This is a genomic window from Latilactobacillus fuchuensis (assembly GCF_900258455.1).
GTDB classification, from domain to species: domain Bacteria; phylum Bacillota; class Bacilli; order Lactobacillales; family Lactobacillaceae; genus Latilactobacillus; species Latilactobacillus fuchuensis.
The window spans coordinates 424,074-481,744 of the sequence record NZ_LT984417.1 but is presented as its reverse complement, the minus strand read 5'-3'; the positions used below and the strand labels follow the sequence as shown (position 1 = coordinate 481,744).

Annotated in this window: 53 protein-coding genes (1 of these 53 only partly in view); 15 read left to right on the top strand and 38 right to left on the bottom strand. The window is 41.6% G+C overall.

All coding sequences use genetic code 11. The features are described 5' to 3' along the window. The 7 genes from LFUMFP_RS02180 to LFUMFP_RS02150 all read right to left on the bottom strand — a co-directional run. Positions 1-1,167 carry the 5' portion of a UDP-N-acetylglucosamine 1-carboxyvinyltransferase gene (locus LFUMFP_RS02180; RefSeq protein ID WP_025083857.1) on the bottom strand. The gene continues 93 nt to the left of window position 1, outside the view, so 1,167 of the gene's 1,260 nt are visible here — the first part of the coding sequence; the start codon lies at positions 1,165-1,167; its stop codon lies beyond the left edge, outside the window. A 919-nt stretch (positions 1,168-2,086) separates the two neighbouring features. Continuing rightward, complete coding sequence (locus LFUMFP_RS02175; protein ID WP_025083856.1) at positions 2,087-3,679, bottom strand: CTP synthase; 1,593 nt, start codon at positions 3,677-3,679, stop codon at positions 2,087-2,089. Positions 3,680-3,880: 201 nt separating this feature from the next. Then, positions 3,881-4,489 (bottom strand): DNA-directed RNA polymerase subunit delta, encoded by a 609-nt coding sequence (gene rpoE / locus LFUMFP_RS02170; protein ID WP_025083855.1) that lies wholly within the window; start codon positions 4,487-4,489, stop codon positions 3,881-3,883. 43 nt (positions 4,490-4,532) lie between these two features. Further along, positions 4,533-4,973, bottom strand: coding sequence for a YwiB family protein (locus LFUMFP_RS02165; RefSeq protein WP_025083854.1), 441 nt, complete (start codon positions 4,971-4,973; stop codon positions 4,533-4,535). A gap of 156 nt (positions 4,974-5,129) precedes the next feature. Continuing rightward, on the bottom strand, positions 5,130-10,634 hold the full coding sequence (locus LFUMFP_RS02160) for an isopeptide-forming domain-containing fimbrial protein (RefSeq protein ID WP_106482988.1): 5,505 nt from the start codon (positions 10,632-10,634) through the stop codon (positions 5,130-5,132). A gap of 90 nt (positions 10,635-10,724) precedes the next feature. Beyond that, positions 10,725-11,579, bottom strand: a complete 855-nt coding sequence (locus LFUMFP_RS10030; RefSeq protein WP_025083849.1) for an L-type lectin-domain containing protein — start codon at positions 11,577-11,579, stop codon at positions 10,725-10,727. An 18-nt stretch (positions 11,580-11,597) separates the two neighbouring features. Next, positions 11,598-11,786: a hypothetical protein gene (locus LFUMFP_RS02150; protein WP_025083848.1), complete on the bottom strand. Its 189-nt coding sequence runs from the start codon at positions 11,784-11,786 to the stop codon at positions 11,598-11,600. Between the two features lie 276 nt (positions 11,787-12,062). On the opposite strand from LFUMFP_RS02150, the gene LFUMFP_RS02145 reads away from it, so the two are divergent. From LFUMFP_RS02145 to LFUMFP_RS02130, 4 genes are read left to right on the top strand one after another with little or no spacing between them, the layout of a single operon-like run. After that, on the top strand, positions 12,063-12,887 hold the full coding sequence (locus tag LFUMFP_RS02145) for a lipoyl protein ligase domain-containing protein (protein ID WP_035439217.1): 825 nt from the start codon (positions 12,063-12,065) through the stop codon (positions 12,885-12,887). Beyond that, positions 12,884-14,257, top strand: coding sequence for an HD domain-containing protein (locus LFUMFP_RS02140; RefSeq protein ID WP_035439215.1), 1,374 nt, complete (start codon positions 12,884-12,886; stop codon positions 14,255-14,257). The genes LFUMFP_RS02145 and LFUMFP_RS02140 overlap by 4 nt, the downstream gene beginning before the upstream one ends. Before the next feature lie 15 nt (positions 14,258-14,272). Next, positions 14,273-15,097 carry a sugar-phosphatase gene (gene yidA, locus LFUMFP_RS02135; RefSeq protein ID WP_106482987.1) on the top strand — a complete coding sequence of 275 codons (825 nt, stop codon included), beginning with the start codon at positions 14,273-14,275 and terminating at the stop codon, positions 15,095-15,097. A gap of 20 nt (positions 15,098-15,117) precedes the next feature. Continuing rightward, positions 15,118-16,173, top strand: coding sequence for a YdcF family protein (locus tag LFUMFP_RS02130; protein WP_106482986.1), 1,056 nt, complete (start codon positions 15,118-15,120; stop codon positions 16,171-16,173). Between the two features lie 50 nt (positions 16,174-16,223). On the opposite strand, the gene LFUMFP_RS02125 is transcribed toward LFUMFP_RS02130, so the two are convergent. Next, entirely contained in the window at positions 16,224-16,967 is a 744-nt protein-coding gene (locus LFUMFP_RS02125) for a TerC family protein (RefSeq protein WP_106482985.1), read from the bottom strand. A 182-nt stretch (positions 16,968-17,149) separates the two neighbouring features. On the opposite strand from LFUMFP_RS02125, the gene mscL reads away from it, so the two are divergent. Next, positions 17,150-17,542 (top strand): large conductance mechanosensitive channel protein MscL, encoded by a 393-nt coding sequence (gene mscL, locus LFUMFP_RS02120; protein WP_106482984.1) that lies wholly within the window; start codon positions 17,150-17,152, stop codon positions 17,540-17,542. A gap of 51 nt (positions 17,543-17,593) precedes the next feature. Here the strand turns inward: mscL and LFUMFP_RS02115 are convergent, their stop codons facing one another. From LFUMFP_RS02115 to LFUMFP_RS02100, 4 genes are all read right to left on the bottom strand, one after another. Continuing rightward, positions 17,594-18,436, bottom strand: a complete 843-nt coding sequence (locus LFUMFP_RS02115; protein WP_025082974.1) for a MurR/RpiR family transcriptional regulator — start codon at positions 18,434-18,436, stop codon at positions 17,594-17,596. Positions 18,437-18,570: 134 nt separating this feature from the next. Then, positions 18,571-19,491, bottom strand: a complete 921-nt coding sequence (locus LFUMFP_RS02110) for a dihydrodipicolinate synthase family protein (protein ID WP_025082973.1) — start codon at positions 19,489-19,491, stop codon at positions 18,571-18,573. 17 nt (positions 19,492-19,508) lie between these two features. Beyond that, positions 19,509-20,210, bottom strand: a complete 702-nt coding sequence (locus LFUMFP_RS02105) for an N-acetylmannosamine-6-phosphate 2-epimerase (RefSeq protein WP_025082972.1) — start codon at positions 20,208-20,210, stop codon at positions 19,509-19,511. A 212-nt stretch (positions 20,211-20,422) separates the two neighbouring features. Next, positions 20,423-21,925: a sodium:solute symporter family protein gene (locus LFUMFP_RS02100; RefSeq protein ID WP_025082971.1), complete on the bottom strand. Its 1,503-nt coding sequence runs from the start codon at positions 21,923-21,925 to the stop codon at positions 20,423-20,425. A gap of 185 nt (positions 21,926-22,110) precedes the next feature. Here LFUMFP_RS02100 and LFUMFP_RS02095 point away from each other — a divergent pair, with 185 nt between their 5' ends. The 3 genes from LFUMFP_RS02095 to LFUMFP_RS02085 all read left to right on the top strand — a co-directional run bounded on the left by LFUMFP_RS02095 (position 22,111) and on the right by LFUMFP_RS02085 (position 25,041). Beyond that, positions 22,111-22,983 (top strand): ROK family protein, encoded by an 873-nt coding sequence (locus LFUMFP_RS02095; RefSeq protein WP_025082970.1) that lies wholly within the window; start codon positions 22,111-22,113, stop codon positions 22,981-22,983. 131 nt (positions 22,984-23,114) lie between these two features. Continuing rightward, complete coding sequence (locus LFUMFP_RS02090; RefSeq protein WP_025082969.1) at positions 23,115-23,858, top strand: sugar phosphate isomerase/epimerase family protein; 744 nt, start codon at positions 23,115-23,117, stop codon at positions 23,856-23,858. 1 nt (position 23,859) lies between these two features. Further along, positions 23,860-25,041 (top strand): cation:proton antiporter, encoded by a 1,182-nt coding sequence (locus LFUMFP_RS02085; protein ID WP_106482983.1) that lies wholly within the window; start codon positions 23,860-23,862, stop codon positions 25,039-25,041. Positions 25,042-25,099: 58 nt separating this feature from the next. Here the strand turns inward: LFUMFP_RS02085 and LFUMFP_RS02080 are convergent, their stop codons facing one another. Beyond that, positions 25,100-26,071, bottom strand: coding sequence for a ribose-phosphate diphosphokinase (locus tag LFUMFP_RS02080; RefSeq protein WP_025082967.1), 972 nt, complete (start codon positions 26,069-26,071; stop codon positions 25,100-25,102). Positions 26,072-26,293: 222 nt separating this feature from the next. Continuing rightward, entirely contained in the window at positions 26,294-27,682 is a 1,389-nt protein-coding gene (gene glmU / locus LFUMFP_RS02075) for a bifunctional UDP-N-acetylglucosamine diphosphorylase/glucosamine-1-phosphate N-acetyltransferase GlmU (RefSeq protein ID WP_025082966.1), read from the bottom strand. Positions 27,683-27,814: 132 nt separating this feature from the next. On the opposite strand from glmU, the gene LFUMFP_RS02070 reads away from it, so the two are divergent. Further along, the gene (locus LFUMFP_RS02070; protein WP_025082965.1) at positions 27,815-28,450 is read left to right on the top strand and encodes a L,D-transpeptidase; all 636 of its coding nucleotides are present in this window, start codon (positions 27,815-27,817) and stop codon (positions 28,448-28,450) included. 282 nt (positions 28,451-28,732) lie between these two features. Next, on the top strand, positions 28,733-29,299 hold the full coding sequence (gene dhaS / locus LFUMFP_RS02065) for a dihydroxyacetone kinase transcriptional activator DhaS (RefSeq protein ID WP_106482982.1): 567 nt from the start codon (positions 28,733-28,735) through the stop codon (positions 29,297-29,299). Position 29,300: 1 nt separating this feature from the next. Here the strand turns inward: dhaS and LFUMFP_RS02060 are convergent, their stop codons facing one another. From LFUMFP_RS02060 to LFUMFP_RS01975, 18 genes are all read right to left on the bottom strand, one after another. Beyond that, positions 29,301-30,284 carry a dihydroxyacetone kinase subunit DhaK gene (locus LFUMFP_RS02060; protein ID WP_025082963.1) on the bottom strand — a complete coding sequence of 328 codons (984 nt, stop codon included), beginning with the start codon at positions 30,282-30,284 and terminating at the stop codon, positions 29,301-29,303. Positions 30,285-30,346: 62 nt separating this feature from the next. Further along, on the bottom strand, positions 30,347-30,724 hold the full coding sequence (gene dhaM / locus LFUMFP_RS02055) for a dihydroxyacetone kinase phosphoryl donor subunit DhaM (protein WP_025082962.1): 378 nt from the start codon (positions 30,722-30,724) through the stop codon (positions 30,347-30,349). Further along, positions 30,717-31,304: a dihydroxyacetone kinase subunit DhaL gene (dhaL, locus tag LFUMFP_RS02050; RefSeq protein ID WP_106482981.1), complete on the bottom strand. Its 588-nt coding sequence runs from the start codon at positions 31,302-31,304 to the stop codon at positions 30,717-30,719. The genes dhaM and dhaL overlap by 8 nt, the downstream gene beginning before the upstream one ends. 13 nt (positions 31,305-31,317) lie before the next feature. Continuing rightward, positions 31,318-32,313, bottom strand: a complete 996-nt coding sequence (dhaK, locus tag LFUMFP_RS02045) for a dihydroxyacetone kinase subunit DhaK (RefSeq protein ID WP_025082960.1) — start codon at positions 32,311-32,313, stop codon at positions 31,318-31,320. A 130-nt stretch (positions 32,314-32,443) separates the two neighbouring features. Continuing rightward, entirely contained in the window at positions 32,444-33,280 is an 837-nt protein-coding gene (gene purR / locus LFUMFP_RS02040; RefSeq protein ID WP_025082959.1) for a pur operon repressor, read from the bottom strand. A gap of 292 nt (positions 33,281-33,572) precedes the next feature. Beyond that, positions 33,573-34,427, bottom strand: coding sequence for a 4-(cytidine 5'-diphospho)-2-C-methyl-D-erythritol kinase (gene ispE, locus LFUMFP_RS02035; RefSeq protein ID WP_056950335.1), 855 nt, complete (start codon positions 34,425-34,427; stop codon positions 33,573-33,575). A 142-nt stretch (positions 34,428-34,569) separates the two neighbouring features. Beyond that, positions 34,570-35,046 (bottom strand): MarR family winged helix-turn-helix transcriptional regulator, encoded by a 477-nt coding sequence (locus LFUMFP_RS02030; protein ID WP_081779526.1) that lies wholly within the window; start codon positions 35,044-35,046, stop codon positions 34,570-34,572. A gap of 28 nt (positions 35,047-35,074) precedes the next feature. After that, positions 35,075-37,837 carry a YhgE/Pip domain-containing protein gene (locus tag LFUMFP_RS02025; protein WP_106482980.1) on the bottom strand — a complete coding sequence of 921 codons (2,763 nt, stop codon included), beginning with the start codon at positions 37,835-37,837 and terminating at the stop codon, positions 35,075-35,077. Between the two features lie 162 nt (positions 37,838-37,999). Then, positions 38,000-38,251 (bottom strand): Veg family protein, encoded by a 252-nt coding sequence (locus LFUMFP_RS02020; protein WP_025082956.1) that lies wholly within the window; start codon positions 38,249-38,251, stop codon positions 38,000-38,002. 88 nt (positions 38,252-38,339) lie between these two features. Further along, positions 38,340-39,227, bottom strand: coding sequence for a 16S rRNA (adenine(1518)-N(6)/adenine(1519)-N(6))-dimethyltransferase RsmA (gene rsmA, locus LFUMFP_RS02015; protein ID WP_025082955.1), 888 nt, complete (start codon positions 39,225-39,227; stop codon positions 38,340-38,342). A 1-nt stretch (position 39,228) separates the two neighbouring features. Then, positions 39,229-39,798, bottom strand: a complete 570-nt coding sequence (gene rnmV, locus LFUMFP_RS02010) for a ribonuclease M5 (RefSeq protein WP_025082954.1) — start codon at positions 39,796-39,798, stop codon at positions 39,229-39,231. Then, on the bottom strand, positions 39,795-40,571 hold the full coding sequence (locus tag LFUMFP_RS02005) for a TatD family hydrolase (RefSeq protein WP_025082953.1): 777 nt from the start codon (positions 40,569-40,571) through the stop codon (positions 39,795-39,797). Before LFUMFP_RS02005 ends, rnmV begins: the two co-directional genes overlap by 4 nt. 122 nt (positions 40,572-40,693) lie before the next feature. Continuing rightward, entirely contained in the window at positions 40,694-42,739 is a 2,046-nt protein-coding gene (metG, locus tag LFUMFP_RS02000; protein ID WP_025082952.1) for a methionine--tRNA ligase, read from the bottom strand. Between the two features lie 486 nt (positions 42,740-43,225). Further along, positions 43,226-44,071, bottom strand: coding sequence for a DUF72 domain-containing protein (locus LFUMFP_RS01995; protein ID WP_106482979.1), 846 nt, complete (start codon positions 44,069-44,071; stop codon positions 43,226-43,228). 9 nt (positions 44,072-44,080) lie between these two features. Beyond that, on the bottom strand, positions 44,081-44,401 hold the full coding sequence (locus LFUMFP_RS01990; protein WP_233210614.1) for a hypothetical protein: 321 nt from the start codon (positions 44,399-44,401) through the stop codon (positions 44,081-44,083). A gap of 22 nt (positions 44,402-44,423) precedes the next feature. After that, positions 44,424-44,927: an NUDIX domain-containing protein gene (locus LFUMFP_RS01985; protein ID WP_025082950.1), complete on the bottom strand. Its 504-nt coding sequence runs from the start codon at positions 44,925-44,927 to the stop codon at positions 44,424-44,426. Between the two features lie 149 nt (positions 44,928-45,076). Next, the gene (locus LFUMFP_RS01980) at positions 45,077-45,364 is read right to left on the bottom strand and encodes a chorismate mutase (RefSeq protein WP_025082949.1); all 288 of its coding nucleotides are present in this window, start codon (positions 45,362-45,364) and stop codon (positions 45,077-45,079) included. A gap of 17 nt (positions 45,365-45,381) precedes the next feature. Next, positions 45,382-46,344, bottom strand: a complete 963-nt coding sequence (locus tag LFUMFP_RS01975; protein WP_025082948.1) for a hypothetical protein — start codon at positions 46,342-46,344, stop codon at positions 45,382-45,384. Positions 46,345-46,486: 142 nt separating this feature from the next. Between LFUMFP_RS01975 and LFUMFP_RS01970 the strand changes: the two genes are divergently transcribed. Then, positions 46,487-47,026: a dihydrofolate reductase family protein gene (locus tag LFUMFP_RS01970; protein WP_025082947.1), complete on the top strand. Its 540-nt coding sequence runs from the start codon at positions 46,487-46,489 to the stop codon at positions 47,024-47,026. Between the two features lie 46 nt (positions 47,027-47,072). Here LFUMFP_RS01970 and LFUMFP_RS01965 read toward each other — a convergent pair whose 3' ends face one another. Next, positions 47,073-47,708, bottom strand: a complete 636-nt coding sequence (locus LFUMFP_RS01965; RefSeq protein WP_025082946.1) for a pentapeptide repeat-containing protein — start codon at positions 47,706-47,708, stop codon at positions 47,073-47,075. Between the two features lie 144 nt (positions 47,709-47,852). Here LFUMFP_RS01965 and LFUMFP_RS01960 point away from each other — a divergent pair, with 144 nt between their 5' ends. Further along, positions 47,853-48,770, top strand: a complete 918-nt coding sequence (locus tag LFUMFP_RS01960; RefSeq protein ID WP_025082945.1) for an aldo/keto reductase — start codon at positions 47,853-47,855, stop codon at positions 48,768-48,770. Between the two features lie 320 nt (positions 48,771-49,090). Here LFUMFP_RS01960 and LFUMFP_RS01955 read toward each other — a convergent pair whose 3' ends face one another. The 3 genes from LFUMFP_RS01955 to LFUMFP_RS01945 form a co-directional block, all read right to left on the bottom strand. Continuing rightward, positions 49,091-49,423 (bottom strand): DUF2568 domain-containing protein, encoded by a 333-nt coding sequence (locus LFUMFP_RS01955; RefSeq protein WP_025082944.1) that lies wholly within the window; start codon positions 49,421-49,423, stop codon positions 49,091-49,093. An 81-nt stretch (positions 49,424-49,504) separates the two neighbouring features. After that, positions 49,505-50,302 carry a DNA/RNA non-specific endonuclease gene (locus tag LFUMFP_RS01950; RefSeq protein ID WP_106482978.1) on the bottom strand — a complete coding sequence of 266 codons (798 nt, stop codon included), beginning with the start codon at positions 50,300-50,302 and terminating at the stop codon, positions 49,505-49,507. 3 nt (positions 50,303-50,305) lie between these two features. After that, positions 50,306-51,673: an MATE family efflux transporter gene (locus tag LFUMFP_RS01945; RefSeq protein ID WP_025082942.1), complete on the bottom strand. Its 1,368-nt coding sequence runs from the start codon at positions 51,671-51,673 to the stop codon at positions 50,306-50,308. Positions 51,674-51,843: 170 nt separating this feature from the next. Between LFUMFP_RS01945 and LFUMFP_RS01940 the strand changes: the two genes are divergently transcribed. After that, entirely contained in the window at positions 51,844-52,170 is a 327-nt protein-coding gene (locus LFUMFP_RS01940) for a type II toxin-antitoxin system antitoxin (RefSeq protein WP_106482977.1), read from the top strand. 27 nt (positions 52,171-52,197) lie between these two features. Next, positions 52,198-53,022 carry an SPFH domain-containing protein gene (locus LFUMFP_RS01935; protein ID WP_106482976.1) on the top strand — a complete coding sequence of 275 codons (825 nt, stop codon included), beginning with the start codon at positions 52,198-52,200 and terminating at the stop codon, positions 53,020-53,022. A gap of 217 nt (positions 53,023-53,239) precedes the next feature. On the opposite strand, the gene trpS is transcribed toward LFUMFP_RS01935, so the two are convergent. Continuing rightward, positions 53,240-54,256 (bottom strand): tryptophan--tRNA ligase, encoded by a 1,017-nt coding sequence (trpS, locus tag LFUMFP_RS01930; RefSeq protein WP_106482975.1) that lies wholly within the window; start codon positions 54,254-54,256, stop codon positions 53,240-53,242. A gap of 361 nt (positions 54,257-54,617) precedes the next feature. Between trpS and helD the strand changes: the two genes are divergently transcribed. After that, positions 54,618-56,906, top strand: coding sequence for an RNA polymerase recycling motor HelD (helD, locus tag LFUMFP_RS01925; RefSeq protein WP_199190590.1), 2,289 nt, complete (start codon positions 54,618-54,620; stop codon positions 56,904-56,906). Between the two features lie 14 nt (positions 56,907-56,920). Here helD and LFUMFP_RS01920 read toward each other — a convergent pair whose 3' ends face one another. After that, entirely contained in the window at positions 56,921-57,445 is a 525-nt protein-coding gene (locus tag LFUMFP_RS01920) for a helix-turn-helix domain-containing protein (RefSeq protein WP_106482973.1), read from the bottom strand. Positions 57,446-57,671: the final 226 nt, after the last annotated feature.

The following is a 57,671-nucleotide window of genomic DNA, read 5'->3' as shown; positions in this document are numbered from 1 at the left end:
CGTCGTAACACCGCTGGCCATTAAGCCGGCAATCATCAGACAAGCGCCCCCGCGAATTTCATCCGCAGAAACTTCAGCGCCTTGTAGTTGATCCGCATGATGCAACATAATCACATCATTTTCGATTGAAATGTCAGCCCCCATCCGAATCAGTTCGGGCACGTGACGCGTCCGTTTCGGATACAACGTATCGACGACAATGCCTTCACCTTGTGCTTTTAATAAAAGTGGCGTTAAAGGTTGTTGTAAATCAGTCGCAAAACCGGGATATGGCATTGTTTTCACTTGTACCATTTTTAAATTCGGCGATGGATAAACGAAGATGCTATCTTCTTTAACATCCATCTTAACGCCGATTTCTTCCAACTTTGCTAAATAGGCATCCATGTGTTCGCTGATGATGTTCTTAACGTTGACGCCATCACCAATCGCTGCGGCCATGCTTAAGTAAGTCCCCGCCTCAATCCGATCCGGAATAATCGTGTGCGTCGTATGACCATAGAGGTGCGCGACCCCTTCGATTCGAATCGTATCGGTTCCTGCGCCACGGACTTTAGCGCCCATATTATTCAGGAAGGTTGCAATGTCCACAATTTCAGGTTCACGCGCCGCATTTTCAATGATCGTTTGACCTTCAGCTCGGACTGCAGCTAACAACAAATTGATTGTCGCACCAACCGATGCCATATCAAGATAGATTTTAGCCCCATGCAAGCCCTCTGGTGCGTTAATTTCAATCGCACCATGATTATTCGACACAACTGCTCCCAACGCTTCAAAGCCTTTAATATGTTGATCAATTGGTCGTGGACCAATATCATCCCCACCGGGTAAACCAACCACTGCTTTACCAAAACGCCCTAATAAAGCGCCCATAAAGTAGTATGATGCCCGTAAACTTTGAATTTTGCCACTTGGTAATGGCGTTGAAATAATCGCCGTTGGATCGATTTCGACCGTATCACCGACAAACGTCGATGTCACGTGCATATCATCTAAAATTGATAGTAAACTGTTCACATCTTTAATGTGGGGAACACTGTCTAACACAACTTTTGATTCTGCCAGAATAGCAGCAGGAATAATGGCAACGGTACTATTTTTAGCACCACCGATTGTCACTTCTCCGGATAAAAGATTACCGCCTTGAATTAACATTTTTTTCATTTTTTAATTTCCCCGTTCAATTCATAACAAAAGAGCTAGCTTTAATGACTGTCTAATAATTGGGCAATCGACAAGCGGGCTTTTGACTTTTTCCAAATTTATTTTAATAGTTAGTTAACAGTGTGCACTTTCAAAAATTGTTTTTTATTCTGAAATAGTCACACATATATAATAATAATTAATTAATCAGTAAATTACAAGATAATCCCGCACTTTTACTGAAAACATTCGGTATAAATCATTAAACAAAAGGCCAACTAATAATTTGGTTAGAAAATAAGCCTAAAAGAACAATTTTCCGCTAATCCAAAAGGACTCTAATCTAAAAAACAACGCCTAATGACTAGAAATCATCAGCAGGCGTTGTTTTTAGGTTATACTCAGAAGCTAACCAACTGAGCTAGTACTCTAATTCAAAACATGCTTGCACTCACAATTTCTTGTGCTTAGCTACGTTTCGCAAACAAAGCCCCAAATACGGGCTTTATTCACAAAACTAGGCTAATGCTCAGAAATTACACGTGAGTTCCAGCACTCTGATCTAAAACGTGCTTCTCAAGTAGCCTTTTCCGGTTAACTACAAAACAGGAATCATGAGCAGGAAACCACTCATAATTCCTGTTTTTAGGTTAATCCTCAAAGCCTAACCAACTTGAGTCAGCACTCTCTTCTAAAACGTGCTCCTCAAGCAATCTTCTCCGCCTAACTACAAAATGCCAATCATGGTTAAGTTCAACCATAATTGACATTTTTAGGTTATGCTCGAAGATTAACTACTTAAGTCAGCACTCTCTTCTAAAACGTGCTATCTCAGCTAACTTCTTCCGTCTAGCTACAAATAAAAGCGGGTGACCAAAATTCAGGCCACCCGCTTTTATTTTAGGCTATACTCAGAAGCTAAACAGCTGAGCTAGCACTCTTAAATTGTTGCTCCTATGAATGCCTTGAATAGGCCTTCTGGTTTGTTTGGTCTTGATAAGAATTCTGGATGGTATTGCGCTGCCACGAAGAATTTATTTTCTGGAATTTCAATGACTTCGACTAAACGATTGTCAGGTGATGTCCCAGCAAAAACTAAACCTTTATCCGTTAACAAATCGCGATATTCGTTGTTAAATTCATAACGATGACGATGACGTTGTTGGATGACACTTTGGTTATCATAGGCATCAGCCGTCTTCGTACCTGGTTTTAATTTACATGGATACAAACCAAGACGTTGCGTACCGCCCATATTTTCAACATCAATTTGATCAGACATGATATCGATTAATTTATGTTTTGCATCTGGATGCACTTCGCCAGTCGTTGCATCGGTAATTCCAGCAACGTTCCGGGCGAATTCAATGCTAGCCATTTGCATCCCTAAACAGATACCAAGGAATGGCACGTTATTTTCACGGGCATATTGAATGGATACAATCATGCCTTCAAGGCCGCGATCACCGAAACCACCAGGGACAATCACACCATCAAAACCAGCTAATTTTTCAGCAACGTTTTCTTTAGTGATGTCTTCTGATTGAACAGGTGTGACTTTAACGTCCGTATTATAGACGTAACCAGCAGAACGCAAGGCTTCATTCACTGAGATATAAGCATCTTGCAATTCGATATACTTACCAACCAACGCAATCTTCTTCGTGCCTTCAAGATTCTTAATGGTATGGAGCATATCAGCCCATTCAGTCATGTCAGCAGCCGGTGCCGTCATCTTGAAATGGTTCAAGACAAAATCATCTAAGCCCTGTTTTTGTAATAATAATGGAATATCGTAAATTGATTCCGCATCGCGTGATTCAACGACTGCTTCTGGTTCAACATCACAGAATTGGGCAATTTTATTACGCATACTATCTGGAATTTCTTTTTCAGTCCGGCAAACTAAAACGTTCGGTTGAATGCCGATACTCCGTAATTCTTTAACACTATGTTGCGTTGGTTTAGTCTTCATTTCACCAGCGGCCTTTAAGTAAGGGACTAGTGTCGTATGAATATAGATACAATTTTCAGCGCCAACATCCGCCTTCATTTGACGAAGTGCTTCTAAGAATGGGAGTGATTCGATATCACCAACCGTCCCACCAATTTCAGTAATCACGATATCTGAATCAGTGGTCGTTGCTGCGCGCATGATTTTTTCTTTAATCATGTTTGTGATGTGTGGAATGACTTGAACAGTTGCACCCAAGTATTCGCCTTTACGTTCTTTGTGTAAAACTTCTGAATAAATTTTACCCGTCGTCACGTTTGAATATTTATTTAAGTTGTTGTCGATAAAACGTTCGTAATGGCCAAGGTCTAAATCTGTTTCAGTACCATCATCTGTTACAAAAACTTCCCCATGTTGATAAGGACTCATTGTACCGGGATCCACGTTGATGTATGGATCAAATTTTTGAATCGTGACCTTCAAGCCCCGATTCTTTAACAAACGACCAAGTGAAGCCGCAACAATCCCTTTACCGAGCGAAGAAACAACGCCACCTGTGACAAAAACATATTTGGTCATATAAATATTCTCCTTTTCTTATTAGCCTACGCTAATTCTAAATACTTGGGAAACAACAAAAAATAAAAACAAGCTCCCCATTCAAAAATGAATAGGGGAGCTTGTTAACCGATTCTGGCTTCACACAAAGTGCGAAGCGCCCAAAGAATATGATACAAGAAAGGTCTTTTATCGTCAAGTGAAAATTACACCAATTTCAGATTAAAGATCGTCTTCGTCGTCATCTTCTTCGTCATCATCGTCATCGCTAAATTCAGATAATTGTCCTTCGATGCCGTCTTCTAATGCGTCAACTTCTTCATCATCGTCGTCATCCCCGATATTTTGTAAATCAGCTTGATATTCTTTCAAGTTTTCACCTGATTCATCATCCGCTAATTCAGTATCATCAGATGCCTCTAAATCGTCGTCTTCTGGATCGTCATCACTGTAATCAATGACATCGTCATCATCAGTGACGTCTGCCAAGAAGGCATTAACCTTTTTACGACGTTTTTTCTTATTAGTTGGTTGATCATCTTCATCTTCTGGATGGTTAACTTCTTCATCAACAGATTCATATGGGTACCATGAACGAAGGCCCCAAACGTTTTCACCTAAAGAAATGAAACTACCATCTTCGTTTAAATCTGTATAAAATTGTGATAAGCGTGCACGCACTTCTTCATCACTTTTACCTAAATATTTTTGAACTTCATTCGCTAAATCAGCAAATCCGATTGTGTCGCCTTTTTCTTCTAGGATTGCATGTGCGACTTCGATCATTGATAGTTCTTCTTTATTTTGGCCTTTAAAAACGTTTAATTTCAACCGGTACACGTCCTTTCAACAGTCTATCCTTAATCATACTAGCTTATGCGGTAAAAATCAATCGTAATTTATAATCGCCAACCACCTGTTGGCTGATTTCTAATTGATATTGCACCACCAGTTCACCGCTCAATGGTTGATCCTTAATCGTCCAAACTAACTGATTGGTTGTCGTGACGACTGGCAATTTGCCATATTGGGTTTGATAGACCGACGCCATCTGTTCTGCTTCTTTAAAATAAAGCAGTAGTTGCGTCTCGTCTTTACTCGCCCCGCGCGTTAGTTGGACGCGACCCGTTGCATCAATTTTAAAGCGCACGGCTATCGCTTGTTGATCAACGTGTTCAATATAACGAATGTATAAGCTATCGCCCATTTTAACGAGTTGACCGTCTTCATCAAAACTGTGCGATTCAACTTGTCCCTCTTGGGTAATCTGGGTTTCTAAATGAACCTTAATCGGTAGACTACTTTTTTCTGTCATCTTCAATAAACTCCTCTAAAAGATTGCTTGTTTCCTATTATAAGCGATTCAAGTCAAAGTCACCACCGACAAATCCAAAAATGGGCTATCCTTAAATTTCGGATAGCCCATTTTCTAAATTGATAACCGCGTTATATTACAGTTTCAATTTAATCACTATTGACGTTTCCGCCGTTGAAGCACTTGATACCCTAATACACCCGCGATTAAAATTAACCCAATCGCGACAGCTAAACCAGCTTTAGCAACCCCAGTTTGTGGTAAAAGACCACCGACTTTAGAATTGTTTGTATTCTGATTGCCAGGTTGTGTGGTATCCGGTGTACTTGGTGTCACCGGAACACTTGGTATTGCTTCAACAAAAACATCTGCTCGATCTTGATAACTCGTTTGATACCCAGTATCATCTTGCCCATTTAATTTAGCAATATTAATAATATTACCGCTAGTTGCAACCTTAGTTGTCTTAACCATGAACGTAATGGTATGGGTTTGACCACCCTTCAAATTACCGAGATTAACCGCTAATTGATTGCCTTGCCAAATTTGACGATCCGTTTGACTTTGACCATCAATTTCAGTTGAGTTTGGCACATAAGCCACTTCACTTGGTAACGTGTCTTTGACTTGTGCTTCAAACCATTGACCCGCACCCGTAGCATTATTAACCGTCAATGTGTATTTGAATTGGTCACCAACCTGCGTTTTAACCACGTTAGCTTCTTTCGTAATACTTGGTTGTGGTTGCGCGTGATTATCGGTTGTCACTTCAGTCGATGGCCCGTCTGGATCGCCAGGCGTGTTCCCACCAACCGTTGCAACATTTTTCAATGCGGTGCTTGCTTGATCGTTAACCGTCACATCAAAACTAATCGTGACACTTTGTTGTCCGTTCAATTGACCCGCATTAACCTTAATCTGTTGGCCATTAACGTGGCTATCAGCTAAGGCCGTTGGTTGTTGTTGATCAATTTGTTGCGTTAAGCTGCCTGGCACATAGGTCAACCCAGCCACTAATTTATCTTGAATCAACACGTTAGTCACAATACTATCAGCAACCGGATTAGTCGTTTGGATGGTGTAATGTAACTTATCCCCAACCTTAACAACTTTACCTTCTAAATCATTGCCTTGTGCATCACTGACTTGCTTAGTCGCTTCTAGACGACCTGACTTGTAGTCAACTGGGACAGTCACACTCGCCATTGGCGGATTGACCGTTTGATTATTACTATCTTCACCAGTCGCAGTCGATTGATTAACCACTAATTTGTTGTTTGGAATTTGTTTAACCGTTACTTGGAAAGTGATCGTATGGCTGACACCCGGGTTCATATCGCCCAGTTGAACATCCAACATTTCATTTTGCCAAACGGTTGCATCAGCTTGAACTTGACCATCCAGCTTCGTACTATTTGGAACTAATGCTAGATTTTGCGTATCCAATGTATCCTGAACACTCGCATTATGCCAAATACTGCCGGTTGCTTGATTTTTAACATCTAACGTATACGTGAATGTCTGACCCAATTCAGCATGATTGACACTCGCCGTTTTAACTAATGTTGGCGCTGGTTGGGTTGTATTCATCGTTTGATTAGACGTGACCGTCTTGTCCTGCCCTGAAGGTTGTTGGCCTTCGACCGTCGCTTGATTAGGGAGACGACCATCGGCTAATTCATTCACGACAACATCGAATTCAACTTTAACCGTTTCGTTCGTGGTTAATTGACCTAAATTAATCGCCAAATCTTGTCCGGTAAAACTGTTATCGCTTTGCGCTTTTTGATTCACCTTTAAAGAACCTTTTTGATAGGTTAATCCCGCCGTTAATTGATCACGTAAAATGACGTTACTGATTAAACTATCCGCTTGTGGATTTTTAACCGTTAAAACGTAATGTAATTTTTGACCGACTTGGACTTGTTGCCCATCAATGTCAGTTTGGTGTTCATCTTGAACCGCCTTTTTCAACGTTAATTGGCCGTCATGATGTTGAACGGGTACTAAAACTTCAGCATCTTTCGGCGCCACCACTTTACCTTGATCATCCGTCCCCATTGCTTGGGCGACATTCAATAGGTAAGCATTGTCCGGTACCGAAACGACTTTAACTTTGAACGTAATCGTATGACTCTCACCTGATTTCAAAGCAGCCCATTCAACGTGTAACTGATCAGCCGACCAAATACCTTGATCTTTAACTGCCTGACCATCAATTTGCGTTGAATTAGCCACGTAATCCAGTGATTGTGCTAATTGATCATTAACTTGCGCCTTCATCCATTTAGCCGCATCCGCCGCATTCTTAACCTTGATTGTATATTCAAAAGTATCGCCGAGATACGTCTTTTTAACGCTCGCCGTTTTTTCTAACGTTGGGTTGGGTTGAGCGCCATTAATGGTTGGTGGCGTTGTTGTTGGGTCTGTCGGTTTACCCGGCGTTGTCCCGTCAACAAGGGCCACATTTTTCATCCCGGCGCTTGCATTTTCATTCACCGTCACGTCAAATCCAATGGTTGTCGATTCATCACCCTTTAGTGTCCCAGCGTTGACAGTCAATTGTTGACCAGCGACGTTGCTATCAGATAATGGTTTGACTTGATTATTCGTGGTTTGGGTTAACGACCCATTCACATAGGTAAAGCCTTCTTCAAGTAAATCTTTGACTAAAACATTCGTCACAATACTATCTTTAATCGGGTTAGTCACCTTAATATCGAAATGTAACTTATCACCGACTTTAACTTCTTGACCATTGATATTGTTACCTTGCATATCCGTGACCGTCTTAAGTGACTTCAACGCACCGGTTTTATAATCAACCGGTACAATCGCAGTCGCATCATCCGGATTAAGTTCATCGCCCTTACTATCTTGACCATTGGCGGTCGCCGTATTCGTAATGATATGCGAGCCCGGAATCGCGATAACCTTAACCTTGAAAGTCACAGTCACTTTCTGGTTACTCTTTAAATCCCCCAAAGCTAAATGGAACTTACGATTACTGTTGCTCCAAACGGTGGCATCACCAATCGTGACCCCGTCTTTTTTGGTCGAACCTGCTACCAGCTCAACTTGCCCTGGTAATAAATCATTCATTTCAGCGTTTAACCAAGTTGCGGCACCTTTAGCGTTCGCAACCGTTAAGGTGTACGTATATTCATCGCCTAAAGTTGCCATTTTAGTATCAACGGTTTTAGTTAACGTTGGTTTCGCAACGGTTTGATTCGAAGTTGGTGGCGTGGTCGTTGAAGTGCCTGGCCCCTCACCCGTAGCGGTCGCAATATTTTCAATTTTACCGTTAGCTTCATCAGTCACTTTGACATCAAATGCCACTTTAACCGTAATCCAATCGGTCGTTTTATTCGCAATATCACCGACGTTAACGTCTAACTTGTTGTTGGTAAACCCACCCGTTGTCTGGTTGGTAATATCGCCATCATTTGTGCGAGTCACTTTCAACGTACCCGCTTGATAGTCTAGTCCAGCCGGTAATGCATCCGTGACGTGCACAGCCCGGACGATACTCGTTGGAAAATAGTTAGTAACGTTAATTTCATAATGTAAGATATCACCAATTTTGACAACTTTGCCGTTAATATTATTGCCGGCTTGATCAGCAACGGTCTTGTAAGAGAATAAATGACCATTGTTGTATTTAGCGAGGACAATAATTTGGGCATCTTGCGGTTTCACAATTTCGCCAGTCGCATCCTTACCACTCGCGGTCGCCACATTGATAATTTCAGTAGCTTGTTCTTTTGTTTCATCAAGATTAGTGACTTTAACCTTGAATGTAACGGTATGGGTTGCCCCCGCTTGCATGTTCCCGAATTTCGCATTTAAACTGGTCCCAGTCCAAACTTGATTATCCGCAACCGGTTGTCCGTCAATTTGTGTGGACCCAGCCACTAACGAAACTTCAGCTGGTAATGTATCTTTCAAACTAGCATCATGCCAGATACCAGCGTGATCATCATTTTTAAGCGTCAAAGTATACGTATAAGTGCCGCCTAATTCCACATCTTTAACCGATGCTTCTTTGGTTAAAGTTGGTTCAGGATTCGCTTCATTATCCGTATTCGGAGTCGTCGAAGTCGTTGGTACGTCGGTTCCGGGTGTCTTCCCAGTCGAAGTCGCCACGTTCTTCATGCTGCCATCCGCTTCAGCCGTAATCTTGACGTCAAACCCAACCGTTTTTTCTTGTTTGCCTTTTAAATCGCCAATATTGATGGCTAAATTTTGACCGTTAAAATTACTATCACTAGCCGCTTGACCATCCACCGTCAATGAACCAGCTTGGTAACTAAAGCCTTTGACTAAAGTATCCTTGACTAAAATATCGGTCACAATACTATCGGTTACTTTATTGGCAACCTTGATGTCAAAATGAATCACATCGCCAACCTTAACCGTGTGACCATTGATGTTGTTCCCGGCTTGATCAGAAACCGACTTCGTTGACACTAATTCACCAGTTTTATAATCAACGGGGACTTTAACGCTCGCGTCCGGTGGTGTTACCTCATTGCCTGCACCATCTTGACCCGCAGCGCTCGCTGTATTGTTGATAATTTTATCTTTCGGTACATCAATCACGTGCACTTTAAACTGAATCGTTTTCGTTTCACCGGGTTTTAAATCACCCACGTTTAAAGCCAATTGTTCACCTTGCCAAGCCTGACTATCAGCCACCGCTTGACCGGCTAACGTTGTCGTATTCGCAACATGTTGAATATTAACACTATCTAAAGCATCTTTAACAACGACATCGTGCCAAATCCCAGTATTTTGATCATTGCTAACCTTTAAGGTATAGGTATACTCGCTACCCAAAGTTGTTTCTTTAACGTTAACCGACTTCGTTAATTTAGGCTTAACCGGTTGGTAATTTTTTAACGCCAATTTAACGGGTGCTTTTTGATCTTTATCAATCACAATTTTATGTTTCGTTGGATCTTTCGTATAGCCTGGTAAGGCTTGATCTTCTTGCAAATAATAAGTGCCGGCTGGTAAATAGTGTAAGTCGAATTGACCTTGACTATCCGTCGTTAAATTATTCTGATAGACTTTGCCGGTATCATCATAGAGGGAATAGACTACACCTTTAAGCGGTTGTTTAGTGTCCCCATCAATTTTAGTAACTTCTAAATCACCATTCCGCACTTCAGTTGTATTAGAAGGCATTGGGTTGGCGTATTTACTGACTGCCGTCGCGACGTTATCAATCACACCGCTGCCAGCCACTTTAACTTGGAACGTAATCTTTTTCGATGTGCCCGGCTTAACTTTACCTAATTTGATGTAATCATTATCCCACAGACTGTCACTCATCGTTTGACCATCAAATTTCAAAGTCCCTGGAACATACGTCGTTCTCGCATCTAAGACGTCTTCAACTTTGGCATCAATTAAATCTTGTGTATTATTGCTACTATAAAAATAAGACACATTATATTCTAAGATATCACCCGTTTTATAAGTTGTTTCTGAATTATAATCGAGGTCTTTATTCGTAATATTTTTAACTAATTTCCCAGTTTCAACACTGGTTTGATCAGGTAACTTCGTAATTGCGACAGCTTGATTATTACTCTTACCACCAGTTGATCCTGTGAACCCCCAATAAACGTTCGTCCCGTTAAAGAGTGTGTTCAAATCAGCAATATGGTAGCTTTTACTGCCATAACCCGCGATGGAATAATCCAGCGTTTGGGTTTTAGAATTCCATTCTAGATTAACTTTACGCTACTGATTATTCATCAATGGATCGCTAGTCGTTGCTTCAATTAAGTTTTCATGTTTTTCAGCATAGCCTTGCGTCTTTTGAATCGCAATATGTCCGGCGTGTTCCGTATCTTTATTAACATCTAAATCATTAGTCGAACCCGCCGTCCCATTGTAATAAGTATCAAATTCTAGTGCTAACCCATTTTTGATATACTTATCTTCTTCTGTTTTCCGACCATACGCCCCAAGACCAGCACCCATTGCGCCGATTGCATTTAATTGCCGCGGATCATTTTGCATGACAAAAGCAATCCCATCAGCACCGTATAAATCGTTGCCTAAAAACATATACATTTCCATTGAAAAATCTTTTTTCAGGTTGATTGGGTTTTGATACCATAAACCACCCTTTTGATCTTCTTCATCTTCGGTAATCACCGCTTCATTCAAATTGGTGGGATGAATGTAAGAATTATAACCTTGTAAGATATTAAACGTATCACTTAAAACAATATCCGACTTAGGTGGATCTGGCACATCTTCCGGTTTTTGATTCCGGGTCTGTTCATGATCATCTTGACTGCTGTCACTATTAGCCGTTACTGATGATTGTTCACTACTAGAACTGTTTGCGCTCGTCTGACTTTCCGATGACGAACTCATTTTCGTTTTAGCGCTACTTTCAGAAGCACTGGCCTTCTTAGCTTCCGATTGACTAATTGCTTCATTGGCCATCTGCTTCTGTTGCGCTTCAGTTTGTGTTGTTGAAACGGATTGCGCTTGTGCTTGATTACTCCAAACAGATAATGGCACGTTCAAAACCTGAACGGCAATAAAAATCGCCGTTATTAATCGATACGTTAACTTTTTCACTTATAAATCCTCCCAGAATTATCGTTTGACTTTGACAACAACTTCATTTGATTTGTCTTTTATTTGTTTAGAACTTTGATTGACTTTCTTTTCAGTTTTAACCGAGCTGGATTTCTTTTGGGATTTCCCTGGACTACCGCCACACCCTGCTAAATTAAGCATTAACCCTAATAATAATCCTGAAATTAGTACTTTTTTAATCTTCATGTCGCTATTCCTCCAGTCAAAACAAGTTGTTAATTAAAACTTGTCCTGTCTTTTATTATAAACACCAATAACGATATCGCAACCGATATCATTCGTTTTGTTAAAAATATATATCACAAAAAAGTTCATGGTATAAACAATTTAACTGAATAACAAGTGTTACGTCAATGATTCATCGTGTACAATTAAATCAATCGTTGCTATTTGTTCGACCTAGCAAAGACAGACTTCTTGATTTACGTTATAATTAGGAAGAATCATAATGGAGGCGATTTAATGGTCGCATTAAACCAACTATTTCCCAATAATCAAGTCTTTCAAGTTGTCCATCAATCTTTCAACCAAGAACAGGGTCAGTTGGCCTTAGCGCATACAAATGCGTTATTAGCATTCAGCACCCAACTTAGCCAACCCATCATTCATTTTTGGACGCTCCCTCAAAACGTAATTCTGGGCATGATGGATACTAAATTACCTGATTATCAATCAGCCTGTGCTTCCTTGACCGCGGCGGGTTATCCCTATACCGTTCGAAATGCCGGTGGACTTGGTGTCGTTGCCGATGCTGGCGTCCTCAATATCGGGCTTTATTTACCTCATCTAGCGGATCAGCTATCAATCGATGACGCTTACGAATTAATAGCTGCTTGGTTGGTTCAAACCTATCCACACACGCCTGAGATTGCACATTTCGAAGTAGACCATTCCTATTGCCCTGGTAATTACGATTTGAGCATCAACGGCCAGAAATTCGCCGGGATTGCCCAGCGGCGGTCCAAAAACGGGATTGCTATTTTACTTTACGCCAGTATTAACGGCCAACAAAAACAGCGCGGACAATTGATGCAAACTTTTTATCAACAAGGAAACGCTGATCAACAACAGCGCTGGCAATTTCCGACGGTCGAGCCAGACAGTATGGCCAACTTAGCTGATTTACTTGATCAACCTTTGACCGTGGCACTTGTCCAACAACAACTGCTGGCCAGTTTTAACGCACACTATTTTAAAACAGCAACCGATTTAGTCAACTCGTTAGCCCAATCGGATTATCAACAACTATTACAGAAGCAATTTCAACAATTATCCCGATATCAATGAAAGGATCTGACCATTTGACTTATGCTACGCAAAAAATCGGTCGCGAAAAAGTATTTCGTGATCCGGTCCACAACTATATCCGTGTCGATTATCAGGTCATTTTAGATTTAATTGACACCCCTGAATTCCAACGTCTGCGTCGGATTAAACAACTGGGCACGACTAATTCGACTTTCCAAGGGGCTGAACATTCTCGTTTCACCCATTCATTAGGGGTTTATGAAATCACGCGGCAAATCTGTGATCAATTCCAATTGAACTACCCTTCTCAAGTTGCGGGTGATGGCCTGTGGGACGATCAAGAACGACTGGTTGCGCTCTGTGCAGCCTTGTTACACGATATCGGTCACGGTGCTTATTCGCACACCTTTGAACACATCTTCGAGACCGATCACGAAGCGATTACTCGTGAGATTATTACATCTGATTCGACCCACGTTAATCAAATCCTCCAAAGAGTGGCCCCGGACTTTCCACAAAAAGTCGCAAGTGTGATTGACCACACCTATCCGAATCCCCAAGTCGTTCAGATGATTTCTAGCCAGATTGATGCGGATCGCATGGATTACTTATTACGCGATGCTTACAATACGGGAACTAAATATGGTGAATTCGATTTAACCCGGGTTTTACGTGTGATGCGTCCTTATCAAGGCGGGATTGCTTTTCTCGCCAACGGCATGCACGCTGTTGAGGATTATATCGTCAGTCGTTTCCAAATGTACCAACAAGTTTACTTTCACCCGGTTTCCCGCGGAATGGAGGTCGTCTTACAACGACTACTCCAACGGGCAAAAATGCTCTACGAACAACCCGAACACGCGCAAAACTTAGCACCTCAACTACTAATTCCATTTTTTAAGAAACAGTTTACGCTAGACGACTATCTCAAATTGGATGATGGCGTCTTGAACACCTATTTCATTTATTGGTTGGACTATCCCGATCAGATTCTCAATGACTTGGCTAACCGGTTTCTTAGTCGCCGACCATTCAAATCAGTTCGTTTTACAACTGAAACTGAACGCTATTTGCCAAAACTCCAGACTTTAACCGAACAGGCCGGCTATGACGCAACTTACTATACCGCCGTCAATAATAGTTTCGACCTGCCCTACGATGCTTACGACCCCTCATCTAAAACGCCAAAGACCCAGATTGAAATCATGCAATCCGATGGTACTTTAGAAGAACTCTCTTCCTTAAGTCCATTAGTCGCTGCGATTTCAGGTAAGTTTTCGGGCGATGAACGGTTCTATTTTCCCAAAGAGATGTTAGCCAACAGCGACATTGAATTGTTCCAACCGATTTATCAAGAATTTAAACGCTACATTAACAACGGTTCATTGCAAAAACCAACAACTGATTAAAAGGAGCACTAAACTATGTCAATCAAACTTGTTGCCGTCGATATGGACGGTACCTTACTCAATGAAAATAATGTTCTCAGCCCTAAAACCATCAAGGTCGTTAAGACGGCTAAGACTCAGGGGATTAAAGTAGTGTTATGTACCGGTCGGCCCCTCACCGGTGTCACACCTTTCTTGCAAGAATTAGGGCTTACCGAAGCTTCTGATTACGTGATTACCTTTAACGGCGCGCTCGTCCAAAATACGGCCAGTGGTGAAATTCTGGTCCGGCATACCTTGACGCATAACCAATATTTAGAAATCGAATCATTATCGCGCCAAATTGGCGTCCATCTCCATGCTGAAGACGATCAATTCATCTACACCGCAAATCGCGATATCAGTCGTTATACCACTGGCGAAAGCGCACTCGTCAACATGCCAATTAAATTCCGCCACGTCGATGAAATCGCACCCGACAAAGCTTTTTCAAAAGCGATGTTAATCGACGAACCCGCAATTCTAGCGGAAGCTAAAGCTAAGATTCCTGAACACATTTTTAACGAATACCAATTTGTTCAAAGCGAACCTTATTTCCTAGAAGTCCTCAATAAAAATGCCGGCAAAGGGAACGGTCTCCGCGATTTAGCCAATGCATTAGGCATTCAACAAGATGAAGTCATGGCCGTCGGTGATCAAGGTAATGATTTATCAATGCTGGAATACGCTGGCCTACCCGTCGCAATGGACAATGCGATTCCCGAATTAAAAGCCATTGCTAAAGTCATTACCAAGAGCAATCATCTCGGACAAGATGGCGTGGCTTACGCCATTGAACAACACGCTTTATCAACTAAATAAAATGAGTTGGAGATTTTACTATGTCACAAACGGTTGATTATTTTGGCTTCGTGCCACTTTTTTTCTTACTGCTTTTCGTTTTTTTACAATGGCAAGATAAACGGCGATTCATCAATGGGATTGTTTTTAATGGCTTATTAGTCACTGGCTTAATGGCACTGGCGGTCCTCGTCATTCGGATCAATAATCAAATCGTTAACGCCATCGCCATTGCCGCCATGATTGTTTTTGTTATTATCGCTTTATTTCTATATACGTTTGGATTCGTCCTGTTCTTGTGGAACGCCTATGTCGTCTGGCAAAAAGAAAGTCACACCTTTTCCAACATGTTGACCTTATTCATCGGCCTTGGTTTGATTTTCTTATTCTTCGCCCCGTCGATTGCGAATGCGCTCCACATTCCCAAGCTAATCCAACTTTTCATTGGGACAATTGTTACCGTCCATCTGCTTTATTTACCACTTTTCTTCTATTTGTATTTATCATCACTGATTATCTACCAGTTCAATCGGCCTCGTTACCAACAAGATTACATCATCGTCTTAGGCAGCGGCCTAATCAACGGCGAGATCGTACCGCCACTTTTGGCGAGTCGTATCGATCGGGCCATCAAGTTCTATCAACGCCAACTCAAAAAAGGCCATGCCGCGCCTAAACTCGTCTTTTCCGGTGGCCAGGGTTCCGATGAAAAATTACCCGAAGCAGTGGCCATGCAACGTTACGCAATCGCCCAAGGTATTCCGGTTGAACAAACTTTGGTGGAACCTAAATCAGTTAACACGCTCCAAAACATGCAGTTTTCAAAACAAGTCATCGCTGCTGATACTGACAAACCAAACCCTAAGGTTATCTTTAGTACCAATAATTACCACACTTTTCGCGCCAGTTTATTCGCTAAACAAGCGGCTTTACAAGCCGATGGAATTGGTGCTAAAACGTCTAAGTATTTCCTACCGAATGCCACAATTCGTGAATTTATCGCGATTTTAGCAATGAAAAAGCGTCTATTCATCTTCATCTCGGTGGGAAGTGTCCTATTGGCCATTGCCAATGTTTTTTTCAGTCAACTTCATTAATAGTGTGCAAAAAAGGCGTTTCCTCATGAGGAAACGCCTTTTTACGCTATCTAAGCTTGTTTATTATGATGTACTCGATAGTAATGAATGCCAAGTGTGATTAAAATGGCCCCGAAAACAATCCCAGCGAACACTAAATTGGGAATTTCAAAATCAATTGCTGGAATTGATAAGAAGAGTTTAACCGCAATCAACAGAATCAACACGTACGCCATCGGATTTAACTCTGGAATTTTCTTCATTAGTTGCGCAATCATTTGGGCAATCCCTCGCATACATAGGATGCCAATCATCCCACCAATTAACACAATCACTGGATTACTAGAGATTGCAAGTGACGCTAAGACAGAATCGATTGAAAAAACAATATCCATCAATTCAATTGACGCCACCACTCGCCAAAAACGGTGCGGACTACTGATTTTTGCTTTTTCTGGTTCCTTCGCTAACTTAGGGTGTCGGCTTTTTCTGAAATACGCAAAGACCAAATACATTAAATAAATTGAACCCAGTACTTTAATTTCCCATAGATGAATCAAATACGTCCCGACCCCGATAATGATAAATCGGAAAACATAAGCGCCCCATAACCCATAAACCAATGATTTTTCCTGTTCAATCTTTGTGGGTAAGCTCTGGGTTTGAGCCGCTAAAACAACGGCGTTATCAACTGATAATAAACATTCCATAATGACTAACGTTAAAATTAATAACCAATCTTCTGATGATTGAATGACCGTTTGCCAGTTATTCAATTCAAAAAACGGTTGATACAATTGTACTAACCAATTCATATTTTTCTGCCTCAATTACACTTTATTTTCAGAATATCACTGTTCTATCTTACTATTTTACATGAAAATAGCAATCAAAATGATTTTTTCTGCAAATAATAGCATATCTATTTATCCTGAAACTTGAATACGGTATACTTTTAGTCAAGGGTACTGACTAATTTATAAGGAGGATTTACGTTATGATTAAAGAGTTTAAAGAATTTATTATGCGCGGTAATGTTTTAGATATGGCCGTCGGGGTCATTCTAGGGGCTGCGCTAAAAGCCATCGTCGATTCATTAACCAAAAACTTGATCAATCCGATTATTGCACTTTTCATCGGCCAAGTTGATTTATCAGGAATTACCTTAACCATTCCCGGCACAAAAGCCGTCTTCGGCATTGGGAACTTCCTGAACGACATTATTAACTTCCTGATCATCGCTTTCGTCGTTTTCCTAATCGTCAAAGGGTTTAATAAACTCCGCGATATGGGCAGCTCAACCGAAGAAGAACCAGAAGCCTTGGTTCAATCTCAAGAAGAACTCTATTTAAAGGAAATTCGCGATCTATTAGCTGAAAAAAATAAATAATCATTCTAAAAAAGCACGTTACCGCTAAACGGTAACGTGCTTTTTTGACGTTTAATTCTGAGGATGGTTTAATTTATCATGCATAATAGTTTCAACCGTTTTTTGCATGCTCCAGTTATACTGATCATCTTCTAATAACAACATTGATAGAATATCAATCACATACGTAATGGCAAATTGTGAATTAACAAACCGTTCATTAGAGAATTGAATACTGTCTTCAACAAACAATGTTAACTGACTCGCCGCCGTCATTAAGCTATCTGGCGCACTTGTGATTGCGGCGGTTCTAGCACCGTTTAACCGGGCATTATTCAACGCTCGATTAACCTCATTCGTATTACCTGAGTTAGAAAGACCAATCACTAAGTCATCCCGATTAATAATATTCGACGTGATTAACATCATATGGCTTTCGGTCGCCGTAATCGTTTGAATTCCCATTCGAACTAAACGCTGCCCAAATTCTTCGGTTGTATAGCCCGAACTCCCTAATCCGTAAATAAAAATCCGCCGACTCTCTTTTATCCATTTAACTAATTTTTCTAAATCCGTTTGATCAATCTTTTCTTGCGTTTTGGTAATGACCGTCTGGTACAGTTGATAGATTTCAACAGAGGTTCGTTCATCTTGATCAATCATTCCTTGTACCCCTTCAACTGGTACTTGATTCTGATGATCATTGAACCTAAGCTTAAAATCGACAAAATTTTTACAACCTATTTTTTTAACAAAGCGTGAGATGGTTGAATTACTAACCGCTAATTCTTCGGCCAATTCTTCAATTCCCATATGCTGGATGGTACTACCTTTTTGAATAACTGCCAATGCGACTTTTTGTTCTTGCGTTGATAGAAATGAATATTGATTTTTAATATGTTCAATAATTTCCATAAATGCCTATCCCCCATCTAATAAAGCGCTTTCTTAAATATAATATGCTTTACTTATAAAGTAAAGCAGGTAAACCAATATACTGGTCTACCTGCTTATTACCCTACCAAGGTTTTTGAATTCTAATTTTTTATCTATTTAAGATACATCATTTTAGCATCATTAATCATCTTAGCGGCTTCTTGTGCAATCGCTAAATCATCATGATTTAATGGTTCTAATGGCAACCGAACTGACCCTAAGTCTAAGTCTTCATTAATCCGTAAAACTTCTTTAATCATGCCATACATATTACCGTGTCCTGAGCAAAGTTTATAAATAATTTCGTTAATTGCATATTGTAAATGTTGTGCTGTTTCTAATTCTTTAGCTGCAATCAAGGCATTTAATTTTAGGAATAGTTCTGGCATTGCGCCGTAAGTCCCACCGATACCGCCAATTGCCCCCATTAAACGGCCACCTAAGAATTGTTCATCAGGACCGTTGAAGACTAAGTGATCTTCGCCACCAGCGGCATTAAACATTTGGATGTCTTGAACGGGCATTGATGAATTCTTAACGCCAATCACGTTCGGATTCTTACGCATTTCGGCATATAATGATTGTGTTAATTCAGTACCAGCAAGTTGTGGAATATTATAAATAACAAAATCAGTATTAGGTGCACCTGCACTAATAGCGTTCCAATAAGCTGCGACTGAATATTCTGGCAATTTAAAATAAATTGGTGGAATAGCAGCAATCGCATCGACCCCTAAACTTTCAGCATGTTTCGCTAATTCAACACTATCTTTCGTATTGTTAGCCGCAACGTGGGCAATCACTGTTAATTTACCTTTGGCAACTTTCATAACGTTTTCTAAAACGACTTTTCGATCTTCAACACTTTGGTAAATGCATTCGCCAGAAGAACCATTAACATAGACGCCTTTGACCCCTTTTTTAATGTGATATTCGGTTAGAGCTTGTACCCGTTCTGGACTGATTTCTCCAGCTTCGTCATAACAAGCGTAAAATGCAGGAATCACGCCACGATATTTTTCTAAGTTTTTCATTATAATAACCTTCTTCTCTATTTTTTTAAACCTTTAGTTGCTTCAACAAATGGAACAGCAATTAATTGTGGTCTAGTGATAATTGAGCCGACAACCACGCTATAACAGCCTAATTCTAACACTCTAGTAACCTTAGCCGGTGTATCAATTTTACCTTCCGCAATCACTGGTGCCTTTGCCAGCTTGATAACCTCTTTAAGATAAGCAAAATCATCATCAGCAATATTATGACCTTCAGTCGCCGGTGTGTATCCGTACATCGTCGTCCCGATGATGTCAAAGCCAAGTTCATTAGCTTCTCGAACATCATCTAAACTAGCTGTATCAGCCATCAGCAATGTATCTGGATATTCAGACCGCATCGTCGCCACAATTTGGGCTAAAGTTTCACCATTTGGTCGAGGAAGTCCTGTCACATCACAAGCAACAACCTCAGCGCCCGTTGACGCAATCCCACGCATTTCTTTAATCGTTGGTGTAATGTAAATCGGTGCATCCGGATAATCTACTTTATCTAATCCGATAATCGGCAAATCGACAATCCCTTGAATCGCTTGAACATCCACTACCGAATTACATCGAATAGCGCTAGCACCAGCTTCAGCTGCGGCCTTTGCCATTCGTGACATGATAAATGAACTATGTAACGGTTCATTTGGTAATGCCTGACATGAGATAATTAATTTGCCTTTAACTGCTTCTAAAAAATTATTCTTCAACCTCTTCAACCTTCTATCTTCGTCTAAAATAACCATTTGATACCTGATGAATCAAATCTCATCTAAATTGTATTAACCGCTTACATTTAGAATAACCGGTCACTTTATTTTCATCAATGATCTAAAATGGAAAAGATTTCCGAATAGTTGAGACTCGCTGTCCTTTCAATAAAAAAACGATAATTCAATTAAATGAATTATCGTCTAATTTCTTATTTTTGATATTCTTCATTGATTGTTTGGACCGTTAAACCAACAATGTTTTTATTACTCTTTTTAAAGATCAAGCTGACAACGTAACTAATGATAAACGCACTGGCAAAGGAAACACAGCTAACAACAAACGGTGAAATTTCGCTGCGTTGTGCAAAATAAGTCAAGAATGCACTGGCAATTAATCCAACTAATACGCCTGTAGAATTCGCACGTTTCGTAAAAATGCCAACTGCAAAAATGCCAGCAAGCGGTACACCAAAGATTCCTGTAATGGCTAAGAATAAGTTCCATGTTTGTGATTGATCAGAAACCATCAAATAGATTGCAACCCCTAAACTCAATAATCCAGAAATGATGATAATAATTCTAGCCCAAGTCACATCTGAGAATTGTTTAAATCGATTGTTGAAGAATCGAACTCTAAAATCAGCAATGGCACATGATGAAATTGCATTTAAGCTTGAAGCAACAGTCGATTGTGCTGCGGCAAAAATGGCCGCAATTACTAGGCCTGCAAGTCCAGCCGGTAACGTTTTAATAATAAAATAGGGCACTAATGCTGTTGTGTTAAACCCTTTTGGCAATACTGCTGCATGTGTATAGAAGCTATATAACACGGTTCCCATCCCATAGAAAATTGGAATTGTAATAAAAGCTAAGAAACCATTCGTCCATAATGATTTAACCGTTTCTTTCATCGAACTAGTTGTCTGGTAACGTTGAACAACATCTTGACTACCCGTATATTGATATAGACCGTTAAAGAATTGACCCGCAAAAATTAGCGGTATAAATCGCGATAACATATTCGTTTTAAAATCAAGACTCGATAATAGTTTATGATCACTAATGGCGTCATTCCAGACAGTTCCTAAACCGCCCTTGATGTAATGAGTCCCAACTGCAATCACTAATAGCGCACCACCTAGCAGTAATATCCCTTGAATGACATCACTCCAAATGACACCTTCAATACCGCCAAGAAAAGTATAAATAATACATAATCCTCCGACGAATAATGCGATAACAATTGGGTTAATATCAGTCACTGATGTAATTGCTAAGATTGGTAAATAAATGACGATGGCAACTCGACCGATATGATACAGCATAAATAAAATACTGCCTAGAACCCGCATAACTGGGTTAAATCGATGTTCTAAGTATTCATACGCCGTCGTAACTGACAGTTTTCTAAAGAATGGGACATAGAATTTAATTAAAATTGGAATCAAAACAATAATACTTAAATTACCTAGCGAATAGGACCAATCTTGCAAAAATGCTTGTTCTGGTGTCGACATAAATGTAATTGCACTAAGCGTTGTTGCGTAAATACTAAACCCTGCTGCCCATGCTGGTATTTTACCTTCTGCTTTAAAAAAGGCATCCGTACTTTTACTAGCTTTTCTTGTAAAATAAACACCAACTAGTAACATTGCTAACAGATACGTCCCTAAGACAACCCAATTTAACGTTCCAAAACCGATTTTATTCATTAGTTTCACCTCTAAAATTATTGTGCGGTCAATACATTTTAGAATGTGCGTGTTTGCACTAATTTTAAATTAATGCTAAACTCCAACTGAAAAATAAATCAATTAACGTTTTAAATATAATCATTGCTAACTTTAAAAGTCAAGACTTTTTTGTTAACGCTTACAAATGGAACGGAGAGATTATTATGCAAACTGGCCCTTACTACATCGCCTATGATGTTGGTGGTACCTCAATTAAATACGGTCTAATTGATTTAAATAAACAACTAACTTTTCTAGGGAAATTAGATACTTTTCATAATGCTCATCAAGCAATTCTAAATCAGATTATTCAAAAAACTTCAGCGCTATGTGAAACTCATCAAATAATCGGAATTGGTATTAGCACAGCTGGAATTGTAGACCGTCAAGCCGGAAAAATTAGTTATGCTGGCCCAACAATTCCCAATTATCAAGGTACAGAATTGAAACAAATCCTTACCAATCAGTTTAATCTACCCGTATATGTCGAAAATGATGTTAACGCAGCATTACTTGGTGAGAAACTAATTGGCGCGGCTCAAGATTTAGATAATGTGTATTGTGTTGCTTTAGGAACAGGTATTGGCGGTGCTTACTTGTTGAATGGTCAACTTCAAGACGGTGGCTTCTCCCATGCGAATTCAATTGGTTATTTACTCTATGATCCACAAACAAAAACAAATTATGAACAAAGAGCCTCAACTTTAACACTTGAAAAACAACTACACGAACAACTTGGTTTTAGCGTTCCGGATGCTTTTAAAGAAAGCCAAAATGGTAATTCAGCCGTGCTTACAATTATTCAACAATGGGCTGATTCAGTGGCTCAGGGTCTTGCTCAAATTATTCTAACCGTTGATCCAGCTGTACTAATTATAGGCGGTGGTGTGTCACAACAGGGAAACTATTTGATTCAACTACTCAATAATGCCACTCAAAGCTACCTACCACCCAACTTCTACCAAACAAAACTAATTGTGGCTCAAAATTTTAATGATGCTGCACTATTTGGGGCAGTTTATCGTTTTTTTAATTAAAGCGCTTGCATGAATCTGAAATAATGCTATACTGAATTTAAATTTCATCTTAATATTTAACCGCTAAATTTAAGACGATTCCGCACAAAGGGATGAGTCTGCAATTTAGCTTTTTTTATGAGGTGGAGACTATGACAAAAATATTAATTAATACCATTATTTTCCAAGAACAACTTGACCAAGGATATTCTCAATATGAGCTACTGTCCCATTTAACTGAAAAGATTGATGGTTTTGAAGTTCGGGGTGAACGATTTACTGATAGTACACGGGAAACTGAACTCGCCAGTCTTCAACAACTCGCCATTGAGCGTCAAATTGAATTTCGCTTTTCAATTCCAGAATGTTTATTCATTAATCAAGAAATTAATCCTGAGCTTGAAAATTATTTTAAACTCGCCCAAAAATTCGGAATCTGTGCTTTAAAAATCAGTCTAGGTGAGATTGACCAACCAACCATTGAACAGGTCACTGTTCTAAATCATTATATCGAAACTTACAATGTTGCGCTCAATCTTGAAAATGAACCAAATGAACATGGTCAATTAAGCCATATCATGGCTGTCTGTCAAACATTGCACCAACTTCATACAAAAACCGGTTTTACTTTTGATGCTGGTAATTGGTATTGGATTAATGAGTCCCCTGAAGAAGCCATGACTCAATTACATCAAGTGACGACGGTGCTGCATCTTAAAAATATTACGAATCAAGACACAGTCCTACTTGCAGATGGTCAAACTGATTGGCGGTTGTTGTGTCGCCAAATTGATTCAACCGTTCCGATTATCCTCGAGTATCCAATGACGCCTACAGAATGTCATTCGGAATTAAAAATGCTTCACCGTTATTTAGTCACCTTATCGGAGGTCTAATATGGACTTCCTAATCACACTGACACTTATTATCTTACTAACTAAGCTATTCTCCCACATTTTTGCAAAGTTTAATTTACCAACAGTCATTGGCGAGTTATTGGTCGGGATTATTTTTGGACCGGCGCTGTTAAATTTAATTCACACCGATAATTTTGTCACACTATTTGCACAAATTGGCGTTATTTTGCTCATGTTTATTGCTGGTATCGAAGGCGATTTAACCCAACTGATGAAGTATTGGAAACCTTCTCTAGTCGTTGCTATCTTGGGTGTTATCTTCCCAACTATCGGTGCTTTTATCGTATGCGTTTTAATGTTCCATTTCCAAATTAGTACCGCATTATTTATCGGTCTAATCCTAAGTGCCACTTCGGTCAGCATCTCCATTCAAGTTTTAAAAGAAATGAACTATTTGGATTCTAAAGAAGGGATGGTTATTCTTGGCGCAGCTGTTGCAGATGATATCATCTGTGTCATTCTATTAGGAATTGCCTCCAGCGTTTTTGCAGGCCCCCATTCTAATTCATTAAATCTAATCGGTTTAATTTTGCCTAAATTACTCTTCTTTGTCCTAGCATTTGTTTTTGGAAAATGGTTAGTCCCGCCAATCCTTTCACTTTCCAAACATCTTATTGCCACTGAGAATCTAAGCGGCATTGCCATTGTTCTTTGCTTGGCCTTTGCTAGTTTAGCAACTTATCTTGGTATGAGTGATGTTTTAGGGGCCTACTTCATTGGATTGGCGATTTCACAAACTAAATATAAAGCAGAATTATCGGCAAAAATTGAAGCCATTGGTTATAGCACTTTTATTCCGGTCTTCTTTGTTAGTATCGGATTAAACGTTAAGTTAGCCCATCTCAGTACGAACTTACCATTCATCCTAATCACAATTATCATTGCCTTAATTGGTAAACAATTGGGTGGCTGGCTAGGCGCTCGTCTATGTGGCTTTTCATCTGAATCGGGTAATATTATTGGCGCTGGCATGGTGTCACGGGGTGAAATGGCGTTAGTCGTTGCTCAGGTTTCAATCAATGCACATCTAATTGATCAATCTCACTATACAGCGATGATTATCGTAACCGTCGTCACAACTTTAATCGCTCCGCTGTTACTCAAAATTTTTATCCTAAAACAACATGCACAAGAACCGATTCCACAAGTTATTGCCCACTAAAAAAATGAGGCCTAATCTTTTCAGATTAGGCCTCATTTTTTTGTCTTTATTTATTATTTTAACGTTTAAACCGGTTTTCGAATAACGGACTAACTGGTTTGTTTTCATGGATCCGTTTGATAGCGTCACCGATTAGTGGGCCAACTGAAACTTGAACCATCTTATCGATTAATTTTTCTTCTGGAAGGTTGATTGAGTCTGTCACAATCATTTGCTTGATAACAGAGTCTTCGATTCGTTGAATTGCAGGACCTGATAAAACAGGGTGCGTACAACATGCATAAACTTCTGTTGCGCCAGCATCTTTAAGTGCTTGAGCAGCCAATGTAATCGTACCGGCAGTATCAATCATATCATCGATAATGATTGCACGTTTACCATTCACATTGCCAATAATGTTCATCACTTCTGAAACATTGGGCCGTGGACGGCGTTTGTCGATAATTGCAATTGGTGTCTTTAAGAAGTCAGCCAATTTACGAGCACGTGTGACGCCACCATGATCTGGTGAGACAACAACGGCATTTTCTGCTAATCCGTTATCTAAGAAGTAATCGGCCAATAATGGTGCACCCATTAAATGATCGACTGGAATATCGAAGAAACCTTGGATTTGAACAGCGTGTAAATCTAATGCCAAAATCCGATCAGCGCCAGCCATGGTTAACATGTTAGCCACTAACTTAGCTGTAATTGGTTCACGTGAACGTGCTTTACGATCTTGTCGTGCGTAACCATAATAGGGTAAAACGACGTTGATCGTTTTAGCAGATGCACGGCGTAGTGCGTCAATCATAATGAGAATTTCCATTAGATTGTCATTAACTGGTGCAGATGTTGATTGAATTAAGAAAATTTCGTCGCCACGAATACTTTCTTCAATATTAATCTGAATTTCACCATCACTAAAACTTTTAACCGAAGATTTCCCTAAAGGAACCCCAACTTCAGCTGCGATTTTCTCAGCTAAGGGCTTATTAGAGTTCAAAGCAAAGATTTTCAACTTAGGGTCGAAATATTGTTCAGACATGTCAGCCTCCAAAAATGTAAGTAAGTACCTGTTTAAATATTAGGCATTTTCTGCAAAAAAATCAAGATTAAAACCTAAAAAAGATAAGAATGACCACAAAGAAAACGTTATTCATTAAAAATGCAAGAGAAACCATCACAGTTAATCCCGATAATAGTTTAAGTATACCACGAACCGCAAAATAAGACCGTGTTCTTTACAGAACATTCGGTCTTATTTTAATTATTGCCAGTCTTGATCATTTGCAACTGGTAATTTTTGCCAATAATCAGCTTTATTCGTTTGGCGTGCGCGCGCAATCGCCATCGCTTTTTCGGGAACATCGTCCGTAATGGTTGAGCCCGCGGCAACAAACGTATGGTCCGCTAACGCCACCGGCGCAACAACGTTTGAGTTACTACCGATGAAAACGTGATTACCAACGGTTGCTTGATGTTTTTGAACACCGTCATAATTGACGAAGACCACGCCACAGCCAACGTTGATATCGGTGCCTAAAGTCGCATCCCCAACGTAACTCAAATGACCGACTTTCGTCCGATTGCCGATTTTAGCATTTTTAATTTCACAGAAATTACCGATATGCACTTCTTCACCAATTTCAGCACTGGGCCGCAAGTGGCTGTTAGGGCCAATGTTTGACCCCGTGTGCATCACTGCTGACTCAATCGTTGAGCTCGTGATTTGAACGTTATCGTCAATCGTTGAATCAATAATTGTTGAACCGGCGCCAACGAAACAATCTGAACCGATCTTCGTGTTGCCCTTTAGGACAACGTTTGGTTCAATAATCGTATCGCTACCAATTTCAACGCCGACTTCGATATAAGTCGCTTCAGGATCAATTAAAGTGACCCCATTTTGCATATGCAACGTGTTAATCCGATGACGCATGACTTTAGTCGCTTGTGATAACGCGATGCGGTCATTTACCCCCATTGATTCTTCAAAATGAGGCATCCGGTAAGCCGCCACAATTTCGCCTTGGTTTTTCAAAATTTCAACGACATCCGTTAAATAATATTCACCTTGCGCATTTTGATTCGTCACTTGATGAAGTGCTTTGAAAAGGGTTTGGTTATCAAAACAATAAACGCCGGTATTAATTTCAGTAACGGCCGCTTCTTTATCGTTGGTATCTTTTTGTTCAACAATCTTTTCAACAATCCCGATATCATTGCGAATAATCCGACCATAACCGGTTGGATCAGGTGCTGTCGCTGTTAAGACGGTCGCCTTAGCCCCTTTATCATGGTGATACGCAAATAATTTTTCGAAGGTTTCAGCGGTCAACAATGGTGTGTCACCACTGACCACGATTGTTAATCCCTCTTCATCTTTTAATAAGGGTTCCGCTTGTAAAACGGCATGTCCCGTGCCTAATTGTTCGGCTTGTAAGGCGTATTGTGACCGATCACCTAAATAATCTTTAACTTTTTCAGCACCGTGACCCACAATCGTCACGATTTGGTTGGGTTGCGTTTTTTCAACTTGTGTTAGGACGTGATCCACCATTGGTCTACCACAAACTTCATGTAAAACTTTGTATAATTTAGACTTCATACGAGTGCCTTTACCCGCTGCTAAAATAATCGCATTTTTATTTACCATTTTAAGCTCCTAATATTCGTCATTACTGGTCTATTTTAGCCTAAAAAAAGACTTTGGGCAAGCTATCTTAAATTGAAGTTCCACCATTTCTCAAGTATAATAAGATGACTTTAATTATTTCGGAGGAACGCTATGCGTAAATTACCAACTCGAACCTTAATTTTATTAATCATCGGGTTACTTGGCCTTTTGGTATTGATTGGCGTTGGCTTCGGTATTCAACAATCTCAAACAACCCCCGCTAAATCTCAATCGGCCAAAATAACTACTCAAAAAACAAAGGCACCGACTAAGTTAACAACCAAGAAAAAAAAGACCCCCGCACTTAAGGTCAACTGGCAATCCGCTTCTGAAAAAAAGGCCTATCCTGATCCGCAGAAATATACTGATTTTTGGATTGATGTTTCATTAACGAAACAACGCGTCTATTTAATGAACGGCAAAACGATTTTATATACGATGTACGCTTCAACCGGCTCTAAAGAATCGCCAACCCCCGCCGGTACTTTTTACATTGAACCTGAACACGGCGAGTCTTTCTATAATGCCAATTCGGGCGAAGGCGCTAAATATTGGCGTTCTTTCTTAGATCACGGCATCTACCTCTTCCACAGCGTCCCCACCGATCAAGCAGGTAATTTCATTCCTAGTGAAGCTGAAGAATTAGGCAAAACATCAAATTCACACGGCTGCATTCGCCTATCAGTAGCGGACGCCCAATGGTTCTACACCAACATCCCAGTGAATACGAAGGTGGTTATTCATTAAGAGTGTGACTGAGCTGGTCAGCTTTTGAGTATAGCCTAATATAGCGGATTGTGACGATTTTTGTCATGATTTGCTATATGTAGCTAGACGGAAAAAGCTGGCTCAGGAACACGTTTTGAAAATGAGTGCTCACTCGAGTTGATTAGGCTTTGAGACATTAAAAAGAGCGTCACATGACTGAAAAATGTCATATGACGTTCTTTTTAATGCCTCAATAATTTTCATTTTACTTTAACCTATTAACGATGCTATATTGAAGCCATCAATAAATGAGGTGGACCAATGTCTTATATTACTCAGAAAAAAATTGCCGCGTCCTTCAAAAGTCTGATGCTGGAAATGCCGCTGACTAAAATTAGTGTCACCACAATTATGACCCACGCGGCGATTCGCCGCCAAACTTTTTATGAATACTTCCCCGATAAATACGCCTTACTCGCGTGGATTTATGATCAAGAGGTTGGCGAATACGTTGATGACAATCTCAGTTATACCCATTGGACGTTAATATTGGAACAACTTTTCCAATATTTTGATGATAACCGCCAATTTTACCAAAATGCCTTATCAATCGAGGGCCAAAATTCATTTGAATCACATCTCCTCCAACATGTACGCCAACTGGTCAACACAATTATCAAGAACATGATTACCAATCAAGGCATCACGTTATCCGCTAACTACCAAAAATTCCTTTTAAATTATCTTTCCGGTGCTCTGGTCACCTACACAACTGGTTGGCTTCAGGAACGGCAGCCTGGTTCTGTTGAACAAGTCACGACCGCTTTAAAAATGACCTTAACCGACACTTTAAACGGCTTATTATTGCGAACTGGCCATCTTCAGTAATCTACCAAGCTGCTGCGGTCGTCGGTGCTTGCAATGCCGTTAACCACTCATCAGACGCTAAAGCTAGCAAACTAACTGACACCCCTTGCGTATTGTAGGCCGTCATTTGATTGCCGACTTTCACAAAAGCGACTTCAATTTGTTGTAAACGCAATAGCTGTTCAATATCTTGCGCAATCACATAGAGTTCCAATAACGGCGTGGCCCCCAGACCGTTAATCAAGACCGCGACCCGTTGTGGGCGGACTGAATATTGATGTAATAGTTTGTTTAATAATTCGTTAGCCAATAGTTCCGCCGATTGGACGGGTTCTCTTCGATAACCCGGTTCACCATGAATTCCGATACCATAGTCAACCTGATCGGCTTGGAGCTCAAACTGCGCTTCAAGATGCCCAGGTAACGTTGGTGCGGCTAAGGCAACGCCTAAAGTCTTTAACTGTCGATTAACCGACTGACCAATTTCAACTAATTTTACCAAATCAACGTTTTGTTGCGCGTAGTAACCGAGAATCTTTTGTAAAAGGACCGTCCCCGCGACACCTCGTTCACGTAATTGGTAGTCTTGTGGATTAACTGAAATATCATCGGTCACCACGACCTGTTCAACCTGATAGTCTTGTTGAACCAACTGCTGTTGCGCGGTTGTAAAAGCTTGGCGATCCGCCGAGAAATTTTTAACAATCAGCAAAACTTGCCGTGTTTTAGCAATGGCTTTCACCGTCGCAACGATTGCTTCAGCAGTGGGGGGCGCCCACAAAGAGCCCATCACCGCGGCCGTCAACATCCCAGTACCGACATACCCTAAATCGGCCGGTTCGTGGCCACTTCCACCGCCACTAATCACGGCAATTTTAGGTGGTGCTTCGCTTGGTTGATAAAAACCAAAGGTCTGCGGCACTTGAATCAGCTGAGGATACGCAAGTGCTTGTCCAGCAATCGCTTCAGTGATCAAATGATCGACCTGATTGACAATGTGTTTCATGTTGAAAATCCTTTCCGTATTAAAAAAACAGCGAAATTGGCCGCCGCCACTTCGCTGTTTTTTTATTTAATCTTTAAATCAGCTAACTGTGGTTCAATCATGTCTAATGATGCATCGGCCTGCAACAATGCGCTCGCCGTATACGCGCCTTCAATCAAAGCCACATCGTATAGATGAATCGTTTTATCACTAAATTCTTGCGCTAATTCTAAATTAAGTTTGGCGCTCCCTAAATCGTAGAACGCCAATAATTGATCGGCTTGATTGGCCTCAATCGCGGCTTGAATCTTAGTCAGACTCGTCCCAACGCCGTTATCATCGGTCCCACCAGCGATTGTCAACGGGACATCGGCCGCAACTTCTCGGATTAACCGTTCTAAACCCGCCGCAATTTCTGGCACGTGCGATACGATTAAAACACCAATTGATTGATCAGTCATGATTAATCCCCGCTTCCAACATTGTCGTGAACAAATAACCACTTGAAGCTGCGCCGGGATCCACATGGCCAATTGACCGTTCACCCAAATATGACGCCCGGCCCTTAGTCGCTCGTAAGGCCGCAGTTGCTTCAACCGCAGTGGTTACCGCTTCAGCCGTTAAAGGGCCTTGTTCTAATTGTGCAATCACTGGTTGCCAAACATCAATCAACGTCTTTTCACCAACTGTTGCATGGCCGCGTTTTTCAACTCCCGCCAGACCCGCGCTTAGTAGTGGGGCTATTTCGAGGGTTTCAGCACTCTTTTTGGCCATCTCTAAAAAAGCGGTACCGTACAAGGGACCGGCAGCTCCGCCGACTTTGGTAATTAAATTCATGGCCGTCAATTTCAAAATCGCCGGCACATCAGTTGGGGCCTTATCCGCCAAAACTTCAGTCACGGCGGTCATTCCCCGTGCCATATTATGCCCGTGATCACCATCACCAATCGGCGTGTCTAACGCACTCAGTTGTGCTTGGTTAGTTTGAATGGCTTGGTTAAAAAGTGCTAACCATTTTAATGTATTTTCGACCGTTAACATCGCACTCGCTCCTTTACCAGCCAATTGTTGTGACTGGTTCTTTTAATTTATCGGTCCAATTCGATTCGATTAATTTCATTAACGTTAATGACACACCGGCCATATCTAACGACGTCATGTAATCGCCAACCTTCGTGAAATCAACCACCACGTTTTCAGCCGCTAATTGGTCTAAAACATTATTCATAAAGACGTATTGTTCCATTAATGGCGTCGCGCCTAAACCGTTCACCATGACCGCATAATGTTCACCCGCCGTTAAATGGTGGGCTTTCTTCAGTTGACCGACTAATTCTGTTGCTAATTGTTCGGCACTCTGTAATTTCTCACGACGATAACCAGGTTCACCATGAATCCCCACGCCATATTCGACTTCATCAGGTGCCAATTCAAATCCTGGTTTACCGACTTCGGGAACGGTCGCACCACTCAAGGCAACCCCAATCGTCTTAATATTAGGCACAATCTGTTGCGCCAAGCGTTCAATGGCTTCAAGTTCCGCACCACTGCGCGCATAGGCCCCCAGAATCTTATGAACTAAGATCGTCCCGGCAACGCCGCGCTTACCTTGCGTATAAGTACTATCTTCAACCGCAATATCATCATCGACGACAATCGAACGGACTTCAATATCATCCATGGCGGCCATTTCTTGCGCCATTTCAAAATTCATCACATCGCCAGAATAGTTCTTGATAATCATAAAAACACCACGCCCAGCATCGGCCGCTTTAATCGCTGCATAAATCTGATCGGGCGTTGGTGACGTGAAGACCTGACCGCAGACTGCCGCCGTTAACATTCCATCGCCTACAAAACCGGCGTGCGCGGGTTCGTGGCCACTCCCACCGCCGCTGATTAATCCAACTTGAGGATGACAATTCAAATCTTGATTGTAAACGACTGCTTCCGTTTCTGGAATTTGTTTTAATAACTCTGGATAACTTCGTACTAACCCTTGAACCATTTCTGTCACGATATCACTAGGTTGATTCATTATTTTCTTCATGTCTATCCTCCTGCATATTATATAATTAACTATATGATAGCGCTGTCATAAATGCAACGGACAACTCTTAAAATTTGTCCATAGAAAAAAGCAATGCATAATCAGCATTGCTCTAGTCTTTTAACGTTATTTACACTAATTGGTCTACATTCTTGGTTAAATAGTTTCCGGCACTAACACTCAACGTCTTATTTTCAATATCGACTTTATCGACTTCTAAAATAGACGTGTAATCATCAATCATCCGATCACCATCAAAGACGGATTCAGCAAAAACTGAAATCCCGACCATTTCAGAATCAAATTCTTCAATCAAGCTCTTCATTCCGTTGACGGTGCCGCCGCCTTTCATAAAGTCATCAACGATCAAGACTTTTGAATTAACGGGTAAACTGCGTTTAGATAATTCCATCTTTTCAATCCGCGCTGATGAACCTGACACGTAATTGACACTGACAGTTGAACCTTCAGTTATTTTTGAATCACGACGAACAATCACAAACGGGACGTTCAAATACATCGCAACGCTTTGCGCAATAGGAATCCCCTTAGTCGCAACGGTCATCACGGCCGTCACTTCTTTACCGACGTATTGGTTAGCAATCAGACGACCGACTTGACGTAAGACATCTGGACGACCTAGTAAATCAGATAGATAAACATACCCACCTGGCAATAAGCGGTCATTTTCAGATAAGCGTTCCGCCATTTCGTTAATAAAACTTTCGGCTTCATCCTGTTTAATCATCGGCATATAACGCACACCACCAGCAGCGCCTGGTACTGTTTCTAAAATCCCGGTTCCCCGGTTATAAAAAGTCCGTTTGACGATTGATAAATCTTCACTGATTGATGATTTAGCTGATTCATACCGATTTGAAAAAAAGGTTAATGGAATTAACGTATGGGGTCTTTCTAACAAATAACGGGTCATATCAATTAGTCGATCACTTCTTCTAACTTTCATAATCATTTACTCCTCTATAATATCATTTAATTTTTTCCGAAAAAAGCTGTCCGCTTTCCAATTATATAGATTTTAATCGGAAAATCCTAGTCTTTTTTGTAAAAAATCAATAAATGTTCGTTTTTATCACAATTACTTTCGCTGCGAAACCCATTCCATGCTTGTTATAACGGGATTTAACCGTCGGAAACCTCCCAATCAGATTAGCCGAACGTTTTGATTTGGCCGTCGCACCACACAAAATGGCTATCATTCCTAAAATTCGGAATGATAGCCATTTTAAGTCAGCTGATTATTTCAGCGGTTGGACCAAATAAACTTCCTTACAAAAACCAGAAATACTATTGTAAACCCGTTGCGCCTTAGACAGCTGGCGACAAACCGCAAACACCGTCGGACCACTGCCGCTCATCTGGGCAATATCGGCGCCAAAAGTTTCTAACCGTTCAATTAAATGTTCAATTTGTGGATAGCGGGCACTCGTGATTGGGGCTAATACGTTATTCATACCAGCGACTAACCGATCAGTGTCCTGGGCCGCAATCGCTTGGACTAATTGCGCCGTGTTCGGTCGCGTTTCAATCTGATCACAATTCAAAGCGCGCAGAATTCTAGGTGTCGAGACACTAATCGCCGGTTTAACCACGACCAACCATAAATTTGGTAATGGCCCTAGCGGTTGAATTTGGTCGCCCTTGCCGGTCACCAAGGCCGTTTCACTGTAAACACAATAAGGCACGTCGGAATCAATTTGTAAACCAATTTTGGCTAACTCGGCTTTGGACAACCCCAGCTGCCATAATCGGTTCAACCCTCTTAAGACAGCCGCAGCATCGGAACTCCCACCGCCCATCCCCGCCGCCACGGGGATGTGTTTTTCGATTTCAATTAACGCACCGGTTTTAATCTTAAACCGTTGCTGTAATAATTTAGCCGCTTGATAGGCCAAATTACGTTGATCTTCTGGAATAAAACCACTCGTCGTTTTAACCACGATATTCGCGGATTTTTGGGCTGTAATCTGAACATAATCAGCCAGGTCAATCGACGTCATCACCATCTGCCATTCATGTTCACCATCTGGATGTTGATAAAGAGCATCTAGGCTTAAATTCAGCTTTGCGGGTGCTTTCTCAATTAATTGCATATTCTTTCACCGTCTACCTAGCATTTAATTGTTTCATTATACTAAGTTCTGACAAAAATGCCAAATCACGTTTAACTTGGCACCCACAAAAAAACAGCACTCAATCCGCAATAGGCCGGATTAAATGCTGCTTTAATTAATTTTACTTTTGTTGTGCTGCTTTAACTTCTTTGGCCATAATCTTATGCCGAAATTCATTCATTAACGCTAACATTTGTTTTGAATTATCGATGCCAAACGTCTCAACCCATGAGGCAAAGCGTTGATGAATCTTCGGATTAATCTCATGGACTGTCGCTAAGCCATTCGGTGTTAAGTTTAGAATTAAACGCCGGCGATCGTTAGGATCAATTTCTTGTGTAATATAGTCCAACTTCAAGAGTACCCGAATTTGGCGTGAAATCGCACCGCGCGTCACCCGTCTTTTTCTAGCAATATCAATTAAACTAACCGAACTATCTTCGGCAATTTCTTTCATGATTAAATACTGCTCAAAAGATAAGTGATACGCTTTGGTTGGTTCTGATACCAAGTCTTCGACATACTTGATGGATGACATATAGAGCTCAATATACTCATCCAGTAATTGACTATCTTCCACAATAATCCCTCGCTTCATTTACTTTCCTTAACTGTAACATAAATGCTTAGGCTTGACTATTTGCAGTTGGCAACAAATGATTTTTGACTTCTTGACCAAATAATCCCATGAAGAAGATACCACAGAAAATGATGAGGGCGAACAGACTCCCAACTAAATGTTGGCCGGTCCCGTTAATCACTTGTTCTAATCCGTTAACCGCATAAGTCCCCGGTAGGAAGAATGCCACGAATCGGTACGTGATTGACAAGAGTTGGCTTTGGAATGGTCCGGCGATCATGATCAATTGGACAAACACTAAAGCAAAGCCCACCAAAACCCCTAACGTTCCGAATAAGCGGTCTAACGCTAAACAAGCTAACGTAAAGGTTGCGGCAATCAGTAAACTTAATACGATGAAGGCCATTGGTTGAGCCACTTCTAAGCCTAATAACTTAGCCACACTCGCGATTAAAATCCCTTGAACCGCAATCACACCCGTCACTGTTAAAATCCGTTTGCGTAATTTACCACTCGTTAAGTTCTCCGTTTGACGATACAACGTTGATTGGGTTAATAAGGCCCCGACGAAGAAAATTAACGTTAAAATCAGTGGTCCATAAACATTGATGAGTTGTTCAAGAGCTGATTTCGTCGTTAATTGCGTCTTAACGGGTTGCATTAAATGGTTCACATTTTGCGTACCGGTTGCCAAATTTTTAACTTGTTGACTACCATCTGCCAATTTCACATCCAATAAAGCAATACCAGCACCCGCTTGATGCATGCCACTATCTAGTTGGGACGCGCCAGTCGCTAATTGACCCGTCCCGTCATTAATTTGGTTCACACCGGCTAGAAGCGGTGGTGTTTGTTGATTTAACGTGTTCAGCCCCGTATTCAATTGACTAGCGCCCGTATTTAATTGTTGGACACCACTCGTTAATTGCGGCGTTTGTTGGTTCAAGGTGCTCAAGCCTGTGTTGAGTTGACCCGCACCACTATTCAAAGTTTGATTATTCGCTGCTAATTGTTGGCTACCAGCTTGTGCAGTGGCCACACCATCTGTATAGGTTTGTAAACCAGTCACTAAACCATTTTTCCCTTGTAACCCGGTTTGCAATTTAACCAACCCTTCATGAATGGCATTAGTCGCTTGAAGACCACCCATCGTGTCAGTTGTTGTTCCCTGTTGTTTCAAACCAGTATTGACTTCCGCCAAACCAGCCGTTAATTGGTCAATCGCTTGAACCGCACCCGTTAAGGCTGCTGGTGCTTGATCTTTGCTGGCCATCTGCGCAATCGCTTGTTGTAATTGCGCCATACTATCAGCCGTCGTTTTTAATTCGGTTGAAACCTCGGTTAATTGTGTGCCGTTATCCGTCATCTTCGCACCCATCGTCCCGATATTGGTTTGTAGGGTTTGCATATTCGCGCCAGATGATTGTAACTGGGCACCTGCTGCCGTTAAATTAGTCCCCGCTGCGGTTGAGATGCTTTGTAACTGAGACATCACGTCTGGATGGCCTAATAAAAAGACCAAGAAATCAGTATTACTAGTGGCTAGTTTTTGAAGAGCCTTTAATTGCGTGCCCGCACTCGCGACTTGGCTGGCTACACTGTCGCTTTTAGCCGCGTTGTAAACTTTATCGTTAATTTGACTTAACTGACTACCACTATCTTGCAATAGCACACCCGTTTGTTTGGTATTGTCCGCAATCTTCAATAAATCATTTTCAATCGTGGTCGAACTCGTACTACCACCACTCACTTTTTGATTTAACGTTTGAATGCTTGCATTTAAGGCTTGTAGCCCTGCTTTCAATTGGTTCATTTGGGGTTCACTACCGCTAAGGCTCGCATCGATTTTAGCCGATGCTTCCGCTAACTTGGTGCTGAGTTGTTGTGAACCACTTGCTAGTTGATCGACCCCGCCGTTCAACGACTGGCTGCCCGCCATAATCGACGTATTATTGGCGGTCAATTGGTGTAAGCCACCGTCTAGGGTCGAAACCCCCGCCGTGTATTGGCTAATCCCAGCGTTCAACTGTGTTGAACCCGTTGCTAACTGTTGGACACCGCTTTGCAACGGTTGCGTTTGATCCGCTAATTGTTGTAAACCCGTTGCCAGTTGACCACTACCGGTCGTTAACTGTTGAACGCCGGTTGGTAAAGCGGTCACGCTCGTTGCTAGTTGTTGCGTCCCCGCTTGTAGTTTAACTAAGTTAGTCGCGATTTGCTGACTACCAGAACTAAGTTGGTCAGCTGCCGTATCCAATTGGTCAACCCCTTGGCTCGCCTCAGTCACACCACTGCCTAAAGTCCCAATTGCTTTTAGCAAGGCTTGGTCGTAAGCGATTTGAATACTTTTAATAATCTGCGTTTGCATTTTTTCAGTGACTTGGTTGGTGATGACACCCGTCAAATAATTATTTTTTTGCGAGGTTGCCACTTGCATCGTGCTAGCTTGTGGTTTTTTATCAAGCACCGTCGTAACGTTTTTTGAAAAACCTTTTGGTAACGTCACGGCCATCACGTAATGGCCGTTTTTTAAATTGGCTTTTGCTTCTTTGGCACTAACGAATTGCCAGTGTACTTGATGGTCCTTCGATAATTGCGCTTGAACCTCTTGGCCCACATCGACTTTTTTGCCTCTAAACGTCGCAGCCTGATCTTGATTGATCACCGCCACATTTAGATTCTGCGTCGTTGAATTTTGAGCGTGTTTCACGAAATTAAAAATAATGAATAATAACAAGATTGGAATTAAGCAGATCAACGTAATGAAAGCGATCAGCCGTCCCCGATTTGATTTTAAACTTGAAAACATACAATTCTCCTTTTTGTATATGCCATAAACATTTTATACGATATCGCTTTTTTCAGAAAATGTCAATAACTAGTCAACCCGCTTGATTGATAACGTGCCAACTACAAAAAAACACCCACCAGATTCTGGTGGGTGCATTCGATTCATATTCTATTGTCCAGCCTAAAGCGCAACTGGTTCATCATCAAACTCAATTTCAATTGACTTAGTCAATAAGTCGGCATAGCTGTATGAAACGCGTTCAAACGCATTTTCATCTTGGTCCAAATCAACTACAAAAACTGCGGGAAAGGTCTCTTTAAGAGTGCCTTTCCGTTTTGTTACCTTTTTGCGCCCAGCTTGAGCGACAACCATCAACTTGTCTCCGATGTGTTCATCGAGACCGTTTTTAATATTGGCAAGTGTCGTTGGCATGTACTTCACCTCTTCGAGTAATAGTATAGCACATAAACTGAAATTTTGCAATTATACCATTGCACCAACGTTTTAGCAATTATTTATTCTATTTTTTAGCAAAAATTGACTGTTCGTTTATACAATCACTTAATTGCGCAAATTGTTGAATGCTTAACTGTTCAGCCCGCGTACTTGGTGCGATGTCGGCTTGTTCTAAAGCGACTGTTAGCGCTGCTTTAACTTCATCTTGTTTCCCAAATTGATTCTGTAGATTGTTCCAAAGCGTCTTGCGTCGTTGGGCAAAAGCGCCGCGTACCAGTTGGTCAAATAATTCTTGGTTTTCAACCGTGACGAGTGGGGCTTGACGACCGACTAATTCAACGATGGCTGAATCGACATTCGGTTGGGGCATGAACGCCGTCTTTGGCACGATGAAGGCTAATTTAACCTCAGAATGAAGTTGTACGGCAATACTCAATGAACCGTAGGCTTTCGAACCGGGATCGGCGTTAATCCGTTCAGCGACTTCTTTTTGCATCATTAAGACCATACGATCGATTGGTAAACCAGCTTCGAGTAAATGTAACATAATCGGCGTTGTGATGTAATAAGGCAAGTTGGCCACGATTTTCAAATTATGTTGACCATCAAAATGTTCAGCAATAATCGTTTGTAAATCGGCTTCCAAGATATCTTGATTTAAGACCGTCACGTTATGATAATGGTTCAACGTATCTTTTAAAACGGGCATCAACCGTTCATCAATTTCAAAACTCAATACCTTGTGCGCTTTACGGGCGATTTGTTCCGTTAACGACCCAATCCCGGGGCCAATTTCAATCACGTCATCGTCCTTTGTGATTTCGCCAGCTTCCACAATTTGTTTCAAAATCGTGATGTTGGTTAAAAAGTTTTGCCCTAGACTTTTCTTAAACTTAAAACCGTAACGTTTCAGAATTTTTCTAGTTCGTTCTGGGTTTGCAATGTCTTCCATGTTATTCTCCTAATTCTTCGTTGATTTGTCTGAGCGCTGCACCGAATTCGGCCTGCGTGACTTGGAACATTTTTAAGCGTTTGTAGAGTTGTTTGCTGTTGGTATAACCGATATGCAACACTTCGCCTAATAATTCGCGGCGGCGTTTAGCGGCTGGCCCGGCAATTAAACCGGCGACTAACAAATCAGATTGACTAATTTGTTCATCCGCATCTTCGTCCTGCGTTAATAAGTGGGCTAAGGCCTCGCGAATCGCGGCCGGTTTAGCGTGTTCAATCCCTAAACTGCCACCACTTTTATCCGGTTTAGCTTCTGCACGTGGTAAAAAGGCGTGTTCAACACCCGGCACACTTTGCGAAATAATCTTCCGAATTTTTTCGCCGTGAAAGTCGGGATCAGTGAAGACGATCACCCCGCGTTTTTCTTGGGCTAACGCAATCTTTTCGACGATTTCATCATTGATGGCCGAACCACGAGTTTCGATCGTATCCACGTCTGGGAAAACTTCTCTTAAGCGTTTTGTATCATCTCGGCCTTCGACCACAATCACTTCTTGAATTGTTTTTTTCATACGGCTCCTAACTTAAATAACTGATGCGCATTGGCGTAGGTCGCCGCCGCAATCTCAGCCGGATCAACATCCCGTAATTGCGCAATCGCTTCGACGACGTACCGGGTATAGCCCGGTTGATTTTGTTTGCCGCGGTAAGGCGTTGGGGTTAAATACGGCGCGTCGGTTTCGACTAACATCGTGTCTAACGGACAGATTTTAGCCGCTTCGTGAACGTCATGCGCATTTTTAAAACTAACGACGCCGCTAAACGAAATATGCATGCCAAGATCCATAAACCGTTTCAACCATTCACTATCGCCATTAAAGCTATGAATAATCCCACCACAGTCGCGAACATCATTTTCTTTCAAAATTTGGTACGTCGCTTCTAGGGCATCACGGGTATGGACCGAGATTGGCATGTTTAATGATTTCGCAATCGCAATTTGCCGCGCAAAAACACGTTGTTGCACATCGCGTGGTGACGTATCCCAATGGTAATCCAATCCAATTTCGCCTAACGCGACCACTTCGGGACGTTGTAATTGTTCAATTAAAGTCGCTTCAGTGGCTTTCGTATAGTCCTTAGCGGATTCTGGATGCCAACCGATAATCGCTGACAGGTTAGCGTATTGTTGCGCTAACCGGAGCGCACCGTCATTTAAAACGGTATCTGAACCGACAATTGCCATTTCAACAACGTCTAAAGCAGCGGCTTGTTGGATAAAATCCGCTTCTTGACCAGCATAGGGCGTATCATTTAAATGCGTATGTGAATCAAATATTTGCATGCGACAATCTCCTTACCATTTTTGCTCTAAAATAGGCCCAACCGACACGGTGTCCCCCTAGTTGCACACTAGAACAACAATCTTGCCTGATGGCCCTATTTTGGCGTTCTATTTAATCTAGCTTAACCGATTTGCGAACCGTTAACGAGGTTAGCGGGCACAAAGGCTAATTCAACTTGATCACCGTGTTCAGCCGATAGCAACATCCCTTGGCTTAATTCACCACGTAATTTACGGGGTTTCAAGTTAGTGACCGCTAAAACTTTCTGGCCGACTAATTGTTCGAAATCAGGATAAAATTCGGCAATCCCGGAAACGATTTGACGATCACCTTCATCGCCTGCATCCAAACGGAACTTCAATAACTTATCTGCCCCTTCAACTTTGGCAACGGCTTTGATTTCAGCAACCCGAATTTCTGATTGATCGAAATCTTCAAACTTAATTTCAGCTTTTTCACTGACTAATTTAGTCGCTTTAGGATCGAAATCATTTTTAGCGGCAGCCTTTTCAGCCTTCGCCTTGACTTTTTCATTCACTAAGCCAGCTTTTTGGGCCGCCATCATTTGTGCTTTAATATAAGCGACTTCTTCATCTAAATCTAAACGTGGGAAGATTGGCGTCCCTTTAGCGACCACTTGAATGTCACTTGGGAAAGCGCCATACGTTAAATCACGTTGGCTAGCCACATCGAAATCTAACCCTAATTGGGCAAACATTTCGCGTGGTGCGTGCGTCATAACTGGTTGTAATAGGAGCGCGACAATCCGCAAGCTTTCCGCTAAGTGGGCTAAAACACTGTCTAATTCAGTTTTACGGCTGGCGTCTTTAGCGAGGACCCATGGTTGGGTTTCGTCGATATATTTGTTAGCGCGACTGATTAATTGCCAAGCCGCGTCTAGTGCATCTGAGAATTTCAATTGATCCATCAATTGACCATATTGCGCCACAGACTGTGTCGCGGTCGCTTGTAAATCAGCATCGAATTCAGTGATGTCTGCTTGATAAGCTGGGACTTGACCGCCATTATATTTGTTGATCATCGCAATCGTCCGATTCAACAAGTTACCTAAGTCATTGGCTAAATCGTAATTAATCCGGCTGACGAAATCTTCGGGTGTGAAGACGCCGTCGTTACCGAATGGAATTGCGCGCATTAAGTAATAACGCAAGGCATCTAAACCGTAACGTTCAACCAACATTTCAGGATAGACCACGTTGCCTTTAGATTTAGACATTTTACCGTCTTTCATCATCAACCAACCGTGACCAAAAATTTGCTTAGGCAGTGGCAAATCTAATGCCATCAAGAAGATTGGCCAATAAATCGTATGGAACCGGACAATTTCTTTGCCGACTAAATGAACGTCTGCTGGCCAATATTTTTGGAATAACGCATCATCGGCTGAACCATAGCCTAAGGCCGTGATGTAGTTGGATAAGGCATCTAACCACACGTAAACCACGTGTTTCGGATTACCCGTCACATGAATCCCCCAGTCAAATGAAATCCGGGAAACGGATAAATCTTCCAAACCAGGTTTAATGAAATTGTTAATCATTTCATTTTTACGAGAAGTGGGTTCAATAAAGTTAGGGTGTTCTTCGTAATATTGCAATAAACGATCCGCATACTTGCCCATCTTGAACTTGTACGTTTCTTCTTCAACGCGTTGGACTTCGTGACCAGATGGGGCTTTACCGCCAATCATCTTGCCATTTTCATCTTTATAAACTTCGGCTAATTGTGATTCGGTGAAGTATTCTTCATCAGAAACAGAATACCAGCCTTCATATTTGCCCAGATAAATATCGCCTTGTGCCAATAATTGATCAAACATTTTTTGAACCGCTTTGATGTGATAATCATCAGTGGTTCGAATGAATTTATCGTTCGAAATTTCAAGGGTTTGCCAGAGTTGCTTAATTTCAGCAGCCATCCCATCCACGTAGGTTTGGGGATCTAAGCCTTTTTCTGCGGCTTTTTGTTCCAATTTCAAACCATGTTCATCAGTCCCCGTTAAAAAGAACACATCAAAACCCATTAATCGTTTGTAACGCGCAATCACATCGGCTGCGATTGTCGTGTATGAGTTACCAATTGTTAATTTACCTGAAGGATAATAAATTGGGGTGGTTACGTAAAAAGTTGGTTTAGTGTCTGCCATATGCTTTCTCCTTAATAAAAAAAACGAGAATATCGCGTATTCTCGAATGTTTTTAATCATCGATATAAGTACCTGAATTATAGCACAAAACGCGCTTCCCGAGTAGTCTTTTCCGGTTAACAACAAAACCAGCATCATGATTAAAAAGCAAATCACAATACTGGTTCTTACGTTAATCCTCAAAGCCTGAACGACTCGGGTCAACGCTCTGATTAAAACGCGCTTCTGAGTCATATCAATTTCCGCTTAACCTAAAAGTGACCAATTATCTTAAGCCCTAGATAACTGGTCACTTTCTGTTAATGCTCAATTGCTGAACATGACTCACAGCGCTCTGTTCCTTAAACGTGCTTCTGAGCTAGCTTCTTCCGTTTAGCTACGAATAGAAAATCATGACCAAAATTCGGTCACAATTTCCTACTCTAGGCTATACTCAGAAGCTGACCAGCTCAGTTAGCGCTCTGATTTAAACGCTCGATCAGCACTCTAAAATAAGTCTATTTGTTCTGGTGTTTTTGGGGCTAGGTTTTCGAATTTTAAGTTTAATAATTGTTGGAGTTCTAGGGCGTTATCGGCTGCGTCGCCACCTGAATTATTATTAAAAATGACAACCACTTCTTGTGCTTGTGTTTGCAACTGTTGAACTGTTTCAGCCAATTGCGCTAATTCAGTCGCACCATATCGATAAAGCGTCCGCTGTTTGCGCCAAGATGCCCCCGGATTCTGCCAACCGGCCATATTGCGACCGTGCAGGCGGAACATCGCTAATGCTGGATTGGTAACGACTGGGTCAAATGGGACGCTGTTGTTCGGGGTTTGCGCTTCGTCGACAATCACGTGAGTCATTTTTAATTCCGATAAAAAAGCGTACATCTGCGCTTTAAAGGCTGAATCGTACCATGAACTATGGCGAAATTCGACCGCAATCGGCACATCTGGCAACCACGCGCGGATCTGGCGTAAATACTGGCTATTCTCTTGGTTTAATTGGAAATACGGTGGAAACTGAAATAACACCGCCTTCAATTGATGCGCTCGCATTAACGGTTCAATCGACCGGTAATAGCGAGTAAACAATTCCTTTTCAGTGCTAGTCACGTCTTGATAATCAGCTTGCTTGGTCATCGCTTGGTGCGCCTTGACGATAAATTGAAAACTAGGCGGGACCTGCGCCAGCCAATTCGCACTGACAGTCGGCGCTTGCAAGGCATAATAAAAACTATCAATCTCGACGACCGGTAAAAACTGGGCGTAATCATTTAACGTTAATTGTTTTTTTGCCGGCATCAAACTCGCATGTTCCGACCAAGTTGTTAGACCAATCGTAATCATCACAACCTCCTAAAAGCGTTCAAACCGTTTCACAAATAGTTGTTCTTGCTCGGTGAGATTCTTGAGCGTTTGGATCAGTTGTTGTCCGGTCTTCTTATAATTAACCCGAATCCGGTTAATACAAAAATCGATGATTAATAAATAGAGCATTAACATCACGGCATTTTTCTCTGAAAAACTGATCCCAAATAAAATAATTTGGTTGCTCGCGGTAAAGACTTCGATAATCACGTATAGCGAAAATAATTCTTCCACAATCCGCAATAAGCGTAAACTTTGTAATTTCTTCTTTAAGACATTTAAAACCATTAAGGTTTGGTCTTTCGTCATCATTTGGGGCCTCCTAGCGAACTTAATCCACAGGAACTGCTTCAGTCTGTGGAAAAGTTTCAAATCCAATTAATTGATCCTCGTGAAAATCGGTGTAGAACCGATTGACGTGTAATGCGAGTACTTCTGGTAGAATCGCCTTTAAATCGGCCACAACCCCATAATTATTCGGGGCGAGTACCCATTTTTCAGCGTGTAATTGTAAAATACCTTCGCGCGTTCCGGTTGGATAGAGTGGTAATTGAACATGCGGGTCAATTTCGGCCACAAATAAATCAATGCCGTCAATGAATTGCCCATCAATGTGCCAGTCTAACCATCCCGTATAATGGAGTTGATATTGGGTTTGGTTCAAACCGGTCTCTTCAAAAATTTCGCGTTGCATCCCTTGCACCACAGTTTCGGACGCTTCACGTTTACCACCAATCCCGTTCCACATCCCCGGATACGGTTTTTTTAGTCGATTTAATAATAGTAGCTCACCTTGATACCGGATAATTGCTAAATTATAACGGCGTTTTGTCACTGATAACCATCCTCACGTTTTGTGAATTAACTCTAGTTTAGCATACTTAGCCTCAAAAACCGTTGGTCGCTTCTTACCGTTTTCAAGGTCACACCAAACAGACCGAAACGAAAAATTCCGCTCAGTCTGTTGGCCATTAATGACGTTGATTAATCTTCATCTTGGTCTCGGAGGGCTTTGATGGTTTTAACCTGATATTGTTTCGAGATTAAAAATAAATCTTGATATAATTCTTGCATGTAATCCGTTAATTCAGGATCTTGAACGGCCTCTAACCGGCGATCCATCACTTCTTTTTCACGTTGAATATTCGTTAAACCAATTTTATTTTCATATTTAATCGTCGCAATTTCCTTGGCGACTGATAACCGCGCTTCAAAAAGTTCGGCTAATTGTTGATCGATTGCATCAATCTTTTGACGTTGTTCTTCTAACATGGGTGTACTCCTTCTAATTAACGCATTGAATAGGGCATCTCAATGCTTTGTAAAAACTCTTGAACTGTTTGATCGTAGATTTTTTGGAAATATTCAGGAGTGGCATCTTTGGCGGCGACACTTAAAACGAACGCATTTTGTTGGTCACTCTTGCCAATCCCGACATATGCCATTTCATTCGTATCGTTGGCTAACAAATGGTCGGAATGTAAAACATCATAGACTTGGCGAACTTCCAAACGTAGTTGGCGCTCACTAAGTACCGGCGTCAACGTCAATAATTGTTGGACATTAGTGGCAGCAAACCCTAACGTTTCTAAAATTTGATCAAAAGCGGTCCACAAGTTAACCACCGCTCGACGTAACGCAAACGGTGAATCAATTGTTTTGCGTTGCAATACCTTATATAACACTTGGGCTTGCGGCAAAGCTTGTGGATAATCGGTGGCCCATTGTTGTAATAGTTGTTGATTCCCGCCTTCAAAGAAGACCAACGCGTCTAAAATCGTGAGAATCCGATAAATAAGCCACCGGTTCTCTGGATCATCACGCTCTGGGGTTAGATTATCGCGGAAACCGGCAAGATAGGCTTGTTGCGCTTCAGTATCGACAAAGCCGTGTGCCACTTGTTCTTTTTGAATAATCACGTGAACGGCTGCGTTGTATAATGTCATCCCAGTGGCAATTAGCTGTTCGTCCAATTGTGCATCTTGCGTGGTGACTTCCGTTAACACCTGTGGAAAACCGGTTGATAATAATAGGAGATGTAATAATTCGTGCGATAGTGAATAATCAGCCGCCGTTTGATCGGCCAATAGAATTGCTAAACTCCCATCATCATTCATCACGCGTTGCGCTTGGTCGTGTTTCAAGAAACCAGATGCTTCGTTAGCCACCCGAATTTTAATTTGTTGTGGATAATGGTCTTGTACTTCTGCCAACAAACTTTGAATTGCTGGGGATAAGTCTTCATTTGCCAATTTGCATGCTTCCTTTCAACTGTCGCGCAGTATTATCTCACTATCATAAGCTAAATCACGGTAAATTACCAACCATTCAAAACAGATTAAAGCGCTTTATAATGGTATACTATAACTAATCTAATTGAAGGATGTGTTGATGATGACAGAACCAAACCCGCGCAAAGTAATTTTGTATCTTGCACAAAGTTTAGACGGCTTTATCGCTGAAGAAGATGGCAGTACCGCTTGGCTGGCTGCTTTAAATTCAGCTGAAGCTGATAATGCGTACCAAGAATTTTACCGCGGTGTAGATACCGTTGTCATGGGCCGCAAGACTTATCAACAATCCCTCCAACGCGCTGGGACTTACCCTTATCAGGAAAAACAAGGTTACGTCTTCTCAAAAACACTTCACGACACCGACGATCGCACAACCGTTGTGGCCGGGAATGTGTCTGAATTCATTCGCCAACTCAAATCAGAACCCGGCCAAAATATTTGGCTCGTCGGCGGTGCCGATATTTTCACCGAACTGTTAAAAGCACAACTTGTTGATGAACTGATCCTAACGATTGCCCCCGTCCTACTCGGCGATGGTGTTTCATTGGTCAGCACCAACTTAACCGATATTCCATTAACGTTGAAACAAACACGCACACTCGGTCAATTAGTTGAATTAACCTATCAAATTGATTATTAGAACAAAAACTGCCCGCATCCTAAATATCTGGATGCGGGCCGTTTTTTTAGCGTACGTTAATTCTTAAAGCCGACATAATCACCATCGTTTGCGCCGTACTCAACGTCGCACCTTGTAACAGGTCTAACGTAAAAGTCGCCGCATCAAACTGATTTTGACTGAGGTCGATCTTTTTTAAAGAAGTCCGACTAAAATCAACCCGATTCAAATCATTGCCCGCAAGCGTTAACCATTGCCAATCCACCATGCGAAAACTACTCTCACGCAACCGATTATCCAATAAATCGACGTGCCGTAAGCGGGTCTGATCAAAACTCGTATAATCTGCTTGGCAACCGATGATTGCCGTATCACTCAAACCAGATTCAGCGAAGTTACTCCCCACCAACTGACAATTTTCAAACTGAACGCGTCCGAATGAATTGCCAATCAAGGTACAGTTCAATAAGCCACAGTTTTCAAAAAGAACATCTTGAAAATCACAATTATTAAAATCAACTTGGTTAAACTGAACGTTTTTAAAATGACTGCCCTTAAAATAATTGTAGGATAAAGTCGTTTCATCGACCGTCATATCCGTGACTGCCAGGCCTTCATAGGTTTCTTCTGGTTGCCAATCAATCGTACTCACAGCTTGTAGCGCCGGATTTAACCGGGGTGCTTGTGCTTTTTTATCAGTCATTCAATTGCCTCCTACTTGCTCAATTCAGTATACAAAAATTCCGGCCATTTCACGACCCTTATTTATAATGAAAGCTCTTTCTTTTATTTTACGGCAATAAGTGGTAATTTTAAGATAATACAGTTTAATGAAGGAGTGTTATTTGTGCAAAAAGTCAATGTTGGCGGTAGTGGTTTATTGGGGTCCCAAATTGTTTGGGGCGTCATGCGAATTCCAAATTTAAGTGATCAAGAAGCGTTAACGATGCTCGAAACAGCTCATGAACAAGGCATTAATTTCTTCGATAACGCCGATATATACGGTGACGGTGCTTCGGAAGTTAAATTCGGCCAAGCTTTAAAAAATAGCCAAATTAACCGTGATGATATTTTGATTCAAACGAAAGTCGGGATTGGTAAAAAGATGTACGACTTTTCAAAAGAACACATTTTAGAAGCCGTTGATGCGAGCTTACAACGGTTGCAATTAGACCATGTTGATACGCTATTACTCCACCGGCCTGATCCATTGATGGAACCGGATGAGATTGCTGAAGCCTTTTTACAATTACAAAACACCGGCAAAGTCCGTCAATTCGGGGTTAGCAATTTTAACCCGATGCAAGTTGATATGTTACAACAAGCCGTCCCACAAGCGCTTGTTGCCAACCAATTACAGATGAGTTTGATGCACACTGGCATGATTGATTTCGGGATGCACACCAACATGACCGATGCGCGCAGCTTAAATCACGACGGTGGTATTCTTGAATATTCACGACTCACCAACATGACGATTCAAGCTTGGAGTCCTTATCAATACGGTTTCTTTGAAGGCGTCTTTATCGACAATCCAAAATTCCCAGAACTCAACCAACAACTCCAAGCCATCGCTAAAGCCCACGACACGAACAGCAATGCGATTGCTAGTGCCTGGTTGCTCAGAATCCCAGCCAGCCTCCAAGTCGTCGTTGGCACGATGAACCCTAAACGCCTAACTGAAATCTGCGAAGCTGACAAAGTCAAATTAACCCGCAGAGAATGGTACGACCTATACCTAGCGGCAGGCAATGACTTGCCTTAGAGTGTTTTTAGTTGCGGTTAGCAACTGAGCATTAATAAAAATAACGTATTATGACGTTTCCCAGTCATAATACGTTATTTTAGATTAAGCGGAAGTTGTTGCAACTCAAAAACACGTTTAGAGTGCGACAGAGCTGTTCAGTTTCTGAGTATAGCCTAGAGTGGTAAATTATGACCGATTTTTGGTCATGATTTGCCATTCGTAGCTAGACGGAAGAAACTAGCCTAGGAGCATGTTTTAATTATGATCAACAATTGAATATTAATAAAAATAACGCCTAATGACTAGCAATATCATCAGGCGTTATTTTCGATTATTTTTCAATTTCCCTGTAATTCTAAAACATACATCAATAGTAAGTCAACGAGGACGATTACCAGATAGATTATTCCGATTTTAGTTCCAAACAACTGATAAAATGCAATACTACCAATGGCATAAACCGCAACCTCTAAAATAAATTTATAAATCCCCATCAACACATGCGATGATTTGGGTGCGCCATATCTAGACCAAATAAATGTCATCCCGATTCCTAAAATCAGATAACCTATTTTATACGCGCTTGTTTGGCCAACAAAAACTCCCAATAGCAGGCCCAATACCGTTATCATTTCTAACAAGAATCGAACAGTTAATACGATTCCAGCCATGGTCATCCCACCAAACCTATTATATTTATAAGACATTATCGACCTTACAAAACTAATTATCCAGTACTCGTTTCATCCCCTTTAATTCGTATACCGATTGCCTTGGTACTGATCAGTGACCGTCATTGATTGATCAACCCGACCACGACCGGTAACGTAATCGAATTGCATTTTGGGTTCCACGTTCCAAACATAGACGTTAAAGTTTAACGACTTGTCGGTTGAAATCGCCTGTAACCAATAACCGCGCGGCATTAATTCTGAACCGCGAAAAACGGTAGTCACTTGGTAAATGACCTTTTTATGTTTAATCAACGCTTGGCGCACCTGATCTTCAAAAATCTGCATCGTTCGTTGATTACTAAATTCGGTTTGGGTCGCTAAATTTTTAGGATTATCACTGCTCCCTAGTTGCCCCTGTTGATACTGACCATCTTGATTGAAATTAAACGTGATGGCATAGGCGATTAAATGCCCACGACTCTGCGGAAAGACTTGTTTCCCGCCAATTCTAACTGGTTGATTGTGCCAACCAGTTGGTCGCCAATTCTGTCGGCCACGGGTATTCGAACGGCCTAAATTACGATCTGACAGATAGGCGGTATTCGTTGTGGTCCGATTCAATTGATCCAGCGCCCCATAGTCGATTTTCTCCGTCTGCCACGCTGCCGGTTTCAAGGTTGATTGATTCTCATTAACCACTTGATACGCCTGATCATCGGCCCTAAAGGTTTGCTTGGCTAAAGTCGTGGCGTCGCTCGCTTGCGTCGTGGTCGTTGATGAAGCTGATTGACTCGTTTTACTTGGTGCTTGAACTTGGCACCCGCTTAGTAATAACCCCACCGCGGTGATTGCCCCAACAATCCATCGTTTATTCATACTTTACTCCTCTGGCGTACTGCGATCCGGATCAATTTTTTCCGCCCGCTGTTTTAATTTGCGCATCGTTTTGAAATAGGAACTGAATAAGACCAGACACGATCCAATCCACGCTAATGGGTTGGCTAGACTCGCCCCGGTGAAGCCCATCGTCCGCACGAGAATGATCCCGGCAAAAATCCGCATCAATAATTCGGCAATCCCCGCCAAGGTTGGCATAAAGCTTTGGCCCAAGCCTTGGAGTGTGTACCGAATGCCAAAGAGAATCGCTAAAATAAAGTAACAACTACTATTAAAGCGGAAATAAATTTGCGCTAAATCGGTGACGTGCGGTTGTTGATTACCGATAAATAGATTAACGAGTGGCCGGCCAAACGTGATAATTAACGCGCCCATCACTAAGCTGAAAATAATCGAAACCGCCAACGTCTGCTGTACCCCTTTGCTAATTCGGTGATATTGGCGTGCCCCATAATTTTGCGCGGCATAGGTCGCCAACGTGATTCCAAAGGAATTGCCGACTTGGGTGGCCAGTTGATCAATCTTGCCAGCTGCCGTATAAGCGGCAACCGCGCTGGCGCCTAACGTGTTCAACATGATTTGTAAGACAATCGACCCAATCGCAATAATTGACGATTGAAACCCCATTGGTAAGCCGACTTTGAGATGTTCGTTGATGTCTTTTCGGGTAATTTTAAAATCTTTACGCCGTAACACTAACACCGGAATATGCCGATAGATGTACATCAAACACAATAAGGCTGCAATGACTTGCGCCGAAACTGTCGCGTAACCAGCCCCTTCAACGCCCATATGGAAGCCTAAAATGAAGATGAAATCAAAGACAATATTGATTAGCACCCCAATCACTAAGAAGAACAATGGTGTCCGACTATCGCCGAGTGCCCGAATCATATTCGACAGTAAATTAAAGGCCATCGACGCGATAATACCGGCGAAAATAATCGTAATGAATTTCTGGGCATCGACGATAATGCTCGCCGGTGTTTTCATGATGACTAAGATATGTCGCGCAAAAATGACACTAATAATCGTCAGAATGATTGAAATCACAACGCTAATCACGATACTGGTCGCAAAACTGCGTTTAACCCCTTTAAAATCTTGCGCACCGTACCGTTGAGCAGTTAATATTGATAAACCCGCGGTCGTCCCCGTACAAAAACCGATGATTAACATATTCAAACCACCCGTTGATCCCACGGCGGCTAATGCATTAACCCCAATTATCCGCCCCACAATTAACGTATCAATCACACTATATAGTTGTTGAAAAATATTGCCAATCAACAGCGGTACTGTGAATAGAATAATTAATTTAAGCGGGTTCCCCTTCGTTAAATCGTGCATTGTTAATCTCCTTCATGACCTAATTATCTTTTAGCTTACTGGAAAACCGACAAAATACAAGAGCGTTTCCACAATTAATGACGCAAATCTAAAATTAAAATTGCGAACGATTGCATATTTAATATCAATTTGATATCATGATATCAAGGTGATATTAAGGAGGTCTAATCTTGAGTGATGAAAAGAAACGATTTCTACTGCGTCTCGATCAACAACTATATGATCAATTATCACAGGCGGCAGATCAGGAGAATCGCAGTATCAATGCACATATCGAAACGATTCTGCACAAAGCAACGCAAGGCGATAACTTTGAACAACGCCAGATTATCGGCCAAGTGATTAACGGCGCTCAAATCAACGCGGATAACGGTCTGGTGACGGTCACGGGGATTTATTATCGGTATCTGATCAGTGATAATTCACCGGTCGAACCGACAAGCCGATACGCGGTCGTCGATGCTGTGGGGAACATTCTAACGTTACAAAAAATTTAGCAACATCTCTTGGAGGAGGAATTTATTATGGTATTAGGGATTAAGATTATTCCACAAAACAACTTAGGTCTAATTGAAACTTTGGGGAAATACGGACGGAGTGTTGAATCAGGGTTACAATTTTACATACCCATTATTCAAAAAGTCCGCAAAGTCAGCTTGGCCATGCGCCCACTTTCACTGCCTAATTATTCAATCATTACGAAAGATAATGCAGATGTTTCAGCTAGCGTGACGCTCAACTATCACGTGACCGATGGCGTTAAATATCAATACGAAAATACGGATTCCGTTGAATCAATGGCCCAACTCGTTCGTGGTCATTTACGGGATATCATTGGTCGGATGGATTTAAATGAAGCGCTTGGTTCGACCGCTAAAATTAACCAGGAACTTGCGATGGCGATTGGCGATTTAACCAATACTTACGGGATTAACGTCGATCGGATTAATATCGATGAATTGACCCCTTCTAAAGCGATTCAAGAAGCGATGGACAAACAATTGACTGCCGATCGTGAACGGGTCGCAACGATTGCTAAGGCCGAAGGGGAAGCCAAATCAATCGAATTAACCACCAAGGCTAAAAATGACGCCTTGATGACCACGGCTAGAGCAGAAGCCGATGCGACTAAAACCCGCGCCGATGCCGAACGTTACCGAATTGATACCGTTCAATCTGGTTTAGCGAACGCCGACACGAAGTATTTCCAAAACCAATCAATCAACGCCTTTGCTGATTTAGCGAAATCATCTGCTAACTTAGTCGTCGTCCCAACTGACGATGCCTCTGAATTCGGTAAATTACCAGTTGTTGGTAAATTGTTGGATAAAGGGTTGAAACAGTTTTAATTAACATCAGACAAAAATAGCGTTGCCTAGATTCTTTACGAATACTAGGCAACGCTATTTTTAATGTGGTACTAGCTGAAACGTGCTCGACCTCTAGCTAAAACGTGCTCCTGAGCTAGTTTCTTCCGTCTAGCTACGAATGGTCAATCATGGCCAAAAAACGGCCATAATTAACCACTCTAGGCTATACTCAGAAACTGGACAGCTCCGTCGCACTCTAACCGAAGTAGTTAATGCCCATTGCTGCTCTGACTTCTTTTAGCGTTTGTTCTGCGACTGCGTTGGCTTTCTTGCTGCCTTCTTCTAACATCTTGTAAACCGCAGCTGGATCTTTTTCAAATTTAGCGCGACGTTCACGGATTGGTGCGAATTTTGCTTGTAAGACTTCGTTTAAGTAACGTTTAATCTTCACATCGCCTAACCCACCGGCTTGGTATTGTGCTTTCAATTCGGCGACTTGATCAATATCTTCGTCGAAAGCGTCTAAATAAGTGAAGACCGTGTTGCCTTCAATATGCCCTGGATCTGTCACTTTAATGTGCAACGGATCAGTGTACATCGACATGACTTTCTTCTCGAGCGTTTCAGCATCGTCCGATAGATAAATCGCGTTGCCCAATGATTTACTCATCTTGGCATTGCCGTCTAACCCAGGTAAGCGACCTTCGCCCTTAGGTGGGAACACACCTTCTGGTTCAACTAAAATTTCTTGACCATACACGTTATTAAACGTCCGCACGATTTCACGCGTTTGTTCCAACATTGGTTCTTGATCGTCACCAACTGGGACCGTTGTCGCTTTAAAAGCCGTGATATCGGCAGCTTGGCTCACAGGATAGATTAAGAAACCAGCTGGAATACTTTGTTCAAAATTCTTTTGTTGGATTTCAGCTTTGACGGTCGGATTACGTTGCAACCGTGACACTGACACTAAGTTTAAATAATGCATCGTTAATTCACTCAACGCTGGGATTTGTGATTGGACAAAAATCGTTGATTTAGCGGGATCAATCCCGACTGACAAATAATCCAAAGCGACTTGGAAAAGGCTGTTCCGAATTTTTTCAGGATCACGCGCATTGTCGGTTAACGCTTGTTGATCGGCAATCATAATAAACGTTTCGTAATCACCTGAATTTTGCATCGTCACACGATTGCGTAATGAACCGATATAATGCCCAATGTGGAGCTTGCCAGTTGGTCGGTCACCTGTTAAAATAATCTTCTTTGTCATAATGATTTCCTCCAATATTCATCTATCAACTAAAAAAGCGTCCTAATTGTTGTTCACAATTAGGACGCTAACACGTGGTACCACCTAAATTGCACGAAAAAATCGTGCCACTCATGCGATAAGGGCGCTACCCGAATTGGTTTATCGCCAATTCCTGATTAAAGGGCCATTCATTAGTTTGAATCTGGCGACTTCTCAGTATCGTCGCTTCCTGTTCAAAAGAGCAAACTAATTACTTATCCTTTACACTGTCTGTTGAATTAATGTCATCTTAACGAACTTTAACTAAAATGTCAATCGGTCGCTTTTTGAGACAAAGGCGACTATAATATAAAAACTAACTAATCGGAGGCCAACCATGATTGAAGCCAATACCAAAGCAGATGAACAACGACGCGTGACTATCACAACGACTCAAATTAAACAGCGCTTAGCCACCATCAACCAGCAACTGGCCAATGCTGCTAACGAAACCCAAGATATCGAACAACGCTACGGCGATAATACCAAAATCAATATTACCGAAGTTGATGACCGGATGGAAACCAACGCCGCCGTTCAACAACAAAAGCAATTAGTCGCGGCTGCGGTTGAAAACGAAAAATTATTAACCAGTCAACAACAGCGATTGACTGATTTAGCCGACTCACCGTATTTCGGTCGGATTGATATCACCGAAGACGGTGAAGCCGAATCACTCTACATCGGTACAGCGACTTTTATGAATGAAGACGATGAATTTCTAGTCTATGATTGGCGTGCACCGATTGCCAGTATTTATTATAACGGGACTTTAGGCCCGGTTGCCTACGAAACACCCATGGGCCCCCTGACGGTGGATTTAACTCTCAAGCGGCAGTTTAAAATTAAGGCCGGTCAAATTGAACACCTTTTTGACACCAACGAAACTGTCGGGGATGAATTGTTACAAGCCGTCTTGGGCCAACAAAGCGACGAATACATGCAAAACATCGTCGCCACGATTCAAAAGGATCAAAACGACATCATTCGCGACACAACCGCTGATCTATTAATCGTCCAAGGGGTCGCCGGGAGTGGTAAAACATCCGCCGTTCTCCAACGAATTGCGTATCTACTGTACCACAGTCGCGACCAACTCGAAGCCGACCAAATGGTGTTGTTCTCGCCTAACCGCTTATTCAGTCATTACATTTCAGAAGTCCTCCCCAGTTTAGGCGAAAAGAATATGCGCCAAGTCACGATGGCTGAATTTCTCAGTCACCGTTTCGCGGGACTCCAAGTTGAGAACCTCTTTAACCGGTTTGAAAAAGACCAAACCAATTTCCCCGAATTAACGCAAGCGATGCGCCGGTTTAAGGAAAGCGCCGACTTTATGCAGGCCATTCAAGCCTACGTCAAACAAGTTTCCAATCAACCGTTAGCGTTTAACGACCTTTATTTCGAAGATCGGCCATTCTTCACCAAAGACCAAATCAATGCAATTTATATGGCCTTACCGCACAACATGTTGCCGGGTGATAAATTTCTCGCGACTAAAAGCACTTTGATTCAACGGTTAAAACGGCAAATTAACTTAGAAGTTCAACTCGATTGGGTCGCCGACCGGATTGATGGGTTAACCAACGATGCGTACCGCGCGATTATTGGACAACGCGAGTTTGCTTCTGGCGACGATGAACAAGCTTTTATTGCCCGGGAAATTGTGAAAGCTCATTTTGATGATTTATATACGGCAATTTATAACGACTATTTCTTAGATGTCTATACGGAATACCAACAATTCTTAGCGACCGTTTGTCCATCAGAAATGCCAGCCAATGTTTGGCAAGCGATGATTGACCAAGCCGCCCAAAATAACGAACGCCACTTAGTCGGTCTCAGCGATGCGGCACCCATTCTCTATCTACGTGACTTGTTAACCGATAGTGGTCAAAATCACGGGATTCAATACCTGTTCATTGATGAGATGCAGGATTATAGCATTGCGCAGTTCATCTATATTCACCACGCTTTTCCCAACGCGAAACTAACCGCCTTGGGGGACTATGCGCAGGATATTTTCACCGCTAGTTATCAAAACGGTCATTTTATTGACCAGTTAACGGCGGCGTTCCCGCAACTGAAGTTAAATCAAATTCAGTTAACTAAGAGTTACCGAGCGACTGCCCCGATTACTAACTTCGCCAAAGCATTATTACCACCTGAGACCGCATTACAGGCTTTCAGTCGTGACGGCCGCTTACCACGGATCATCACAACGACCAACACAGACAGCCACGCCGCACTCGTTCAGGAACTCTTTCGACTCCAACAAACCCATGCGACCATCGCGATTCTAACCAAGAATCAACAAACAGCGCATCAATTGTACGCCAGTCTGACCCCCGATGAACAAGTCACCTTAATTGAAGACACAACCCGTAGCTTGCCTAAAGGGATTTTAATTTTACCGTTATACCTCGCCAAAGGCCTTGAATTCGACGCGGTTGTCGGTTACGACGTTTCAGCGACGACCTTCAATCAAGCCAGCGATCGCGATTTACTCTACACATTAATTACCCGGGCAATGCATGACATTACAATTGTGGGGATTGGCCAAATTAGCCCATTGATTAGTCAATTACCGGCAACGTTGTATGAAACGCCGCTACCGCTACTAACGTCCTAATCTAAAATAACGACTCATTTAAACAGATTGGGTAAAAAATGTAGAATCACAACGGCTATGATAATCACAGCCACAATATAAAGTACAAGTAACCAATTGGCAAGCTTCTTTTTATCAACTTGATTGGCTAGTTCATCTACCTTTATCCTAAAATAAAACATCGGAATAAAGTTGGCAAACATACTAATCAAAATAATGATTAATGCTTGTATCGAAGCTGGACCCCACCAATGCTGAGTCGCCGCTAAGAGGGTTAGCCCAATATTGGTTATCATCGGTGGTATTGCTAATTTTTGCATCGTTTTTAATTCGGATTGTTTCTTGATATTTTTAACAATATCCGAATCTTCCAATAATATTTGATCTAACGATAATTGATAGAGATGGGCCAAGCGAATGAGACTATCAATATCCGGATACGTCTTTTGGGTCTCCCAATTTGAAATGGATTTCTGCGAGACGAAAATTTGTTCAGCCACTTGTTCTTGCGTCATCAGTAATGCTTTTCGTTTTGCCTTTAATATTTCACCAATCGTCATCTTTTTCCCCTCGCTTCATCACTTAATGGTAATGGACTTGATGCTTCCCAGTCTACATTAAACTACCCCGAAGTCGAGAGAAACATGTTACTAAAGCAAAAAAACACAGCCCAAGTTGGGCTGTGTTTTGGGTCTATACTTTCTGGTGTTGGTAGAAATATTCTACCGACACCTTTTTTGTCTTTTCGCAAAAAAATAAACATCTTAACGATGTCTTCGTGTACGA

Bases quoted from the DNA above. Each gene is read 5' to 3' on its own strand.
- metG (WP_025082952.1), bottom strand. From the start codon at position 42,739: ATGGCAGACACTAAACCAACTTTTTACGTAACCACCCCAATTTATTAT.
- LFUMFP_RS02020 (WP_025082956.1), bottom strand. From the start codon at position 38,251: ATGCCAACGACACTTGCCAATATTAAAAACGGTCTCGATGAACACATC.
- LFUMFP_RS02100 (WP_025082971.1), bottom strand. From the start codon at position 21,925: ATGAATAAAATCGGTTTTGGAACGTTAAATTGGGTTGTCTTAGGGACG.
- LFUMFP_RS02090 (WP_025082969.1), top strand. From the start codon at position 23,115: ATGACAAAAATATTAATTAATACCATTATTTTCCAAGAACAACTTGAC.
- LFUMFP_RS02110 (WP_025082973.1), bottom strand. From the start codon at position 19,491: ATGAAAAACTTAGAAAAATATCGTGGCGTGATTCCTGCATTTTACGCT.
- ispE (WP_056950335.1), bottom strand. From the start codon at position 34,427: ATGCAATTAATTGAGAAAGCACCCGCAAAGCTGAATTTAAGCCTAGAT.
- LFUMFP_RS02115 (WP_025082974.1), bottom strand. From the start codon at position 18,436: ATGGAAATTATTGAACATATTAAAAATCAATATTCATTTCTATCAACG.
- LFUMFP_RS02025 (WP_106482980.1), bottom strand. From the start codon at position 37,837: ATGTTTTCAAGTTTAAAATCAAATCGGGGACGGCTGATCGCTTTCATT.
- LFUMFP_RS02095 (WP_025082970.1), top strand. From the start codon at position 22,111: ATGCAAACTGGCCCTTACTACATCGCCTATGATGTTGGTGGTACCTCA.
- LFUMFP_RS01945 (WP_025082942.1), bottom strand. From the start codon at position 51,673: ATGCACGATTTAACGAAGGGGAACCCGCTTAAATTAATTATTCTATTC.
- LFUMFP_RS01935 (WP_106482976.1), top strand. From the start codon at position 52,198: ATGGTATTAGGGATTAAGATTATTCCACAAAACAACTTAGGTCTAATT.
- mscL (WP_106482984.1), top strand. From the start codon at position 17,150: ATGATTAAAGAGTTTAAAGAATTTATTATGCGCGGTAATGTTTTAGAT.
- LFUMFP_RS02060 (WP_025082963.1), bottom strand. From the start codon at position 30,284: ATGAAACACATTGTCAATCAGGTCGATCATTTGATCACTGAAGCGATT.
- LFUMFP_RS02150 (WP_025083848.1), bottom strand. From the start codon at position 11,786: ATGAAGATTAAAAAAGTACTAATTTCAGGATTATTATTAGGGTTAATG.
- yidA (WP_106482987.1), top strand. From the start codon at position 14,273: ATGTCAATCAAACTTGTTGCCGTCGATATGGACGGTACCTTACTCAAT.
- LFUMFP_RS02125 (WP_106482985.1), bottom strand. From the start codon at position 16,967: ATGAATTGGTTAGTACAATTGTATCAACCGTTTTTTGAATTGAATAAC.
- dhaS (WP_106482982.1), top strand. From the start codon at position 28,733: ATGTCTTATATTACTCAGAAAAAAATTGCCGCGTCCTTCAAAAGTCTG.
- LFUMFP_RS02140 (WP_035439215.1), top strand. From the start codon at position 12,884: ATGAAAGGATCTGACCATTTGACTTATGCTACGCAAAAAATCGGTCGC.
- rsmA (WP_025082955.1), bottom strand. From the start codon at position 39,227: ATGGAAGACATTGCAAACCCAGAACGAACTAGAAAAATTCTGAAACGT.
- LFUMFP_RS02005 (WP_025082953.1), bottom strand. From the start codon at position 40,571: ATGCAAATATTTGATTCACATACGCATTTAAATGATACGCCCTATGCT.
- glmU (WP_025082966.1), bottom strand. From the start codon at position 27,682: ATGGTAAATAAAAATGCGATTATTTTAGCAGCGGGTAAAGGCACTCGT.
- LFUMFP_RS01920 (WP_106482973.1), bottom strand. From the start codon at position 57,445: ATGACGATTGGTGAAATATTAAAGGCAAAACGAAAAGCATTACTGATG.
- LFUMFP_RS02030 (WP_081779526.1), bottom strand. From the start codon at position 35,046: ATGAAGCGAGGGATTATTGTGGAAGATAGTCAATTACTGGATGAGTAT.
- LFUMFP_RS01990 (WP_233210614.1), bottom strand. From the start codon at position 44,401: ATGACGAAAGACCAAACCTTAATGGTTTTAAATGTCTTAAAGAAGAAA.
- rnmV (WP_025082954.1), bottom strand. From the start codon at position 39,798: ATGAAAAAAACAATTCAAGAAGTGATTGTGGTCGAAGGCCGAGATGAT.
- dhaK (WP_025082960.1), bottom strand. From the start codon at position 32,313: ATGAAGAAAATAATGAATCAACCTAGTGATATCGTGACAGAAATGGTT.
- LFUMFP_RS02085 (WP_106482983.1), top strand. From the start codon at position 23,860: ATGGACTTCCTAATCACACTGACACTTATTATCTTACTAACTAAGCTA.
- purR (WP_025082959.1), bottom strand. From the start codon at position 33,280: ATGAAAGTTAGAAGAAGTGATCGACTAATTGATATGACCCGTTATTTG.
- LFUMFP_RS02165 (WP_025083854.1), bottom strand. From the start codon at position 4,973: ATGACAGAAAAAAGTAGTCTACCGATTAAGGTTCATTTAGAAACCCAG.
- LFUMFP_RS02175 (WP_025083856.1), bottom strand. From the start codon at position 3,679: ATGACCAAATATGTTTTTGTCACAGGTGGCGTTGTTTCTTCGCTCGGT.
- dhaL (WP_106482981.1), bottom strand. From the start codon at position 31,304: ATGTTAACGGTCGAAAATACATTAAAATGGTTAGCACTTTTTAACCAA.
- dhaM (WP_025082962.1), bottom strand. From the start codon at position 30,724: ATGACTGATCAATCAATTGGTGTTTTAATCGTATCGCACGTGCCAGAA.
- LFUMFP_RS01950 (WP_106482978.1), bottom strand. From the start codon at position 50,302: ATGAATAAACGATGGATTGTTGGGGCAATCACCGCGGTGGGGTTATTA.
- LFUMFP_RS01970 (WP_025082947.1), top strand. From the start codon at position 46,487: ATGACAGAACCAAACCCGCGCAAAGTAATTTTGTATCTTGCACAAAGT.
- trpS (WP_106482975.1), bottom strand. From the start codon at position 54,256: ATGACAAAGAAGATTATTTTAACAGGTGACCGACCAACTGGCAAGCTC.
- LFUMFP_RS02070 (WP_025082965.1), top strand. From the start codon at position 27,815: ATGCGTAAATTACCAACTCGAACCTTAATTTTATTAATCATCGGGTTA.
- LFUMFP_RS02080 (WP_025082967.1), bottom strand. From the start codon at position 26,071: ATGTCTGAACAATATTTCGACCCTAAGTTGAAAATCTTTGCTTTGAAC.
- LFUMFP_RS01955 (WP_025082944.1), bottom strand. From the start codon at position 49,423: ATGGCTGGAATCGTATTAACTGTTCGATTCTTGTTAGAAATGATAACG.
- LFUMFP_RS01965 (WP_025082946.1), bottom strand. From the start codon at position 47,708: ATGACTGATAAAAAAGCACAAGCACCCCGGTTAAATCCGGCGCTACAA.
- LFUMFP_RS02130 (WP_106482986.1), top strand. From the start codon at position 15,118: ATGTCACAAACGGTTGATTATTTTGGCTTCGTGCCACTTTTTTTCTTA.
- LFUMFP_RS01995 (WP_106482979.1), bottom strand. From the start codon at position 44,071: ATGATTACGATTGGTCTAACAACTTGGTCGGAACATGCGAGTTTGATG.
- LFUMFP_RS02145 (WP_035439217.1), top strand. From the start codon at position 12,063: ATGGTCGCATTAAACCAACTATTTCCCAATAATCAAGTCTTTCAAGTT.
- LFUMFP_RS01980 (WP_025082949.1), bottom strand. From the start codon at position 45,364: ATGTTAGAAGAACAACGTCAAAAGATTGATGCAATCGATCAACAATTA.